The sequence below is a fragment of the Geomonas ferrireducens genome (genome assembly GCF_004917065.1).
Classification (GTDB): Bacteria; Desulfobacterota; Desulfuromonadia; order Geobacterales; family Geobacteraceae; genus Geomonas; species Geomonas ferrireducens.
On sequence record NZ_SSYA01000003.1, the window covers coordinates 1 to 56,418 of the forward strand.

Consider the following 56,418-nt stretch of genomic DNA (forward strand, 5'->3'; position numbering starts at 1 on the left):
TCCCGAACACGGAAGTTAAGCCTCTCAGGGCCGATGGTACTGCACTGGTAACGGTGTGGGAGAGTAGGTCGCCGCAGGGAATTTAATAGAGAAGCCCCACCGGATTACCGGTGGGGCTTTTCGCTTTTCCGCATCCTGCCAACCTGTCATGGCGCATCTCGGTACTGCTTCTTAAACCTTCGCGAAGGCCACCTTGGCGACGTCCTTATACTCTTTGGCGAAGTGAACCTCCAGCCCCTCTTTCAGGTAATCCGGTAATTCATCAAAGTCTTTTTTGTTCGCTTCGGGGAAGATCAGCACTTTCAGTCCGGCACGGCGCGCTGCGATGGTCTTTTCCTTCACTCCGCCGATAGGTAGAACCCGCCCCGTCAAAGTCAATTCTCCGGTCATCCCCAGTTTTTTCCGTACCGGCTTTCCTTTTATCATCGAAATGAGCGCCGTTGCCATGGTGACACCAGCCGATGGGCCGTCTTTTGGGGTCGCGCCGGCCGGGACATGAAGGTGCACGAAGTGCTTGTCGAAGTAGTCCGCCGGTGCCCCGTAAATCTTCAAATGGGCCATAACAAAAGAATAGGCAATCTCAGAGCTCTCTATCATCACGTTACCCAGTTGCCCAGTCTGTCTGAACCCCTTGCCCTTGCTTGCCATGGCGGTGGCTTCGATGGGAAGTGTAGCTCCACCCATGCTGGTCCAGGCTAAGCCGGTCACCACCCCTGGTACTCCTTCGAAGATCTCCTCAGTAGTGAATACCGGCTGCCCAAGATAGTCATGCAGGTCCTTCTTTGTGACCACTATGGCTTCGGTCCGTCCGGAGGCGAATTCCATTGCCGCCTTGCGCATCAGTTTCTTGATGCGGTTTTCAAGGGTCCTGACTCCGGCTTCCCTTGCCCATCCGTCGACAATAGCGGCCAGGGCATCCTTCCTGATGGTAACCTGTCCGGGTTTTAGACCGTGGTTCTTCATCGCCTTGGGTATCAGGTAGCGCCTCGCGATCTCCATTTTCTCCTCAAGGACATAGCCGGAAAGACGGATCACCTCCATCCTGTCGAGTAACGGCGCGGGAATCGTGTCCAACTGGTTAGCCGTGGCAATAAACAGGACATTGGAAAGATCGAACGGCACGTCGAGATAATGGTCGCGGAAAGACCCGTTCTGTTCGGGGTCCAGCACCTCGAGAAGCGCCGAGGCTGGATCGCCCTGGAACGAAGCACCGATCTTGTCGATCTCGTCGAGCATGAGAACTGGGTTCGCGGTTCCCGCGCTTTTCATTGCCTGCAGGAATTTCCCAGGCATCGCCCCGATGTAGGTTCGGCGATGCCCCTTGATCTCTGCCTCGTCCCGCATGCCGCCCAGTGAGAAACGGAAAAACGAACGGCCGAGGGCGTCCGCAATGCTCTTTCCTATCGAAGTCTTGCCGACGCCTGGGGGACCGACCAGGCAGAGGATGGATCCGGAGATATCACCCTTCATCTTGCCGACCGCGATGAACTCGGTGATGCGCTCCTTCACGTCATTCAGCCCATGATGGTCTCGATCCAGCACCTTGCGCGCCTTCTCGACGTTGTACGAGTCCTTGCTGTATTTGCCCCACGGGAGAATGGTGAGCCAGTCCAGGTAATTCCGGGTGACGTGGTACTCCGGCGAGGACGGCTCCAGCAACCTGAATTTGTCGAGCTCATCGGCGACTGCACGCTGCGCCTCGTCGTTCAGTTTCAACTCCTTCAGGCGCTGCTCGAACTTCTCGATCTCTGAGGTCTTTCCTTCTTTCTCCAGACCCAGTTCCTTTTTGATCGCCTTCAACTGTTCCCGCAGGAAGAACTCGCGCTGCTGACGACTGATCTTCTCTTCGATCTGTTTGGTGATCTTCGTCTGCAGCCTCGAGACCTCGAGCTCCTTCTTGAGCAGGGTGAGGACCATGTCGAGCCTTTTCCGCACGTCGAAAGATTCAAGGACCTGTTGCAACTCCTGCCCGTCGGCGGAAGTGAGGCTCGCGGCGAAGTCGGCCAGCTTGCTCGGGTCCTCGAGGCTCGAGCGCCCGAGGAACATCTTGATCTCCTCGGAGTAGAGCGGGTTGATTTGGACCAGCTCTTTCAGTGCGCCCACCACCGCCATGGAATATGCCTTCAGTTCAGGGTTGCCGGAAAGCTCGGTGCCGTACTGGTAATTGACCGTGGCATAGGATGCCCCATCGCTTTGGTGCAGCTCGACGATCCTGAAGCGCTCCAGGGTGTTGAGCAAGAACTGCGCGTTGTCGTCCCCCAGGTGGATCATCTTGACGATCTTCCCTACGACCCCGACGGCATGGAGGTTGTCGGGACCGTCCGGCTTCTCCGGGTCCTTGACGAGCACGAGCCCGATCGCCTGGGCCTGGGATTCCATAGCGTGTTTGACCGCGCGTATCTGGTTCGGATCATCGAGCGCCATGGGAATCAGCATGTTCGGAAACGCAGGGCGCGGCCGTATCGGTATGATGGGGACACCAAGCGGCAGGACCTCGGAAGCCAGAACAAGACTGCCTGGCTGCGAAGGCTTGCCGTTTATTTCAGCTTCTACAACTTCGATATCCTTTTCGCTCATGATGAGACTCCTGGCGTGGTTTTAATAAAACGTAAGCACGGAACCCGACGGTGTCAACCTCACCGACAGCAGACGATCCATGCGAAGGCGCGAAACATCAGCCTGTAGGTTGATATATCCCGGGGATGTTGTAAGACTTAGCAGTGCTCAACCAAATCCCAACACTTTCTCGAAGGGTGCAACGCGCAAAGGAGTCAGTGATGAAAATTTTGATGGTAGTGACCTCGCATGACAAGTTAGGCGACACCGGTGAGCAGACCGGTTTCTGGCTGGAAGAGCTTGCCGCGCCCTATTACGTCTTTCACGATGCAGGGGCATCGGTGACCATCGCCTCTCCCAGAGGAGGAATGCCCCCGGTTGATCCGAAGAGCAATCTGCCCGAAAACGAGACCGAGGCGACGATGCGCTTTAAGGATGACCAGGCGGCGCAGGATGACCTCGCTCATTCCAAAAGGCTGCGCGAGGTGTCGGTGAACGACTTCGATGCGATCTTCTATCCCGGGGGGCACGGGCCACTGTGGGACCTGGCGCTCGATACGGATTCCATCGCACTCATCGAGGCATTTGTTCGGGCCGACAAACCGGTGGGCGCCGTTTGCCACGCCCCGGCGGTGCTGGCAGACGTGAAGGGGACGGATGGGGATTTCCTGGTGAAGGGGAGGCATGTTACCGGCTTTACCAATGCTGAAGAAGAGGCGGTGGGGCTCACCGATGTTGTGCCGTTCCTCCTGGAGGACCGGCTTAAGCAGCGTGGTGCGACCTTCCGGAGCGGGGGAGACTGGGCTCCCCACGTTGAAGTGGACGGTAAGCTCGTGACCGGCCAGAATCCAGCGTCATCCGCACCTGCCGCCGAAGCGCTACTGAAGCTGTTGAAGCCGTAACTTGTATCGGCACCCCGGAGAGCGGAGCCAATCGCGAAAGGAGCTATTATGGAGACCCTGCGAAAGATACGAAAGATATGGAAGAGCGAGCCGACCATCGAGGGGGCGGGCGTGCACCTGAAGCGCGCCTTCGGGTACCACGAGGCGCCGCTTTTGGACCCGTTCCTGCTCTTCGACGACTTTCACTCCAACTACCCGGCGCATTACTTGAAGGGCTTTCCATGGCACCCGCACCGAGGCATCGAGACGATAACCTACGTGCTCCACGGGAAAGTGGAACATGGTGACAGCATGGGAAACAAAGGGGTGATCGATTCAGGCGACCTGCAGTGGATGACTGCGGGCAGCGGCATCATCCATCAGGAAATGCCGCTAGGCGACGACGAGGGGCTCATGTGGGGCTTCCAGCTTTGGGCGAATCTCCCAGCCTCCCACAAGATGATGGCGCCGCGCTACCGCGGCATCGTCGCATCGGAGATCCCCGAGGTCACCATGAACGGCATCAAGGTGAAGGTGATCGCCGGGACGGCGGGGGGCGTGCAGGGACCGGTACGGGACGTGGTGGTTGATCCTGAGTATTTGGACGTGACCATCCCCGAGGGGACCAGCTTCACCCACCCGATAAAGCGCGGTTACACGGCACTTGCCTACGTTATCGACGGTGAAGGTTACTTCGATCACGAGCGCAACGCCTTCGGGCACGAGGTGGTCGGTAACAACTACTTCGACCTCGATCGCCAGTGTGAGTGCGGTCCTGAGAACCTCATCCTTTTCGAGGACGGCGACGTGGTGTCGGTCACCACACAGGGGAAACCGGTGCGCTTTCTTTTGATCTCGGGGAAACCGATCGGGGAGCCGGTGGCGTGGTACGGCCCCATCGTCATGAATACGCAGGAAGAGTTGGAGCAGGCCTTCGAGGAGTACCGCAACGGCACCTTCGTGAAGTAGGCGGGGAGTTCAGGCAGCTTGAAAGAAGAACGGGACGCCGAGGTCGGCGTCCCGTTGCTGTTTGAAGGAGCTAGTTGCTGCCGCTTCCTTCCTGTGCCTTGAGCTTCTCGGTGGGAGTGAGCTCGATCTGCACGCGGCGGTTCAGGGCGCGGTTGGCCTCGGTATCGTTGGCCACGGCAGGGCGGGTGGATCCGTACCCTACGGCAGTCATCTTGGATGCGGGGACACCCTGGGAAATCAGGAAGTCCCGCACACGTCCGGCGCGCCGTTCGCTTAGCGGCTGGTTGACGGCGTCGGAGCCGGTGGAATCGGTGTGCCCCTCGATGACGATGGTGGTCTGGGAATCCTTGAGGGTGGGGGCCGCCTTGCCGAGAGCATCCTTCGCATCCTGTTTCAGGACGTCTTTGCCCACGTCGAAGAGGACTCCCGACGGAAGGGCCACATAGACCTTGTCGCCGTCACGCACCACCTCAGCCTGAGGCATGCTCTTTTTGAGCGCGGCCGCCTGCCGGTCCATGTAATTGCCTACGCCACCGCCTACGACCGCACCGGTCAACCCGCCGATGGCCGCGTTGCGTCCGCGGTGGGATTTGCCGCCGATGAGCGCGCCGGCGCCGGCGCCCAGGACCGCACCGCCCAAAGCTCCCAGACCGGTTCTCTTGTACTCGTAGCTCCCGTCAGGATTGGTGGCACAGCCGGTTACTAACAGGGCGGCTGCTGTCATTCCAACGATCATTCTCGCGATCCAACGTGCTTTCATACTCCATCTCCTTGTTGATTAAAATATGATGGAACCAACCAAACATAGCACTACAGTTGTCTGGAATCAATGTGCCTTTGACTTTACGACTTATTTTCTTTCTCGGCCTCAGTGATGAAACTGTCAATGATCTCATAAGTTTCAACAGGTTTCTCCTCCTGAGGGTTGTGTCCGCATTCCTCGATCACCCGCAGCTTTGCCCCTGGAATGGCAGCGTGAAGGCGACTCCCCTGTGACAGTGGCACGATCTCGTCGTGCCTTCCCCAAAGAAGCAATACCGGTAGGCGCAGGTCCTGGTAACGGGAGGCGATCTCTTCCTGGTTGACCGGCACCAAGCTGCGGCAGGTCGCGACGAGGGCACGCTTGGCGGCTTTGTTGCGGTAGCAGGGGGCGTACCTGGCGATGTGTTCCCGGTCGATGAGGCTGTGGTCGTAGTAGGCCATCTTCAGCCCAACTTTCACCCAAACGTCCGGTGCATACAGGGCAATGAAGAGGGCAGCGGCGTAACGGTTTTTAAAAATGTCCGCCATAAGTGGCAGTCGCTGGAGGTACCCGGGGCCGGCCATGATGATCATGGAGGCCAAAAGATCGCGCTCATCCCGGAGCATCGCTTCTATCGCGGTCAGCAGCACCACTGCTCCGCCCAACGAATGCCCGGCGAGGACGACCTGTGCGAACCCTTCCTTCCTGAGGAAAGCGATGAGGCGGACAGCGTGACCGCGGATGGAGTAGTCCCCTTCTTTCGGCTTCGAGGATTCTCCAGACCCGAGCAGGTCGAGAAGATGGACGCTGTAACGGCTGGCGGGGAAGAGCGAAACGAGATCACTCCATGTCTCGGATCTTGCCGCCAGGCCGTGCACCAGGACGACGTTGGTTGGCCCCGTCCCATAGGTACGGTAGGCGAGAGTCTCGGTTTCCGACAGGCGACAGAATAGAAGGGGGAGTGTGGCGATGTTCATGTCGGGTAGTTTAACAGAAATACAGGCGGAACGCTGGGGTGGGAGGCGGCGAAAAGCCAAGTCTCTGTTACTCTTGTGGCTGGGCTATTAGCACTGGCACTCCGGCAACAGAAAAGGCCCGATGCATAATCATCGAGCCTTGTGTGAAAAAATAACTGGCGTCCAGTGAACCTGCTCGATCCGAGGGAGTGGTTTTGGTGCTTCCTGAAGTAACTTCTGCAGCCACCCTTGTCTGGTCTTTTTATGCCATAACGGACGAGATCTTAAAGCCTTTCGGCCTGGTCTCCTGAGCGTCAGTTACCAACCCCTGATGCCGCTTCATGCACCTGGAGTTGTTTTCGTGTCGATTTGTGAAGTTCTTTGTCTTGTTGTCCCTCCATAAGAAACATTTTACTCCTGCCACTTTGTCGGATCAACACTTTTTGTGCAGGTCTATGAGGTGCAAGGTACTGTTTTTCAGGAGGAAGATGTGCCGTCCCGCATACTCGTCATCAGCACGAACCGTGAGCGTGCCCCGCAGCCGACGGTTCCTCTCGGCGCGGCCTGGGTGGCCGAGTCGCTGCTGCAGGCCGGCTTCCAGGTCCGCCTGCTCGACCTCTGCTTCGCCCGGGATGCGCTGCGCGCGACGCAGGACGCCATCGCCGCGTTCGCTCCCGACGGCATCGCCCTTTCCGTAAGAAATCTCGACAACTGCAACTTCCTCAACCCCAAATCCTACCTTACCGAGGTGCGGCTACTGGTGGATTTCATCAAGTCGCGCAGCGACGCCAGAATCCTCGTGGGAGGCTCCGGCGTGAGCATCATGCCGCAGCAGGTCCTCGACTTTCTCGACCTGGACCATGCCGTTGTTGGGGAGGGGGAGCATGCCGCCCCGCTTTTTTTTCGCACTGAAGGAGCCGAGCATGCCGGACGTGTGGCAGGGGTGGCCCGCCGCAGCAAAGCCGGCATGGCGGACGCGGACGGGGGGGCTGCAAGCGCCGGCCCCTTCATCACGCCGCACCTGCACCGCTGGGTGGAGACACCGCGTTACCTCGCTCTGGAGCCGGTGCTGCCCGTCCAGGGGAAGAGGGGGTGCACCCATCGATGCCTATACTGCACCTACCGCAGCATCGAGGGGGAGTCGTGGCGGGTCAGGGAGCCGGGAGCGGTGGTCGATGAGATCCTATCGGCCATGCATCACACCCGGGCACGCGAGTTCGAGTTCGTGGACAGCATCTTCAACGAGCCGGAGGGGTATCTGGAAACCTTGCTAGATGAGATTTTGAGGCGTGGGATCAAGGCCCGCTTCAGCGTCTCGTCCCTTTCCCCGAAAGGGCTCACCAGGAATCAACTTGAGCTGATGGCCCGCGCGGGAGTGGCTTCCGCGGTCATCACTCCCGAGAGTGCAGCCGGCGCCACCCTGGCTGCGCTAGGCAAGGGATTCGACGAGGACGAGGTGCACCGCGCCGCGGAACTTGTTTCAAGCTCGCGCCTGCGCGCCTTGTGGTGCTTTCTTCTGGGTGGCCCCTCCGAAGATGAGATGACCCTGGGAAAGACGGTGGCCTTTCTGAACCGCTACCTGAGTGACAAAGACCACGCCTTCCTGACCACCGGGATACGTATCTACCCGGGTACCGGTTTGCATGATGTAGCCTTGCGGGATGGGCTGGTTGCGGCAGGAGACGATCTGCTCATGCCGGCTTTCTATTTTTCGCCGCAGCTTACCCCGCAGCAGGCCCGGACGCTTTTGGACCGGGGAATAAGGGCGCCGTCGCGCTGCATCAATCTGCTTGATACACAAGCTCCGGTAATTGGGGCTTTGCGCCGGATTGGAACTGCTGTGGGGTTGCCGACGCCGTACTGGCGCTATACCCGCTTCGCCAAGGCGATGAGCCGCAAACGCTGACAGAGGTGTAAGTCGCTCCTGCACGTTGATAATAATATGTTAGAATCGGCAAATGCTTTGTCACTCAATTCCCCTTCAGTACCAAGGAGCGACAGTGTCTGCTTTCATTCGAATGAGTAGCAAGCTGCTGTTGGTATTTTTGCTGCTGTTGCCTTTGTCGGTACAGGGCGCACCGGTGACGGTAAGGTTCACCGAAGGAATGGTGCGCGGCTTTCTCGTACTAAAAGACGAAACCGGCAATCGGATCGCTTCCGGTGATTTTCTGCAGCTACCCAAGGACGGCGGGATAAAGACCCGCATCGTACTCTATTTCAAGGACGGTTCTCTCCACGACGAGACGGTGATCTTCTCGCAGCAGCGCCACTTCCTCTTGAGGAGCTACCGGCTCATACAGAAAGGGAAGTCTTTCGACCAGGACCTTGATGTGTCCCTGGAACGGAGCCCCGGCACCTACCGGGTGCGCGTGAAAGGAAAGGATGGCCGCGAGAAGGTCATGCAGGGGGAGCTGGAACTTCCGCCCGACGTCTACAACGGCATGGTGCCGACGGTGATGAAGAACCTCGTCAAGGGGAACAGCGAGACCATCCACATGGTGGCCTTCACCCCGACACCGAGGGTCGTCGAGCTTGAGATGTCCCCTTCCGGCGAGAACAAGATACTGATCGGGGACGTCGAGAAGACGGCAAACCACTACGTGCTCAAACCGAAGCTCGGACTGCTGAGGCTTCCCGCCGCCCTCCTCGGCAAGAGCCCACCGGACAACCACATCTGGACCCTCATGGACGAGGTACCCGCCTTCGTCAAATTCGTAGGTCCTCTCGCCACGGGAGGCCCCGTCTGGCGTATCGAGCTGACGAGCCCCAGCTGGCCCAAATAGAAAAGGGAAAGAATCAGCCTATGCCGTTTATCCCACGCAGGAGGACAAACCTGGAATTTCTCGATCTCCCTTCGGACGTCTGCAGTGTCGACGAACTCGAAGGGAGTCTCGCCGACATTCGCACGGTGAACCGTTATCTGGGCGACCGCTGGGCGCTTTTGAAACACCTGTCGGCTCGGGCGAAGGGGCTGGTGCGGTTCACGGTGCTTGACGTCGCCACCGGTTCCGCCGACCTTCCGGTCACTATGGTTGAGTGGGCGCGTAAAAAAGGGATCGATATCAGCGTCACTGCAGTCGACATCAACAGCCGCACCATAGACATTGCGCGCCGGTGCACCCTGCAATACCCCGAGATCGAGCTGATGGTCGCCGATGCCCTGGAACTCCCGTTCCGGGATGGGAGCTTCGATTTCGTGCTCTGCAGCAAGACCCTGCACCACATGAAGGAGCCGGAAGGGATCGCCGCGCTGCGTGAAATCATGCGCGTGGCGCGGAGGGGATACCTCGTCATGGACCTGCAAAGGAGCTGGGTCGCCTACCTCCTCATCTACGCGCTCACGAGAATTTTCACCAGAAACCGCATGACCCGATACGACGGCCCGCTCTCCGTGCTGAAGGCGTTCACCGTCGAGGACCTCACCCTGTGGGCGCAGCAGGCGGGTGCCCCCTCCTTCAGGATCCACCGCGAGCCGTTCTGGCTGCTCGTTCTCTCCGGGGATAAATCATGAAGTTCTCCGTCGCCACCAATTTCGAGCCCGACCTGCTGCCCGCTCTCGAAGGATTTCCGGTCACGGAGCTCTTCGGCAAGCTTGCCAGTGACAGCATAGGCGGGGGGCGCGCCTCCTTCATGCTGGCGCCCCTCGGCAGGGACCGCTTCCGCGCCCACGTCGCAGATGCGGCGCGGAGGGGAATCGGGTTCAACTACCTGCTGAACCCCGCCTGCCTGGACAACCGCGAGTACACCCGCAAGGGGCAGCAGGACCTGGAACGGCTGCTCGAGTTTATCGAGGAGTGCGACGTCACCTCGGTAACCGTCTCGCTTCCTTTCCTGCTTCCCATCATCAAGAAGCGGCACCCACGCCTCAAGGTGCGGGTGGGCGTCTACGCGCGGGTGGATTGCGTGGCGAAGGCCAAGTTCTGGGAGGAACTGGGGGCGGACTGCATCACGCTCGAATCGATCGCGGTGAACCGGGACTTCGCCATGCTGCAGGCGATCCGCGAGGCGGTGCGCATCGAGCTTCAGCTCATCGCCAACTCCAACTGCCTCATCTTCTGCCCCTGGTCGGGACAGCACATGGTGAACCTGTCGCACGCCTCCCAGAAGGGGCACGAAAGCCGCGGCTTCATGATCGATTACTGCGCCCTGCGCTGCTCCGCGGCAAAGCTCGCCGACCCGTCGCATTACCTGCGCTCCGAGTTTATCCGGCCCGAGGACCTCGGAGCCTACACCGGGCTTGGCTACCATTTCTTCAAGATCCTGGAGCGGGGTGCGCCGACGCAGGTGCTGGCGCGCCGGGTGAGGGCCTACGCAGAAGGACGCTTCGAAGGAAACCTGCTCGATCTGATCCAGCCATACGGTTACCGGGGGGGCGGAGGAAGCGGGGGGCTTGCCGGGCTTTTGAGGTTCGCGAGGTTCTTCCTCCGTCCGGCAACGGTGAGCCCTACCGGGCTCATGCGCCTGAAGCGTCTGGCCGAGAAGCGCGGCTTGCTGGCGGGACTGGACTGGCACCCGGTCTACATCGACAACCGGCTCCTGGACGGCTTTCTGGACGGCCTGAAGGAAATCGAATGCCGGGGCTGTGATTGCTCCCGGTGCGGCTACTGCGCCCGCTGGGCGGAGAAGGCGGTCAGAGTCGACGCGAAGTACCGCGAGGAGATGCTGCAGCTTTACCAGGCCGCTTTCCATGACATGCATTCCGGCGCCCTCTGGGGGGTGACCGATAGGAGGGGATGATGATCGATGCACGTTTCACCAAAGGGGAGCCTGCCTCGCCCGGGGCGGTCTACGTCGCCTCAGTGGCGTCGGCCGTACCGGAGTTCAGCGCATCCCAAAGTTACGCGGCGGAACTCGTCCGGCAGCGCTTCAAGGAGAGCCTGACGCCGAGGAGCCTCGGGTTGATCCGGGCGACCTTCGAGCACCCGGCCATCGAGAAACGTCACTTTGCCGTCGACGCGCCGGCGCGCATCTTCGACGAGACCGCTGACGAACGTGTCGCCCGTTTCACAGAAGAATCGGTGGCGCTTGCGGCGCGGGTAGTGTTGTCCGCACTGGAACAAGTGGGGTTATCGCCCTTGCAGGTGAGCGGCTTGGTGCTCAACACCTGTACCGGCTACATCTGTCCCGGCATCTCCACCTACGTTGCGCAGCGTCTCGGAATGCGATCGAGCACCCGGCTTTACGACCTCGTCGGTAGCGGCTGCGGCGGCGCAATCCCGAACCTGCAGGTGGCCGAGTCGATGCTGAGAACAACCGGTGGCGTCGTGGTGAGCGTCTCGGTGGAGATCTGCAGCGCCGCCTTCCAGATGGACAACGACCTGAGCCTAATCCTCTCCAACGCGCTCTTCGGCGACGGCGCGGCGGCTGCCGTTTTGTGGCAGAAACCGGTCGGGTTCGAGTTGACGGCATCGGCAGGGCGCTACGTGCCGGAGGAGCGCGAGGCGATCCGCTTCATCCACAAGGGGGGGCAGTTGCACAACCAGTTATCGACCGACCTTCCCGGTCTGGTGGCAAGGGCCGCGGCCGAGGTGGTCGACGACCTTTTGGACTCGGCCGCGCTGGAAAAGGAAGACATCGGGGCGTGGGCGCTGCATACCGGCGGCGAGAAGGTGATCAATGCGGTGCGGGACCAGGTGGGGATACCGGAAGAGCTCCTCTGGGCGACGCGGCGGGTCCTGTCCCAGTACGGCAACATGTCTTCGCCTACCGTCTGGTTCGTGCTCGAGGAGATGATGCAGAAGGGGATACCTGCCGGTACGTGGTGCGTCCTGCTCGCCTACGGCGCGGGGCTCTCCGCCCATGCCTATTTGCTACGCAAGACCTGAAGGTGATTGATGCTTTTAAAATCTGTGGCGGGAGCGGAACTGGTCACCGGTGAAATAGCCGCGCACCAGGTCGAGGTTGTTGAGCAGCACCTTCCAGGCCCCCTTCTCGCGCTTTTTCACGAAGCGGTTCCCCACGAACATCGAGGGGCTGAAGAACGCCTTTAGGTTCTCCCAGTTCATCAGCCGGTTCAACTGGGCCGTGCTGAGTTGTCTCGTCCTCACGTTGCACATGAAGCCGGTGTACCTGCTCAATCGGTCGGAATTCGTCACGAGCCCCGCCTGCAGCAGCTCCTCCCTGATCCTGGTGCCGGGGTAGGGGGTGACGCACTGCACGTAGGGGAGGTCCACCCCCAGCCGGCGCGAGGCGCGGAATACTTCCCTTATCTCCTCCTTTCCGTCGTCGGGATTGCCGATGATGAAGCCTCCCATCACCCCGATGCCGTGTTCGCGCAAGCGGCGCACCGCCTGCCTGGTCTGCTCCCGGATGTCACCCTTTTCAAAAAGAGCGAGGTTCTTCGGCAGCACCGACTCGATGCCGAGGAATACCATGGCGAAGTTCGCACGGGAAAGCGCCGGTATAAGCGCCGGGTCGGCCACGATGCCGGCGACGGATGCCTGGACCAGGTACTCCATCTCGTTCAGCCCCTGCTCCGCGATCGCCTCGGCGAGCCGGGTGAAACGGCGGCTGTCCAGGGTGATGTTGTCGTCGACCAAAAGCACCGTCTTCGTGCCGCGCCGCTTTAGTTCCCTCAGGTCTTCGATCACCATCTCGATCGGGCGGCATCGGAAGCTGGAGCCGTACATCCCGGTGATCGAACAGAAGGTGCAGGTCTTGGTGCAGCCGCGCGAAGTTTCCACGCAGTCGAGCCGGCGGTCGAAGTAGGTGAAGCCGTCCAGAGCGCGCACGCTGCGGTCCGGCAGCGGCAGGCACTTTAGGTCGAGCAGAGGTCCGGGAGGATTGTGGACGAAGACACCGTGGCGCGGCCAAGATAGGCCGGGGACGTCGAAAAAGGAGCGCTGGCCGTCGAGCGCTTCCAAAAGGGCGGCAAAGGCATGTTCTCCTTCACCGCTTATCAGGAAGTCAAACGGGGCGTCGCCGGAGGCGAGTTCTTCGCGGGTGAGGGTGGCGTGGTAGCCCCCGAGTACGAGCCGTGCGCGCGGGGCGGCTGAGCGGCAGATGGCGAAGACTTTCAGGGCGCTTTCGTATTGGAAGCTCATGCTGCTGACGCCGATTACGTCGGGAGAGAACTCAGCCAGGAGCCGTCTGAGCCACGACTCGATGTCGCGATGCACCAGGACGAGATCGACGATCTTCACCCGGTGTTCTTTGAGGTGCGCGGCGATGGAGCAGAGCCCGAGGTTGGGGACCTTGATGATGCGATGGAAATTGTTGGCGGCATCGGGCATCGCCAGGAGGAGTACGTTCATGATTTCCCTTGTGACTGTGGCAGGTTCGATTGAGCCCTTAGCATTATAGTGGCTGGGACCGCTTGCGCAAACGGAACGGCCGCTGGCAAGGGAGAGGATTGAAGATAAAATATTCGTCATTAAACCCGGTGCTGCGGTAGAAGCCGCCGCGGCTGGAGGTGCCCATGGACGAACAGGAAAAAAAAGAGGAAGCACCGGTGGTGGTGATTGTAGAGCGGCGCAGGCAAAGGGAGACGGAGTTGAGCCCGGCTGAGGTCATGAAGATATTGAGAAAGAGGGCGGCCCGGGCGCGGAAGAACCCGACTCGGGAGTAAGAGGGGTTGACATTACCGGCAAGGCGAAGGCCTCCGTCTCAGTAACCACAGTGTTAACTGGTCCGGAGGCTTTTTCATGTGCTTACATGCTCAGAAGCAGTTGCAATGTGAGATAATAATGCAAGAATATTCCATCCCTACAACCTCTGGAGACCAAGGTCATGGAGACCAAGACTGTAGTACCCTTAAATATTGAGCAGGAAGAGAACATCTTGCAGCTGGCGAATGAGCTGCTGATCCTTCCTGATACTGCAGCAGATCCATTGCTGTCCCCCAAAGTCCCCCCTGTTGACGCAGACAATCCTTTTGCCATCCCCGCCTCCGTCCGAAACGAGGCGACCACTCCCGGCACCAGGCCCGAGGCGATCGCCGTCCTGGCGCAAGCAAGTGTCGACCGTAAGGGGGGGGAGCAGGGGCGGCCGCAAGCCAAAGCGAAGGCGGCTAAAGGAGCGAAGGGGGCAAAGACGGCCAAGAGCTCCAAAGCCGCGAAGGATGCGAAGACGGGCAAAGATGAGAAGGCTGCGAAAGGGGCGAAAGCTAAGGGGGCGAAGCCGGTAAAGGCGGCCGCCGGGGCAAAGCCCGCCAAGACTGTTAAGGCGAAGGTGACGAAGGCAAAACCGAAGGGGGGACCTAAGCCGAAACAGCCGGTAACGGAAGAATCGCCCTTCGACCTGAGCGAGAGCCGCTGGTACCTGAACCGGGAGCTGACCTGGCTCGAATTCAACCGGCGCGTGCTGCACGAGGCAATGGACGAGCGGACGCCGCTTCTGGAGCGGCTGAAATTTATCGCCATCGTCAGTTCCAACCTCGACGAATTCACCATGAAGAGGATCGGCGGCTTAAAGCAGCAGATCGGGGCCGGGCTGCACGAGCTGACCCTGGACGGCCGCTCGCCGCGCCAGCAGGTGCTTGAGTGCAACGCGTCGGTGCGCGAGATCGAGACGGTCAAGCGGGAGGCGTTCCGGGGGGTGCGGGAGCTTCTGGAGGCGAAGGGGATCGTCATCGAGAGCTACGACACCCTTGCCCCGAAGGATAAGAAGCAGCTCCGCGAGCATTACTACAAGAACATCTATCCCCTCCTGACCCCGCAGTCCATCGACCCCGCTCACCCATTCCCGTTCATCTCGAACCTTTCGCTGAACCTTCTGGTCACCCTGCGCTATCCCAAGTCGCGCGAGCATTCCCTGGCGCGGGTGAAGGTCCCGGTAGGTCTCGGCACGCCGCGCTTCATCCGCGTCGGCAAGGGTGACCGCTTCGTCCCGCTCGAACAGGTGATGATGAACAACCTGGACATGCTTTTTCCCGGCATGCTGATCGTCTCCTGCGAAATCTTCCGCGTCACCCGCAACGCCAACACGGAGAAGGACGAGGAAGAGGCGGACGACCTGATGTCGATGATCGAGTCGGAGTTGAAGGAGCGCAAGTTCGCCCCCATCGTGCGCCTGGAAATCGGGGCCGGCATGGAGCCGCTGCACCGCGGCCGGCTGGCGGCAGAGCTGGAACTGGACGAGGAGAACGATGTCTTCGAGGTTTCCGGCATGCTGGCCCTGCGCGACCTCTTCGAGATATCGCGGCTCGATTACCCGCGCCTGCACGACCCGCCGCATCACCCGGTCGATCACCCGGGGCTGCCGGCAGAGCGCAACATCTTCCATACCATCCGTGACCTGGGATCGCTCCTGTTGCAACATCCCTACGTTTCCTTCTCCACTTCCGTGGAACGCTTCCTGCGCGAGGCGGCCAACGATCCAAAGGTGCGCGCCATCAAGATGACCCTCTACCGCACCTCGATCCAGGGGCGCATCATCGACGCGCTGGTTCAGGCCGCGCAAAACGGCAAGCAGGTGGCGGTGGTGGTGGAGCTGAAGGCGCGCTTCGACGAGGCGACGAACATCCACCTCGCCGAGGTGATGGAGGAGGCGGGGATACACGTCACCTACGGCGTGGTGGGGCTGAAGACCCATTGCAAGGTGATCCTTGTGGTGCGCCAGGACTACGCAGGGCTCAAGCGCTACGTGCACATCGGCACCGGCAACTACCACACGGAGACCGCACGGATCTACAGCGACATCGGGCTCATCACCTGCGACGAGGTGATCGCGCAGGACGTCACCGAGCTCTTCAACTATCTGACCACCGGGTTCACCGCAAAAAGGAACTACCAGGCGGTCATGCCTGCGCCGAAGCTCCTTAAAAAGGCGCTCCTTTCGCGCATCGAGCGGGAGGTCGAGCTGCACCGGCAAAGCGGTGGCGGGTGGATCCAGTTCAAGATGAACGCTCTGGAGGACGGCGAGATCGTGAAGGCGCTGTACCAGGCCTCCATGGCTGGGGTGAAGGTCGATCTCTACGTACGGGATACCTGCCGGTTGCGTCCCGGCGTCCCGGGCCTTTCGGACCACATCCGGGTGGTCAGCATCGTCGGGCGCTTTCTGGAGCATGCACGGGTCTACTACTTCAGAAACGGCGGTGCCGGGGAATATTTCATCTCGTCAGCCGACGCCATGAAGCGGAACCTGGAGGCGCGGGTGGAGGTGCTTTGCCCGGTGACCGCGCCGGAATTGACCGCGGAGTTGCGCGCCATCTTCGACTGCTACGACGCGGACCGCCGTTCGGCGTGGGACATGCGGCCGGACGGAAGCTACATCCAGCGTCAGCCTGTCGAAGGGGAGAGCGGTGAGGGGACGCACCAGATGCTGATTGCGCAGGCTCAGAAGCGGTTGAAGGATGCGCTTAAACAGAAGAAAAAGCCGGTGCAGAAATAGCGACTCACTTTATTCGGCGTGAGATGACATGCGACGGGAAAAGCGGTAGCATATGCGATGTGCCAACGCCGATGTTGGCCCCCAAACCGAGAGACAACCCCAGGGGGAACTGATGGAACCGAAAAAAGATTGTATCTGCGCCGGAGATCACGAACACCACATCTGCTTTCTGCACAGCAAGGGACTGGTCAAAGAGGTCGAGCAACTGACCGACAATCCGACGGTGACTTGCTCCATATGTCTTGTGAACGCAAATTCACCCGATAACGTCTGCTCGCCCACCACGCTCGGCGGCGGGTTCAAATACTCAGATATGAAGGGAAGCAAGAAGGTCATCTGCGAGAGTGTGACGGAAGCGATCCCGGAGAAGGAGAAAAAGGAGAAGTAGGTTCCCTCCCCTGGAGGGGGAGGGCTAGGGAGGGGGAACGCCGACAACGAATTCCCCCCCCCAGCCTCCCCCCTCCGGGGGGAGGAGCTTTAGTGGACCAGGAAAACAAAAGGCGGCCCCGGTGATGATACCGGGGCCGCCTTTTTGTCATGCTGCAGTTTTGTTGATTAGCCGAGGATCTGCTTCAGGTCGCCTTCGGCGGTGCCGATCGGGCCGATGTTGAAGTTCTCGACCAGGAAGTTCAGCACGTTCGGGGTGATGAAGGCCGGCAGGCTCGGTCCCAGCTTGATGTTCTTCACGCCAAGGTGGAGCAGGGTGAGGAGGATGGCCACCGCCTTCTGCTCGTACCAGGAGAGGATGAAGGAGAGCGGGAGGTCGTTGACGCCGCAGTTGAAGGCGCCTGCCAGTGCCACGGCGATCTGGATCGCGGAGTAGGCGTCGTTGCACTGCCCGATGTCCAGAAGGCGCGGGATGCCGCCGATGTCGCCGAAGTCGAGCTTGTTGAAGCGGTACTTGCCGCAGGCCAGGGTCAGGATGACGCAGTCGGCCGGGACGTTCTCAGCGAACTCGGTGTAGTAGTTACGGCCGGTCTTGGCACCGTCGCAGCCGCCGATCAGGAAGAAGTGACGGATCTGCCCGCCTTTCACTGCGTCGATGACTTTGTCGGCGACGCCGAGCACCGCGTTGTGCCCGAAGCCGGTGAGGATCTCCTTGCCCGGTTTCTCTTCGAAGCCCGGGAGTGAAAGAGCTTTCTCGATGACCGGGGAGAAGTCCCAGCCGTTGATGTTCTTGACGTCCGGCCACTGGACGAGGCCCCAGGTGAAGAGGCGGTCTTTGTAGCTCTCGGCCGGGCGCTGGATGCAGTTGGTGTTGAAGATGATGGCGCCGGGGAAGTCGACGAATTCTTTAGCCTGGTCCTGCCATGCACCGCCGAAGTTGCCGGCCAGGTGGGCGTACTTCTTGAGGCCCGGGTAGCCGTGGGCCGGGAGCATCTCGCCGTGGGTGTAGATGTTGATCCCTTTCCCTTCGGTCTGCTTGAGGAGTTCCTCGAGCATGCGCAGGTCGTGGCCGGAAACGAGGATCGCCTTGCCAGCCTTGGTGCCGAGCTGTACCGGGGTCGGTACCGGATGACCGAAGCTGTCGGTGTTGGCCTTGTCGAGGAGTTCCATGGTGACCAGGTTGATGCGGCCGCACTCCATGGCGAGGCCGACGAAGTCCATCAGGCCGAGTTTCGTGTCGAGGGTGGCGGCGAATGCCTTGTGGGTGAAGGCGTAGATCTCGTCATTCTCAAGACCTATCACCAGGGCGTGGTGGGCGTAGGCTGCGTAGCCTTTCATGCCGTAGGTCAGGATTTCCTGAACCGATTTCACGTCCGCATCGATGTTGTCGCTCTTGACGCCGTGTTTCGCGCCGAGCTCGACGAGTTCAGCGGTGGTGCCGGCGTGGAAAGCCTTTGCGGCTTCGGGAACGGTGCCGGTGTAGGCGCCGCCGTTGGCCTTCTCATAGAGGGCCTGGGCCTGGTTACGGTAGGACGCGGCGTCGCGGACCAGTTTGGCGATCTCGTCGGCGTCGAAGTCGACGTTGGTTACCGTGGTGAAGAGGCCGTCGATCATGAAGCGGTCGATGGCTGCGTCCTTGGCGCCTTTCTCACGAGCGAGGTTGGCCCAGAAGGCGATACCTTTCATCGAGTAGACCAGGAGGTCCTGCAGCGCGGCGACATCCGGTTTCTTACCGCAGACACCTACTTTGGAGCAACCGCCATTGGCAGCTTGTTCACACTGATAGCAAAACATGTTTTCCATTACTTCCTCCTTTGCGTTGTTTTTGGTTGAGGTTTCAATACCGAACAGGTTTTTCAAAAAGGCTTTCATCGTCTCTCCTAATGGTGATCTTTTGATGCTGATCTTTTGAGGCGGTCGCTACGGCTGCTTTCGGCACCTTTGCCCCGCTCTCGATGATGCGACTTTAACCACTATCGCGGGGGGCGACCTTGACCTAAGTCATAAAAACGCGATTCTGGTTATTGGGATCTTTTTTGTCTTGTGGGGGGCGCTTGGTGGACTTGGTGGATCAGGTTGACCGGGTGGACTGCAGCTAAGGGGCGGTGACACACTGGATGGGTTGGCGGTTTGCTGGGCTGACTGGGCTGGCTGGGTTGGGCTGGGTTGGGCTGGCCGGTGGGGTCGGTGGGGTCGGGAAGCCGAGGCTGGGAAAGCTGGGGGGGCGAGTGGTGCGGGGGGGCGGCAGCGTCAGTTGACGACGCTGCCGATCATGGCGCGATAGATGTCGGGACGCAGTACCAGTTGCAAACTGGCGGAAGTGGCGGCTCCAAAGCCAATCGCTTGCTCGCCTCCTATGGAGCTGTTCAGATGATAGATCGGGCGCAAGTTAAAACCCAGCCGTACCAGATCGGCTTCGAAAACGGGGCCGTGCTTCACTGCCAGCTCGGAAAGACTGTCCCAGGTCGCCCACATGTCCACGGGGATCGCTATTCCTTCTGCTACGCGTATAAGTTCCTGCATGGCTCGCTCCTCGGTCCTTTTGATGAGACCTATCGGCAGGCCGGTCCGGAACTTGAGCGGTCAGCTGCGCAGGGCGTCCAGGCTTGCGACGGCGTTGCGGGCTGGGCAGTCGGCTGCGGCACAACTGGTGAGTAACTTCAAAAGGGCAAGCGCCAGCAACAAAAGGCCGAGGATGAGCAGCACCACGCCTCCCCAGCCGTGGGATACCCAGAAAACTCCGCCGACGGTGCCGGAGACGCTTGAACCCAGATAGTAGAAGAAGAGGTAGAGGGAAGCGGCTTGGGCTCGGGCTGTCTTGGCGCGGCTCCCGACCCAGCTGGAGGCGATGGTGTGGGCGCCGAAAAAGCCGCAGGTGAAGATGGCGATGCCGGTGACGATGCTGCCTACGTCGCGGCTCGTGGTGACGGCGGCCCCGAAAACCATGGTGCCGATGGTGAGAAAGAGCATCCTCCCGCGACCGAAACGCTCGACCTGTCCGCCGATCATCGAGGAGCTGAAGGAACCGAGCATGTAGACCAGGAAGATTAGGGAAACCAGCCAGGCGGAAAGGTGATAGGGCGCGCCGAGAAGCCGGAAGGTGATGTAGTTGTAAAGGGTTACGAAGCTCCCCATGATCAGGAAGGAGATGCCGTACAGGCAGAGCAGTCCCGGGTCCTTCAACTGGCGCAGCAGCGAGCTGAACAGGTAGCGCACCGCGAACGGGCGTTTCTTCAGGTTCTCTGATGGGGGAAGGGTCTTGGCGAAGTAAAGGCTCAAGGCGAGGCAGACCACGCCGATCACCTCGAGGGCCGCCCTCCAACTGGTCTGTTCGGACATCACGGCGGTGAAAATCCTGCCGGTCATGCCGCCGATGGCGTTGCCGCTTATGTACAGGCCGATTGCCGAGGTGAGCGAGCCGGGGGCGATCTCTTCACTCAGGTAGGCCATCGCCACCGCCGGAAGCCCGGCAAGGGCGATCCCCTGCAGGAACCTGACGACGACCAGTTGTTCGAGGTTCCCCGTCTGGGAGGTGATCAGCGCGAGTATCGAGGTCGTAACGAGCGAGGCGACCATGACGGCCTTGCGTCCCAGCGTCTCGGAGATGGTCCCGGCAAAGAGCATGGAGACGGCGAGGGCGCAGGTTGTCACCGAGAGGGGAAGGCTCGCAAAGGCGGCACTTACCCCGAATTCACGGGTGAAGACCGGCAACAGCGGCTGCACGTCGTAAAGGGTTATGAAGGTTACGAAGCCGGCGCAGAAAAACGCCCAGTTGATCTGCCGGTATCTCTTGGTGCCGCTCGTTATCGATCCCATCGCTCTCTCCCCGCTTACTGCCTGTGACGGAGTCCACTATAGCGCTTGCCATACCATAAGCAAAATATATAATATTTATAACATTAATAACGATCCGATATGGTTGCGGCACCCTCCCCCCTCCAGGGGGAGGAGGTTTCCGGGGAAGGCTTTTTTATCGCGGGGAGAAAACATGGAGATACGGCAGCTCAAATATTTCCTGGAGGTGGCGCGGCTCAAGAACTTCACCAAGGCGGCGGAGTCGCTGCGTATCGCGCAGCCCGCGATCAGCGTGGCGGTGAAGAAGCTCGAGGAGGAGCTCGACTTGGTGCTTTTCAACCGGCAGGACAAGCGGGTGTCCCTCACCGCGGAAGGGGAGATCTTCCTGCCGCACGCCCGGCGCATCCTCGACGACCTGCACGGGGCGGAGCTGGAGATGGCCGAGCTGAAGGGGTTAAGCCGCGGAGAGGTGAGGATCGGGATCACGCCGATGATCAGCGCCTACTTCTTCCCGGACATAATAAGGGACTTCAAGAGGGCCTACCCGCAGTTGAGCATCTCCGTGCTCGGCGAGGGGGCGGGGCGGATCCAGAAGATGATCGGCCAGGGGGAACTCGACATGGGAGTGGTGGCGGGAGGGGGGAGCGCCGCTTTTCCCGACGCCCTCGAGGTGCGCCGCTTCCTGCGCGAGGAGATCGTCGTCTGCGTGCCACTTGACCATCCCTTCGCCGGGCGCTCTTCGGTTACGCTCGCCGAGTTCATCCGGGAGCCGCTGGTCTTCTACAAGGAGGGGTACTACATCCGGGAGTTCTTTCTGGAGGCGATCAAGGAGAGCGGCAGTACGCCGGACATCGTCTTCGAGACGAACCTCTTTTCGCTGGTGAAATCGCTGGTTAGAAACGGGACCGGGATCTCCATCTTCCTCAAGATGGTCGTGGCGGGAGACGAGGACCTGGCCGCGGTCCCCTTCGATCCCCCTCTCTCCCTCGACCTCCTCATCGCCTGGAAGAAGGACACCTACCTCTCCCTTGCCAACCGGGCTTTCGTCGATTTTCTCCTGAAGCACGCACCGTGGGAACGCTCGGGGAGCTCGCCTCGGGGCTAGGCGAGGAGTTCGATCAGCTTTGCCGCGATCTTCTTCGGGGGGAGCACGTAGTCGACCGCCCCGGTGAGCGCCGCGGCCTTCGGCATGCCGTAGATGGTCGAGGAATGCTGGTCCTGCGCGATGGTGACTCCGCCGATATCATGGATGTGTTTGATCCCGTCGGCGCCGTCGCGCCCCATCCCGGTCAGCACGATGCCGACCAGTTTTCCCTTGAGCGGTCGGGAGACCGAAAGCATCGCGACGTCGGCCGCGGGCTGCACGTAGTTTACCCGTGCCCCTTCGTAAAGCACGACCCGCTGGTTCCCCTCAAGCTTCAGATGGAAGCCCCCGGGGGCCATGTAGATGTGCCTGTGCTTCAGGTACTCCCCGTCCTCGGCGAGGGTCACCGGCATGGAGGCCGCGGCGGCAAGCCCCTGCGCGATCCGGTAATCCATCTGCGGCGTAATGTGCAGCACGATGAGAAAGGCGGCGTCCAGCGGGGGGATCTCCTTGAAGAGCGCCTTCAGGGTAAGCGGCCCCCCGGTGGATACCCCTATGACGACGAGGTTCCTAGCGCTCATGGTCGTCAACCGGCGTGTTTAAAAGCGTCAGGTAGTACTCCAGGGAATCGAGCAGCTCGTCCGGGTTGAAGGGCTTGGTCATGTAGTCCGAGACGTATTCCTGGAGCCCCTCCATCTTCGAGTCGGGCTCTCCCATGCCGGTCAGCATCACCACTATGTTCCCCTGGTAGAGGTCCCGATCCACCATCTCCCTTATGGTGTCCCAGCCATCCATCTCCGGCATCATGATGTCCATGAGGATCACCCCCCTGAACCCATCCTCCAGGCGTTGCAGGCATTCCATGCCGCTGGCGGCGCTGGTCAAATCGAGCCGTCCCGACTCGCATATGATGTCAACCGATGCCCTTACGTACTCGTTGTCGTCTACGATCATTATCTTTTTGTTCATGGCGCGGGTTCCTTCCTGTGGGGGGGGTAGCCTCTTTGTTCTCCTATGAGTCGTGCCATCTCCCTGTGGTCCAGCGGAGGGGGCTCGGCAACTGCAGGGGCCATCTGGAACAGCATCTCGGTGATCCTCGCCATGAACTGTTCCAGGGTGAAGGGTTTCGCCAGGAAGATCGCCTGCCGGCTCTCCTGCTCTTCCTGGAGGGGCGTGCTGGTATAGCCCGAGATGTAGAGCACCGGCAGGTCGGGGTACTGCTCCTGCAGCTTCTGGTAAAGCTCGGGACCGGTCATCTCCGGCATGATGACGTCGGTTGCCAGCAGGTCGATGTCAGAGGTAGTGCCCGCCGCAAGCTCCAGGGCGCGTGCCGGCGAGTCTGCGGCGAGGACGCGATAGCCGAAGGAGTCGAGCAGATCGGCGGTCGCCTCGCGAATCATCCGGTTGTCCACGACGAGAAGGATCACCTTCTCCGCGCTCCCCTCCTGTTGCAGTTGCGTTCTCAGCGGCGGAGTCAGGATCGGCTCCTCTACGCTTGCGCTGGCCGGGAGGTAGATCGCGAACCTCGTCCCTTCCCCGGGGGCGCTCTTCACCTCGATGCAGCCACCGTGGTGCTTGACGATGCCGTAGACGGTGGCGAGCCCGAGGCCCGTGCCGCGACCGGTTTCCTTCGTGGAGAAGAAAGGCTCGTAGACCCGCCTCAATATCTCTTCGCTCATGCCGCAGCCGTCGTCGCTGCAGGCGAGCAGGATGTAGTGCCCGGGCTTCGCGACCGGGTGCTGCCGGTGGAACTCGTCGTCGAGGATCAGGTGCCCGGTCTCGAGGCAGATGGAGCCCCTCCCTTGTATCGCGTCCTGTGCGTTCAGAATGAGGTTCAAAAGCACCTGCTCGAGTTGGCCGCGGTCCGCCTGCACCTTGGCGGCGCCGGGGGAGAGGATGAGGTCGATGACGATCTCGTCCCTTATGGTGGCGCGCATGATCTCCCTGAAGGAGGTGATCACCTCGTTCAGGTCAAGGAGCGTCATGTGCAGCGCCTGCTTGCGCCCGAAAGATAGCAGTTTCTGTGTGAGTTCGCTAGCCTTATGCGCCGCGGCGCTCATCGACTGCACCATGCGGGCCTGGGGTGATCCCTCCGGCGCCATGCGCATCAGCATGTCGCCGTAGACGATGATCGGCGTCAGCAGGTTGTTGAAGTCGTGGGCCACGCCGGCTGCCAGCTGCCCCACCGCCTCGATCTTCTGGCTCTGGCGCAACTGCTCCTCCAGGACGTGGCGACCCTCGTCGGCCCGCACGCGGCTGATGGCGATCCCGGCGAGATGGGCCGCCGATTCCAGGAGCTGGAGATCGTCCTCGCTCGGGGGGAGCGCCTCTCTCCTGTACACGGCGATGGTGCCGAGCAGGGTGCCGTTGGCGGCGAAGACCGGGTCGGACCAGCAAGACCTGAGCCCGGCATCGCGGGCGGCGGGAAAGTCGCGCCACCACGAATGCTCTTCCAGGTCCTCGATCACCACGCGCTGCCGCAGGAAGGCGGCCGTGCCGCAGGAGCCGTTCCCCTTGAGGATCTGCAGCCCGTCCATCGCCTCGTTGAAGGCGCTGGGGAAGGAGGGGGCCGCGCCGTGGTGCAGCTTGGTCCCGGAGTTGTCGATGAGGAGGATGGAGCAGAGCGAACCGGGGATGGACTCCTCGACGAAACGAACCACCGAGGTGAGGAGTTCCTCGAGGGAGGCGTCCGAGGCGACCCGCTCCAGCGTTTTCAGACGGCTTTGCTCCCTGATCTCGGCCTGTTTTCTCTGGGTGATGTCGCGGGCGATGTTCAGGATGAGCAGGTCTCCCCGGCTCTCCATGGTCCGCGCCCGTACCTCGACCGGGATCACCCGGCCGTCCTTGGCCCGGTAGGCACTCTCGAAGGCGGCCTCGCCGCACTCGGTGATGCGGCGGATCGTCGTATCTATCTGCGCCGCGTATTCGGGGGGCTCGATCTGGTGCAGCTTAAGCCCGGCCAGTTCCTCCGGCGCGTAGCCGGTCATGCGGCTTAGTGCCTGGTTGAAGTGGATCAGACGCCCCTCTGCGTCGATCTGCACGATGCTGTCGTTGGCCGCGTCGATCTGGGCCGCCTTCAGGGCAAGCTCCGTCCGCTGTTCCTCAATGATGCGCCGGGTCTCCTCGAGGTGCTCAAGGTGGGCGAACAGGAGCCGGGCGAGCACGGCGACGCCCATGCACAAAAAGAGGACGAGTACCGACTGCAGCTGCCAGGTCCAGTTGCCGGGGCTTCCACCGCGCAGGAGTCCGAGGGTGAAGGTGCCCAGTGCCGCACCGGTCACGACGGCGACGGTGATCCCGATGCGGCGTTTCAGTTGATCGACGGAGAGATATCTCATATGTCGTACAGCACCGGGATCGGATCGCCGGAGCTGTCCCCCTTGAGGGTGAAGAAAATGGTGGTGCCAAGGCCGGGACCGGGGCTCTCGGCCCATATCCTGCCATTGTGGTTGGTAACGATCCTCTTGCAGATGGCGAGTCCTAGCCCCTGGGTGGTGAGGTCGTGGCGCGCGCTGTCCGCCTTGTAGAATTCGTCGAAAATGAGGGAGCGCTGTTCCCGGTCGAGGCCCACGCCGTCATCCCGTACCGAGACCACGATCTCCTCCTCCGCGCCGGTGGTGGAGAGCACCACCTTGCCGTTTTGCGCCGCGTAGCGCGCCGCGTTTCCGAGCAGGTTCTTGAAGAGGAGGGTGAGCTGTTCCGCCGAGCCCAGCACCTTGAGCTCGGGGTCGATGGCGTTGCAGCAGATGACGCCGCGCTCGGCAAGGACGTCGGAGACGTCGCCGAGCGCGCTGTCCGCGGCCACGGCGAGGTTCACCGGAAGAAGCCTCGGGCGCTCCGAAGAGATGCGCACCAGATCGAACGACTTTCCCGCCAGCCCCTGGATCTGGTTCACGCACTGCTGGCAGATCTCCAGCATCCTATCCACACCCGCGTCCTCCACCTTTTTCCTTATCATCGGCAGCAGGGCAAAAAGAGGGGTGAGCGGCGTGTTCAGATCGTGGTTCAACTGGATCATGAGCGACTCCATCATGCGGGAGCGGTGCCTTTGGGCCTCCATCAGGCTGCGCTCCTTTTCGGCCGCCTTTCTCTCGGTGATGTCGAGGATCACCCCGACCAAGCCGCCGGGGGTGCCGTGCTCGTCACGGAAGGAGGCCTTGTGGAACATGACGTCGCGCAGCAAGCCGTTGGCGTAGCGCACCTGCGACTCGTAGATCTGCGTTCCGGTCGCCTCCATGATTTCCCGATCCATGTCGTAGTAGCGCTGCGCCAGTTCTTCCGGCCAGAGCTCGAAAACGGACTTGCCGATCAGCTCTTCGCGGGTTAGCCCGACGTAGGACTGGAAGGCCTTGTTGCACAGGGTGTAGCGCCCCAGGGCATCCTTGGAGAAGATGGGACTGGGGATGGTGTCGAGCAGGTGCTGCTGGAACAGCAACTGCGCCCTTATCTCCTTTTCCGACTGCCTCCGGTTCAGGATCAAAAGGACGGCGAAGAGCACGAAGATGGCGGCCAGGGTGCCGTTGATCGCGGTGATCTTCACGGCGATCCCGTTGTAGCGCGCGAGGTACTCGCTTTGCTTCACGCCGACGAAGAGGGCGCCGATGACCTTGCCGCTGGGATCCCGGATCGGGTCGTAGGCGGTGAAGTAGGGGATGCCGAGGATGTCGGCGCTGCCGCGGTAGCGCATCCCCTCACGGAAGACGGTGTCGTACGCCGGGCCCATTAGCCTCGTCCCGATGGCGCGGGTCCCGTCCGCCTTCATCACGTTGGTGGCGATCCGGGTGTCGCCCATGAAGATGGTCGCACGGCTGCCGGTGATGTGGAAGATCCGGTCCGGGATCTCGTTGCTGTCGTTCAGCACGTAGTAGTCGCCGAGGATCATCCTGCCGTCCTCGATGTGGAAAAGGTTGCCGTGGCGGCTCGTCTGCTCCCAGAAGGCCGCCATGCTGCTCTCCTGCTGCCGGGTCGCCTGGCGCACCGCCTCCTCGCGGATCTGCTCCAGCACGAGACGGTTGGCGACCATCATCACGAACGCGATGGCGACCGCCGTCATCAGAAGCAGTATGGGTACCTTTTCGGTTGCCATCTTCAGATGCTTCAAGGTTCTTTTCTCCGGCTGCAAAAGGTGTTCAGACCCTGAAGCTGCGCTTGCCGTGCGAGGCGAGCCAGCCAAGGAGGCGATGCGCCATCTCGGACAAGGGGACCACCTCGTCCACGCCACCCCGGGCGATCGCCTCCCGGGGCATGCCGAAGACGACGCAGCTCTCCTCGTCCTGGGCGAAGGTCCTTGCCCCCGCCACGTGCATCTCGAGCATCCCGGCGGCGCCGTCGTCCCCCATGCCGGTCATGATGATCCCCAGACCGTTAGCGCCGGCGCAGTTGGCCGCGGAGCGGAAAAGGACGTCCACCGAGGGGCGGTGCCGCGATACCGGGGGGCCGTCGTCCAGGGCGATGGTGTAGTTGGCGCCGCTTCTGGCGAGCATCATGTGCCGGTTGCCGGGCGCTATGTAGGCGTGCCCCGGCAGCACCCGCTCGCCGTGCTCCGCTTCCTTCACCGCCAGCGCGCAAAGGCCGTTCAACCGAGCGGCGAAGGTGCGCGTGAAGGTCTCGGGCATGTGCTGGGTGATGAGGATCCCGGGGCAGTCCGGCGGGAGCTGGGTCAGGAAGGCCTTGAGCGCCTCGGTTCCCCCGGTGGAGGAGCCGACGGCGATCACCTTCTCCGTAGTGGAGAAATGCTGACGGGCGCTCGGGAGCACCGCGTCGGCGGTCAGTTTTCGCTCCACCTGCGGCACGCTCCGTGCGGCGCCCCGGTTGCGGAAGGAGAGGTGGGCGCAGCGGATCTTCTCGGTGAGCTCGCGCGCGTACTCCATGAGGCCACTTCTGATGTCGATCTTCGGCTTGGTGACGAAATCGAAGGCGCCCAGCTCGAGCGCCCTCAGCGTCACCGTCGAACTCTTCTCGGTAAGCGAGGAGACCATCACCACCGGCATGGGGCGCAGCCGCATCAGCTTTTCCAGGAAGACGAGCCCGTCCATCTTGGGCATCTCGACGTCCAGGGTCAGCACGTCCGGGTTCAGTTCCTTTATCTTCTGCCGCGCCGCGAGCGGGTCCGGCGCCGTCCCCACCACCTTGAGGTCGGGTTCGGCGTCGATGATCTCGGTCAAAAGCGACCGGATCAGCGCGGAATCATCTACTATCATCACCTTGATGGGCATTGCGTTTGTTCCTGCGGGTTGCGCATCCTTTTCACGAGGGCGCGACCGGTTTTGGGGAAGAAGATCACCTTTCTGGGACAGCACTCCCCAAGGTCCGAGGCGACGATGGGGATCCCATGTTTTTTCAGGTATTCGATGGCGAAGGCCGCGTTGCTTCCGCCGATGTCGGCGCCGGTCGCCATGACGCGTCCCGCCCCGAAAAGCTTCGCCGCCAGGCGCCTGCGGTCGGCGCCCAGAAGCTCCAACTGCGCCGTGAGGCGCCGCATCGCGCAGCTGCCGTAGCGGGCGCAACTGCGCGATTGGGTGTTGCAGATGCCGGCGCAGGGGGTGGCGTCACCCCCTTTTTGCAGCTCCGGGAGCATGAAGTGGTTCATGCCGCCTACGCCGCGCTCGAGATCGTAGAGGCATACGGCCACGCAGGAGCCGAGGAGCGTGGTGATGGCGAGCTCTTCCGAGGTGGCGAAGAACTCGCCCGCCACGATTTTCACCGCCTCGGTTGCGAACTCCTGATCGAAGTAGCGCGCCGGCTCCTGCGGTTTCCCCCTTTTCGCCACCGTCAGCTCCTCAATGCATAGGTCGTGTTGCCGCAGATCCTGAAGAGATCCTGGGCGTGATGCAGGCTCTCCGAGTGCCCGACGAAAAGGAGCCCGTCGGGTTGCAGCACCCGGGCGATCCGCTCCAGGATCGCCTGCTGGGTGTTCCTGTCGAAGTAGATCATCACGTTGCGGCAGAAGATGAAATCGAACCTGCCGCGCATGGGCCACTCCTGGTCGAGGAGGTTCAGCCTCTTGAAGGAGACCATGCGGCGCAGCTCCTCCTTCACGCGGACGAACCCCTCGTTTTTCCCGTCGCCGCGCAGGAAGAAACGCCGGCGGTAGGCCTCGGGGACCTTTTCCATCTGGTCGACGGGGTAGATCCCCTCGCGCCCACGCCCGAGGACGTTGGTGTCGATGTCGGTGGCGAGGATGCTCGCCTGGTTCCTCTCACCGAGTGCGTCCCGGGCGGTCATGGCGATGGAGTAGGGCTCCTCGCCGCTGGACGAGGCGCAGCTCCAGATGCTGACCGCGCGGTTCGCCGGCCGCTGCGCCAGGCGCTCAGCCAGCGTCCTGAAGTGGTGCGGCTCACGGAAGAAGGAGGTCATGTTGGTGGTGAGGGCGTTGATGAAGGCCTCCACCTCCTCGGGTTCCCCCCCTTCCACGATCGAGATGTAGTCGGAGAAGGAGGCGACACCGCGCGCCCGCAGCCGGCGCGCCAGGCGGCTGTACACCATGTCCATCTTCCCCGGCGCGAGGGCGATTCCCGCGTAGCGGTAGATGAAGGCCCGGATGCGCGCGAAGTCGTCCCCGGTGAATTCGAACTGCCCCTGGTGTTGCGCCGCTCCCCCCCCCGTCAGGGGCAGCGGCGCGTTACGGGGCGCCTCGGTTCTCAGAATTCCTTCCAGTCATCGTCCTGCTCAGCTTCCGCTGCGCGTGCGGGACGTTGTTCCAGCGCTCTTCCCCCTGCCGATGCCGCTACGGGTTTCACCTTTTTCTCCTGCACCTGGGGCTTGGCCGCCGCACGGGTGAGTTTGCGCTTCTCAGCGGGCGGCGCCGCCTGCTTCTGCGCCTGCTCGAGGGTGAAGCGGGCCACGACGGAGACGAGCTGCTGGGCCTGTTCCTCGAGAGACTCGGCCGCCGCGGCGGCCTCTTCCACGAGTGCTGCGTTTTGTTGCGTCACGTCGTCCATCTGGGTGATCGCGGTGTTCACCTGCTCGATCCCGGAGGACTGCTCGATCGAGGCGGCCGAGATCTCGGCCATGATGTCGGTCACGCGCTTGATGCTGGTGACTATGTCTTGGGTGGTGCGCCCCGCCTCCTCGACGAGCCGGCTGCCGTCCTGTACCTTGGAGACCGAGTCCTCGATGAGCGACTTGATCTCCTTGGCCGCCGCGGCGCTTCTTTGCGCGAGGCTTCTCACCTCGGCGGCGACCACGGCGAACCCTCTTCCCTGTTCTCCGGCGCGCGCCGCCTCGACAGCGGCGTTCAGGGCCAGGATGTTGGTCTGGAAGGCGATGCCGTCGATGACGCCGATGATGTCCGAGATCTTCTTGGAGCTGTCGGTGATCGACTCCATGGTGCGCACCACGCGGTTGATCACCTCGCCACCCTTCACCGCGACGCCGGAAGCGTTGATGGCGAGCTGGTTCGCCGCCTGCGCGTTGTCGGCGTTTTGCTTCACCGTCGAGGTGAGCTCCTCCATGCTGGAGGCGGTCTCCTCGAGGGCGCTTGCCTGTTCCTCGGTGCGCTGGGAGAGGTCGGCGTTGCCCGCCGCGATCTCCTCGGTCGCCGTCGCGATCGACTCGGCGCCGTTTCTCACGTCGCCCACGATGTGGGCGAGCCCCTCGTTCATCTCCTTCAGCGAGGCGAGGAGCTCCCCAGTCTCGTCCTTGCTGTCCACCACGATGTGGGCGGTGAGATCCCCGGAGGCGATACGCCTGGAGGCGCCGATGGCCTGGTCGAGCGCCTCCTTGATGCGGCGTGCGACGAACCAGGCGAAGACGAAGATGAGGGCGGCAAGCCCGGCGGTGCCGCCGATGATCTTCCAGCGGATCATGTCCATCTCGGCCTTTACGTTGTCGACATAGATGCCGCTTCCCACGACCCAGCCCCATTCCTTCATCAGTTTCACGTAGGAGATCTTCGGTACCGGGACGGATGAGCCAGGTTTTGCCCACATGTAGTCGACGACACCTTCCCCCTTCTCCTTGCAGACGTTGACGAACTCGACGTAGAGCTTCTTGCCGTTGGGGTCCTTGTTGTCGTACTGGGTCTTTCCGACCATCTCCGGCTTGATCGGGTGCATGAGCACCTTGGTGTCCAGGTCGTTGACCCAGAAGTACTCACTCCCCTGGTACCTGACCTCCGAGAGCTGCGCCAGGGCGTCGGTCTGCGCCTGTTCCTGGGTCTTCTTTCCCGCCTTGTAGAGCTCGTAGTTGTGGGCGATGACGTCGTAGGCGACGTCGACCACCGCTTTGGTCGCCTGCATCTTCTCGTCCATCAGCTTGTCCTTGACGAAGGGAAGGACGTAGAGCATCACGCCGAGCACCATCATGAGAATGGTCGCAACCGAGATGCTTAGGATCTTCGTGAGTATCTTCCAGTCTTTGAATCGCACAGTTTTCATTGGTTCACCACCTCGCTCTGAGAATTGTCAGCCGCACTGTCGACGATCTGCAGCTCATCGCTGCCGATCAGCTTTTCGATGTCCACCAGGATCAGCATCTGGTCGTTCAAGGTGCCCAGCCCCGTGATGTAACGGGTGTCGAGCGACGCCCCGAGTTCCGGCGCCGGCTTGATGCTCTCCCTGGGAAGCGCCACCACGTCGGAAACGCCGTCCACCACGATACCCACCACCTTGCCAAGCACGTTGATGATGATCACTACGGTGAACTCATGGTAGGTCGCCTCACCCACGTTGAACTTGATGCGCAGGTCCACGATGGGAACGATGACCCCGCGCAGGTTGATCACCCCCTTGATGAACGGGGGGGTGTTGGCGATCCGCGTGACGCAGTCGTACCCCCTGATCTCCTGCACCTTAAGGATGTCGATCCCGTAGCTCTCGCTTCCCAGCGTGAAGGTGAGGTACTCGGATGCCGCCTGCGCCACCCCCTGCTGTTCGGAGCTGTTTTGTGCTGTCTGTTGCATGGTCCCTTAGCCTCCTTCCCTTTAAAGCTGCCTGTGCATCATGAAAAGCTCCGGGAGGTCGAGGATAAGCGCAACGCGCCCGTCGCCGAGGATGGTCGCCCCGGCGCTCCCTTCGACCCGACGGTAATTGGTCTCGATGCTCTTCACCACAACCTGCTGTTCGTCCAAAAGGGCGTCCACCATGACCGCCCCGCGCTCACCGTCCGCCTCCACCAGCACCAGGATCCCCCGGCACGGTTCGGTCACCTCGGTCTCCAGGTTGAACATGGAGTGCAGCTTCAGGATGGGGAGGTACTCCCCGCGCACTTGGACCACCTCGCGCCCGTTCACCGTCTTCAACTGCTCCGCCTTCGGCTGCAGCGATTCGATCACCACGTTGAGCGGGATGATGAACTTTTCCCCCCCTACCGCCACCGAGAGCCCGTCGAGGATGGCCAGGGTAAGCGGGAGGCTGATGGTCACCCGCACCCCTTTTCCCGCCTCGGAGGCGATCTGCACCCGGCCGCCGATCGCCTGGACGTTTTTCAGCACCACGTCCATCCCGACGCCGCGCCCGGAGAGATCTGTGACCTCGCTCGCGGTGGAGAAGCCTGGGGCGAAAATGAGCTGCCATACCTCTTCGTCGCTCATCGTCTCCGAGCATGGGATGCCGTTTTCCGCAGCCTTCGCGAGTATCCTCTCCCGGTGGAGCCCCGCTCCGTCGTCGATGACGTCGATCACGATCCGTCCCCCCACCTGGGAGGCGGAGAGCTGCAGCGTCCCGACCGGATTTTTGCCGGTCGCCGTCCGTTTCTCCGGGCTCTCCAGCCCGTGGTCGAGGGCGTTGCGCACGAGGTGGGTGAGTGGGTCGGAGATCTTCTCGATGAGGCCGCGGTCGAGTTCGGTGCTGTCGCCTGAGGTCTTAAGCTCGACCTGCTTGCCGAGCTTCGCCGCTATCTCACGCACAAGGCGCGGGAAGCGGTTGAAGACTATGCTGATCGGGACGAGCCGGATCGACATGACGCTCGCCTGCAGGTCCCGGGTGTTTCTCTCCAACTGGGCGAGTCCGCGCTGCAGCGACTGGTGCAGGATCGGGTCGAGCCCCCCCGCGACCTGGCTAAGCATCGCCTGGGTGATGAGGAGTTCCCCCACCTGGTTCACCAACTGGTCCACCTTGGTGACATTCACCCTGAACGATGACTCCGCCTCGGTGCCGCGCCTGCCGAAGGCGCCGGGAGCCGTTTCGTTGCGGTCGTAGGCACGCCTACCCTCGACCGGGAGCGCGGGCTCGCTCGGCGAGTCCTGCGCCGGGGAGCGGCGCTCCGCGGGTTGCTCTTCGATCCGGAGCTGGTCTTCGTCCGCCACGAACATGAAGACGTCGGCGAGCTGGTCCCTGCTTGCCCGTGAGACGAGGGCAAACTCCCATCGGGTGATGCAGCACTCGGGGTCGAATCCTGCGAAGTCGGGGATTTCGGCGAGCCGCGCCTCGCAGCGGAACGTTCCCGCCTCGGCGAGTTCGGCGAGTTCGGCGATGATGCTCTCCATCCGGACCCGCCTCATGAAGATTTCGGGCTCCGGTGTGAAGGCGAGAAGGTAGCTTGTCGGGAGCTCTCCCTGGGACGGCGCCTGTGTCCGCGTCTGGGACGCGGGGGAGGTGGGCACCTGCGCCGAGTCACCATTTATGGTCTGCTGCAGCCTGGCGCGCACCTGGTCGATCACCTCCTGCCGCACCGGTTTCCCGTCGCGGTGACCGGCTAGTTGCATGGCGATGGCGTCGCCGGCTTCCAGAAAGAGATCGATCATGCCGGGGGTGAAGGCGATCTCGTGGTTCCTGAGCCGGTCAAGCAGCGATTCCATGACATGGGTCACCACGGTCATGTCGTCGAAGCCGAAGATGCCGGCGCCACCCTTGATGGAGTGGGCGGCACGGAAGATGGCGTTCATCTGCTCCTGGTCCGGTTCCCGGTCCCCGAGCGAGATGAGGATCTGCTCCATCTGCGCCAGGTTCTCCGCGCACTCCTCGAAGAACACCTCGTTGAAGCGTTTCAGATCAACGCCGCTTTGTTCCCCGCCTGCAGTCGTCATGCTTGTCCCTTCGTTGCGGTCGATCGCGCCGGTTTTGGGCCGGTCTGGTTACGGTTGCTGGTGTTCTCCGGAAAAAAGGGTGCAGAAACCGAGGAGCTCGATCCGCTCCCGGATCTCGGCGCCGGCGCCGTCCGCGCAGGCGGCGATGCCCAGGCGTCTCAACTGCTCCAGAAAGAGCGCGAGAAGCTGGCAGCCGCAGGCGTCGATCCCGGTCACCTGTGCCAAGTCGACGCGCACCCCCGCCGCGGAGGGGGGCGTCCCGGTCAGGGCCGCGCAGCGCTCCGCGAGGAGCGCGTGCAGGTCGGCGACCCGCTCCATGGTGCAGTCGCCGTCCAGTGTGATGTTTACGTCATTAACAAAACCTTTTTTTGGCATGATCGTCAGGCCCCATAAGGTGTTTCCCTTATTCAGTACGGGAGTTTTCGCAGCAAACAACCAGTGTTATATGATGAGCTGCTTATCGGCAGGCATGCCCGGCACTTTAATTTATCTTTGGGGGGATAAATCCTCATTGGAGCACCTTGGGTGGTGCCTGGAGGAATGGGTTAGGCGTGTCGTGTGTTTAGTGTGTTTGGTGCGTGTCAGGCAGAGGAAGGCAGGGGGGGGGCCTCTTGCCGGCGCTGGGCCGGCAAGAGGGGGAGAAGAGTTACTTCCTGGAGGACTTCACGTACCCCAGTGCCAGTTGGACCGAAATGATGAGCAGGACGAACGTATTGAAATCGATCTTCATGCGCCTCACCTCCTTCGGGGTGGATTGGGCTCCGGTTTCGCGCACCGTGCGCTTACTTGAACACCTTCGCTATCTGCACCATCGCCGGCCCGAGGACGACCACCAGCAGCGCCGGGAAAATGGCGAACACGAGCGGGAAGATGAGCTTTACCGTTGTCTTCGCCGCCTCCTCCTCCGCCATCTGCCGCCGCCTGGTCCTCAGGTCGTCGGAAAAGGTGCGCAGCGCCTGGCCGAGCCCGGTGCCGAACCTCTCGGTCTGGGCGAGCATGGTGGCGAAGGACCTCAGGTCATCCACCATGGTCCGCTGCGCCATGTCCTTGAGGGCCTCCATGCGGGGTTTTCCCGCACGGGTTTCCATGTTCACCTGCCGGATCTCCGTGGTGAGCGGGTTTTTGCCGAACTGCGGGGTCTCCGAGGCCCTGAGTAGCGCCGCGTCCATGCTGAGCCCCGCTTCAACGCAGAGGGTGACCAGGTCGAGCAGGTCCGGCAGGGCGTGGAATATCGCCTCCTGGCGGCGCTTGACCCGTCGCTTCAGCCATAAGCTAGGCAGGAGGTATCCAAAAACGGCCAAGGCGGAGGTGATGAGCAGGGTGTCGACGCTGAAATAGTCTTGGCCGGGGGCGGCGGCCAGGAGCAGGTAGGGAAGCGGCAGTAATACGGCGAGCAACAGCTTGCTCCCGATGAAGGCGTGCAGGGTGTCCCTGCGCAGACCGGCAGCAACCAGCGCCTTTCTGTAACGGGAATTCTCCTCCTTTGGGAGTTTCACCCGTTCCCCGATGCGGCTCAGTTTCCCGGCCCAAGCGCCCGATGCGGACTCCCTTGCGGTTCCCCCCTTATCCCCCGCCGGGAGAAAAGCGGAGAGACGCTGGATGACGGTGCTCCGCCTGGTGAGGAAGCCGTACAGGGCGGCGCACAGAAAAAGCGCGGTGCAGAACACGGTGAAGGAGATGAGGTAGAGCATGGCGCACCTCTAGATGCGGATGTTGATGATCTTCCTGATGACGGCAAGCCCGACGAGCTGCAGCAGTGCCGCGAGGACCAGGATGATCAGACCGGTCGGCTCTTTCAAAAGCGCGGACTCGTACTCGGGACTGGCACTGTTGAAGACCAGGAAGGCGATCAGGGGGAGGGCTCCCAGGACGTAGCCGGACATCCTCCCCTGTGCGGTGTAGACCCTTACCTGCCGCCTGATCTTCAGCCGCTCCCGTATGGTGCCGGCGAGCTTGTCCAGAAGCTCGGAGAGGTTGCCGCCGATCTCGGCGTTGATGGTCACCATGGTGGTGAAGAACCTGAGGTCGAGGCTTTCCATCCGTTCGTTCATAGCGGTGAGGGCGTCTACCATCCTAAGCCCGAACTGTTGCTGCTCGTGCGCCGTCCTAAAGAGGGGGCCTACCGGCGCGGGGACTTCCTCGGCCACGAGCTGCACCGCGACGGCGAGGGAATGCCCGGCGCGGAGAGAGCGGGCGATCATGGTGAGTGCATCGGGTAAGAGCTCGGTGAAGCGTTCGCGCCGGTGCGAGATCCTCAAGCGAAGCGCGATCTCCATGGCGCCGATGACGGCCGCTGCCGCCGCCGCTGCGCACGCCGCCTTTCCCGTCACGAGCGCCGTTGCCGCTCCCGCCACGACCACGGTCACGGCACTTGCCGCAAGTACCGAGGCGGGCGGGATTGACATCCCCGCCAGCTCAAGCCTTTTGGCTATGCTGCGTGCGAGAGACGTACGGGTCACCAGGGCGCCGGCACGGCGGGCCTGCTCGGTAAGGCGTGCCCGCAGTTCCGGAGGGAGCTCCCGGTCCGTCCCTGCCAGTTGATGCAGCCGCTTTTTCAGCTCCGCGCGCGGCGAGGCGCTTCTCTGAACCAGGTAGAGGCAGGCGGCGCCGAAGGTGAAGAGGGCGGTGAGAAAAACGAAGGTGACGATGGGGATGAGCATGACCGTCTCCTGGAGCTAGAACATGGCCTGGGGGAGCTCGATGCCGAAAAGCCGGAATCGTTCGGCGAAGAGGGGACGGACGCCGGTGGTGACGAACTCCCCGACGACCCTTCCCTCCCGGTCGATCCCCTGCTGCTGGAAGACCATCACGTCGTGCATCACGATGGTGTTCCCCTCCATCCCGGTGATCTCCGAGAGCTTCACCACCTTGCGGGTGCCGTCGGAGAAGCGCACGAGCTGCAGCACGAGGTTCAGGGCCGAGGCGAGTTGCTCCTTCACCGCCCGCTCGGGAAGCTCCACGCCGGACATGAGCACCATGGTTTCCAAACGGGAGAGGGCGTCGCGGGTGGTGTTGGAGTGGACGGTGGAGAGGGAGCCGTCATGCCCCGTGTTCATCGCCTGCAAAAGGTCGAGCGCCTCGGCGCCGCGTACCTCGCCGATGATGATCCGGTCCGGCCGCATCCTGAGGGCGTTGCGCAAAAGGTCGCGCGAGGTCACCTCGCCCCGTCCCTCGAGGTTCGGCAGCCTCGTCTCCAGGCGCACCACGTGTTCCTGCTTGAGCTTCAGCTCGGCCGAGTCCTCGATGGTCACCACCCGCTCCCCTTCCGGGATGAAGGCGGAAAGGACGTTCAAAAGGGTGGTCTTCCCGGTTCCGGTGCCGCCCGAGACGAGGATGTTGAGGCGCGTTTGCACCGCTGCCTCGAGCAGTTGCGCCATGCGCTCGTCGACCGTTTCCAGTTGCACCAGGTCTTTCATGGTGAGGGGGTCGCGTCCGAAGCGGCGGATGGAGAGGACCGGTCCGTCCAAGGCAAGGGGGGGGATGATGGCGTTGACCCGGGAGCCGTCGGGAAGCCTCGCATCGACGTTCAAGGAGGCGAAGATCAGGCAGTGGTGGGGGCGCCTTCCCGGCTCGTCGCTGCGCCCGCGCCTTCTCGAGCGGCTCTACCCTTACGTGTTCCGCGACCCTTCCCGCGGGCGCCACTTCCTGCGGGAGTTCTTCGCCGTAGAACCTGGGCAGCTGGACGATCCCTTCTTCTCGCACGCGGTGCGCTGGGGGGGAGGGGCGAGAAACCTTCCGTTCCTGTCGAAGGGTTTACGCGAGCAGCTCGAGGGGTACGATCCGCGCGAGGAACTTGTACACCTGCTCCCGGAGGGGTTCGCCGGGCGCGACCTCTTCAGCCGCGCCCAGGTCCTGGAGATCGAGCTATTCCTCGCGGGCTTTCTTCTCTCCGCACAGGGGGACCGCGTGGCCATGGCCCATTCGGTGGAGATGCGCCACCCCTTCCTAGATTACCGGGTGATCGAGTCCGCCTTCCGGCTTCCTGCGCACTGGAAAATGCGAGGGCTCGCCGAGAAGTACTTCCTGAAAAGGGCCTGTCGCGACCTTTTGCCCGAGAGGATCCTGAAAAGGGCGAAGCAGCCTTACCGTGCGCCGGTCCGCTCCCTTTTTACCCTGGCCGCGGCGGATTACGTGGAAGAGCTCCTGAGCACGTCGAGCCTTAAGGCGAGCGGCTACTTCGATCCGGAGCGGGTGGGGCGTCTTTTCCGCAAGGTGCTTACCACCCCGGCCGGTGAATTCGACAACATGGCCCTCATGGGGATCGTCACCACCGAAATCCTGCACCGCCAGTTCGTCGCCGCCGCCTCCTGGAAAGGGGTGCCTGTCGTGCATCCGGACCTCGTGTGCGCCCCACTTTTGCGGAAGAAGGGGCGCCCCCGTGGGTAAGGCCGAAGTTTTAAAGGAGAGATCATGAACGGTTGCGTGCACCACTTCCTGGAAAACAGCGCGTCGCGCCGCCCGGACAAGGTGGCCCTCGTCCACGACGGCGAGCGGGTCACCTACCGCCGGCTCGATCGTGCCGCGTCCCGCCTGGCCGCCTTCCTGGTGGAGCGCGGCGTGCTGCCGGGAGACCGTATCGTCCTGCTTCTGGGCAACGGCGTCCAGTACGTGGCGAGCTACTACGGCATCCTGAAGGCAGGGGCGGTCGCGGTGCCGCTGAACCTTCAGACCAGGCCCGAGGCACTCGCACGTCTTTGCGAGGAACTGCAGCCTGCAGGCATCATCATGGAGCGGGAGGGCACCCTGCTGCGGACCCCGCCCCAATTTCTCCCTTCGGTCCGTTTCGTTCTCTTCGCCGACGCGGCGGCCCCTGCGGGGGAGGGGGGCGCCTGGGGGTGGGATCAGGCCCTGAAGGGGGAGGAACTCCCACCGGAAGGTAGTCCCATCGCCGATACCTCCCTCGCCAGCATCATCTACACCTCCGGCTCCACGGGGGTCCCTAAGGGGGTGATGCTTTCGCACGCGAACATCGTGAGCAACACCCGCTCCATCGTCGAATACCTGCATCTCACCGAGGACGACGTCCAGATGGTGGTGCTCCCCTTCTTCTACGTCATGGGGAAATCGCTCCTCAACACGCACGTCGCCGTGGGGGGTACGGTGGTGATCAACAACAACTTCGCCTACAGCGCCACGGTGCTGCGGCAGATGGCCGAGGAGGGGGTAACCGGCTTTTCCGGCGTCCCCTCCACCTACGCCTACCTTCTGCACCGCTCGCCGCTTGCCTCCTTCCGGGAGCGGCTCCCGGCCCTGCGCTACTGCACCCAGGCCGGAGGGCACATGGCGCGCGAGATCAAGGAGCGGCTCATGCAGGTCCTGCCGGCGCACACGAAGCTCTTCGTGATGTACGGGGCGACCGAGGCGGCGGCGCGCCTCACCTACGTCGAGCCGGAGCGGCTCGCCGAGAAGATCGGCTCCATCGGAAGAGCGATCCCCGGGGTGACGGTCCGCGTGCTCGGCCCGGCCGGCGAGGAGCTTTCCGAGGGAGAAAGCGGCGAACTGGTCGCCTCGGGCCCCAACATCATGCTGGGGTACTGGGGGGACCCGGAAGGAACGGCGCGCGTCCTCGACCGAAACGGCTACCACACCGGGGACATGGGTTACCGTGACGGCGACGGCTACCTCTACGTAACCGGCAGAAAGGACCACCTGCTCAAGGTGGGGGGGCACCGCGTCGACCCGCAGGAGATCGAGGATGTGCTCATGTCGAGCGGACTTTTGCTCGAGACGGCGGTGCTCGGTGTCGACGACGCCCTTTTGGGGACCCGGCTTGTCGCCCTTGCCGCGCCGCTTGAAGGGGCCGCGGACCACCTGGCGCTTTTAGCCCATTGCCGCGCGAAACTCCCGAGACACAAGATCCCCGCGGAGATACGGCTCGTTTCCCTGCTTCCCAAACACCCAAGCGGCAAGGTAGACCGGGCCTCCTGTCTGGTCATCTGCGGCGCGGCTTCATCGACCACCAGCTAGGTCCCCTCAGGGACCGGACAGGAAGGTGCCTATGACGACAGCGACGTTTTCACCCGAGGTGCTCCGCCTCGACCCGGAACGGGAGGCGGAACGGATCTGTGCCAGGATCAGGGAACTGATGCGCAGGGAGGTCAAGCGGGGAGGGATGGTGGTGGCCCTTTCCGGCGGGATCGACAGCAGCGTGACCGCCGCACTCGCGGTCCGGGCGCTCGGTGCAAGGCGCGTGGTGGGGCTCGAGATGCCCGAGCGCCACTCCGCCCCGGAGACCCTTGCCTTGAGCGGGAAGCTCGCTGCTACCTTCGGGATAACGACCTGCGTGGAGGACATCTCCGGGATCCTGCACGCCGTCGGCTGCTACGAGAAGTACGACCAGGCGGTGCGCCAGGTGGTGCCGGGGTACGGACCCGGGTGGAGCTCGAAAATCGTCATCTCCGCGGTTACCGACAAGCCGCGCTTCACCACCTTCTTTCTCGTGACGCAGGACGACAAGGGGGAGCAGCGCACGGTGCGCCTCCCCCTGGAGCCCTACCTGCAGATCGTCGCCGCCACCAACTTCAAGCAGCGCGTGAGGAAGATGCTCGAGTACTACCACGCCGACCGGCTGAACTTCGCCGTCGCCGGCACGCCGAACCGGCTCGAGTACGACCAGGGTTTCTTCGTGAAGCTAGGCGACGGCGCCGCCGACCTGAAACCGATCGCGCACCTTTACAAGTCCCAGGTGTACCAAATGGCAGAGTACCTGGGCGTCCCCGAGGAGATCCGCCGCAGGGCCCCGACCACCGACACCTATTCCCTTGCCCAGGGGCAGGACGAGTTCTACTTCTCGCTCCCCTACCAACAGATGGATCTTTGCCTCTGGGGGAAAAACCACGGTGTCCCTGCCGAAACCGTCGCACCCGTACTCGGGCTCACCCCGGACCAGGTGCGCATGGTCTACGAGGATATCGAAACCAAGAGAAGGACCACCCGTTACCTGCACCTGCCGCCGCTGTTGATGGAAGAGGTGGGGTGGCTGTGACCCGAAAGGGTAAAGGAGGCGTACCATGAGCGTTGCCGAAGAGATCAGGAACTTCGTCGTGGACAACTTTTTGTTCGGGGATGAGGCGGGACTTACCGACGACAGCTCCTTCATCAGGGAAGGGATCGTCGACTCCACCGGCATCCTGCAACTGGTCACCTACCTCCAGGAGCGTTACCAGATCGCCGTGGACGACGAGGAACTCACCCCGGAGAACCTCGACTCGGTGCGCCGGGTGGCGGCTTTCGTGGAGGTGAAACGCGGCCGTGCCGCCGTCGCAGGGGCTTAAGGGGGAGACCATGGGTATGGGGATCCTGCAGAGGGTGCTGGGAAAGCTCGCGATGGTGGTCCCGGGGGGATACACGTTGCGCCCGTGGCTACAGCGTCTGCGCGGGGTGCGCATGGGGAAAAACGTCTGGCTCAGCCAACTGGTCTACCTGGACGACCAGCACCCCGATCAGATCGTCATCGGTGACAACGTGACCATCGGCCTGCGCTGCACCGTGTTCGCCCACTTCTACCTCGGTAACCGCGCCACCGAGGAGGCGAAGGGCGGGGTGGTGATCGAGGACGGCGCCTTCATCGGACCCAACTGCACCATCCTGCATGGGGTCACCATCGGCGCGGGGGCGGTGGTCGTGGCGGGGAGCGTCGTCACGCGCAACGTCCCCGCCGGCACCCTCTACGGCCCCCCCGCCGCGCAACCACTCGCGCGCATCACCCACCCGCTGACCAACGCGGGGGAGGTCCAGTACCGCAAATTCCTCTTCGGGCTCAAAAAGCTCTAGTCGTAGGTCTTCTTCATCAGATGGAACAGGATCGCGAGCAGGAGGGCTGCGGCCACCGCGATCCCCCCCACCACGCGCCGGCGCGCATGCTCGTCATCGATCACCTTGAGCGCCGCGTCCAGCTTGTCGAGCTCCTTGTTGATCGCCGCCGACTCGTTCTTCACCCGATTCACGTCCACGTCGTGGAACAGGGTGTGGAAGCGGTTTCTGACCGCAAAGAGCGCCTTGCCCATCTTCTCGGTATCCACCCCGCTCACCTGGAACTGCGCGATCCTCCCCGAGATCCCGACGATGCGTGCCTCGGTCCCGCTCATGGCGTCCCGGATCGCCTTCGCCCTTTCGAAGCTGTGGCAGCGGGTGCAGCTTTTCTCGTTGATGAGGGCGAGCGACGCCTTCATCACCTGATGGTTGCTGTGACAGGTAACACAGGTCGGTCCACCCGCGCCGAGCGCGCGCCCGTGGGCGCTGGCCAGGTAATCCTTGTAGACGCCGGGGTGACAGCGCCCGCAAAAGGCGGGGATGTCCTTCTCCTTGGGAGCCCCCAAAAAGCCGCGCTGCGGGCTCATGGCGTTCGCCGCGTCCTTCGGGTCGCCGCCGTGACAGCCGTTGCAGGAGATGCCGTTTTCCGCGTGGATGCTGCCGCGCCAGAGGTTCACCGGCGCACCGAGCCGGTCCGGCATGGAGCCGTGACACTGTATGCAGACGGTCTCCGGCTGTTCCGCGGCGACAGCTGCGGCCGGTTTCAGGAAGAGAAGCGGTGCTAGGAGCAGGATGGCCAGGATGTTTTTCCGAATCATGACAGGTGCCCCCATACGCTCAGTGCGATCCAGAGCAGGATGCCGGCGATCGCCAGGGTGAGAAAGAGCGGGCGCTTCAAGGGGTGGCGCTCAGGAGAGCGGTCGATGAAAGGGAGCAGCGCCAGGAAGGTCATCGCCGCCGCCTGCACCGAGAGCCCTAGCAACTCGCTCGGGAAGATCTTCAGGGTCTGGTAGTTGGCCAGGAAGTACCACTCCGGCTTTATGTGCGCCGGTGTCTTGAAGGGGTCGGCCGGGACGAAGGCGTCCGGCGTGAACGGCATGTTGGGCCAGAAGAAGACCACCGCGAGGAACACCGCGAAGTAGATCGAGATCGAGCTGAGATCCTGCAGCGCGTAGTTCGGGAAGAAGGGGATACCCCCCGGGTGCCCCTGGTAGTGGTATTCGCGTGCCTCGAACGGGTTCGCCGTCTCGTCCCTGCCGAAGGGGGGAGCCGAGATGCCGGTCCGTTTCAGGAAGAAGAGGTGGGCCCCGATGAAGGCCGCAATCACCACGGGGAGGACCGCCGCGTGCAGTGCGAAGAAGCGCCCGAGCGTTGCCGGCCCCACGAGCTTTCCGCCGCGCAGGAACTCGACCAGGGTGGGGCCTAAGACCGGGATGGCGCTGACGCTGTTGGTGGCGACCGTCGTGGCCCAGAAGGAGAGCTGGCTCCAAGGCGCGAGGTAGCCGGTGAGCGAGATCCCCTGCACCAGGGCGAAAAGCGTGAAGCCGGTGACCCAGTTCAACTCGCGCGGCGCCTTGTAGCTCCCCATCATGAGGGTGGAGAGCATGTGCATGAGGAGCACCGCCACCATCATGTTCGACCCCACCGCGTGACACAGGCGGATGAACCAGCCGAAGGGGACCTCGTTCATGATGAAGGAGACGCTCTTGAACGCCTTGTCCGCGTCCGGCACGTAGTAGATCATGAGGAGCATGCCGGTGACGACCTGTATGGCGAAGATCACCAAAAGGACGCTCCCCAGGGAATACCATTCGTTGATGTTGCGCGGCAGAAGGTAGCCGGTGAGCTCCTTTTCCGCGATCTCGCCGATCCCGTAGCGCAGATCGAGCCAGCGGTACAGCCGGTTTAACATGGATGCCTCCGTAAGCGGAAAGGGTTAACCGATGGTGATGTTACCTTCGGTGACGGTGAACGGGATCTTAGCGAGCGGGCGCGGGGGAGGGCCCCCCAGCACGGTTCCGTCGGTGGAGAACTGGCCGCCGTGGCAGGGACAGAGAAACTGCTGCTTCTCCTTCACCCACTGCACGATGCAGCCAAGATGGGTGCAGACTGCGGAGAGCGCGACCAGTTGGCCGCTGCTCGTCTTGATGAGGACGGCGGAGGACCCGGCGAACTCGAAGAACTTGGCGTCCCCCTCCTTCAGCTCCCCGGCCGGTATCACCAGTTTGGCAGCCCCTCCCTGTCCGGATCTGGGTGCCAGGTAGCGCAGCACCGGGTACCCGGCGGCAGCCGCGGCCGCGACCGTGCAGCCGGCCACGCAGACCCCGAGAAACTTCCTTCTCCCTTCGTTCTCCATGCCTTCCCCCCGCAAGTGTCGGTTGATTCGGCACAAGTATAATGACCACTTGGGTCATTTCAAGCGACTTTCTTCATGAATATCAGGTGTCCCCGCCGTTCATCCCCCCGCGTGGGCGGAACTTCAAGGCTTTAACAGAGGCGTCCGCTCATGAGGGAGCACCCTCTTTCCCTTTACCCGCAGCGCCGTTTCCGATATGCTTCCCCGGCTGTACCCGCAACAACGAAAAGGAGGACGCATGGAAACCTACTACGACCCGAAGGACCTCGGGAGCTTCGCCGAGATCGGCAAGGACGCGCCGGAACTGGCCGGGAAGTTTTTCGACTACTACAACGAGGTCTTCGCCGAAGGGGAGCTCACCGAAAGGGAAAAGGCCTTGATCGCCCTCGCCGTCGCCCACACCGTGCAGTGCCCCTACTGCATCGACGCCTACACGAGGGCCTGCCTCGAGAAGGGATCGCACCTGGGAGAGATGACCGAGGCCCTGCACGTGGTGACCGCGATCCGCGGCGGCGCCTCGTTGGTACACGGGGTGCAGATGCGCAAGATCGCGGAAAAACTTTCGCTCTAGGAGACGGGATGCCCGGAACAACGCAAAACAACGCGACGGAGAGCTTCCGGCAACGGCTCGCGCGCCACGAGCTCCGCCTCGAGCGGGACGAGACCCACGCGCTGCAGGTGAATGTAGGCCTTGTCTGCAACTTGGCCTGCGGGCACTGCCACCTGGAGGCGGGTCCCGCCCGGAGCGAGATTATGGAGCGCCCGGTGATGGACGAGGTGATCGCCGCCGCCGCGCGCCTTCCCTTTGCCGTCATCGACGTGACCGGCGGCGCCCCGGAACTGGTGCCGGAGCTCCCCTACCTTTTACGCGGCCTGGCACCTCACGCCGTGAGGCTCATCGTGCGCACGAACCTGGTCGTCCTGGAGGGGGAGCGGGGCGAGCCCCTCATGGAACTCTACCGCGACCTAGGCGTCACGCTTGTCGCCTCGCTTCCCGCCGCCAACCAGGCGCAAACCGACGCACAGCGCGGTGCCGGGGTCTGGGAGCGAAGCATGGCGGCACTTGCGCGTCTGAACGCGCTCGGCTACGGCATGCCGGGAAGCCCGCTCGAGCTCGACCTCGTCAGCAACCCTTCGGGCGCCTTCCTCCCGGCGCCGCAGCTCCAGGCCCAGGAGAAGTTCCGGCGCGATCTCGCACGCAGGCACGGCGTCAGCTTCCACAACCTCTACACCTTCGCCAACGCGCCGCTCGGCCGCTTCCGCCTCTTCCTTGAGCGCTCGGGGAACCTGGACGCCTACCTCGACAAGCTTGCCTCCGGCTTCAACCCCTGCGCCGTCTCCGGCGTAATGTGCCGCAGCCAGCTCTCCGTCGACTGGACGGGACGCCTCTACGACTGCGATTTTCACCTCTCCCGCGGCATCAACATGGGGGGGGAGGAGCGCTTCCTGCGGGAGCTCACCGAGCTTCCCGCGCCGGGCACATCCATCCCCGCCGCCGACCACTGCTACGCCTGCACCGTGGGCGCCGGCTTCACCTGAGGGGGGAGCATCGTGGCCTAGTTAGGCCGCCGGTCCGCAAATTTTTCATTGGGAAGTCGTCTCTTCTGCGCTATAGTGGCCCCTGGCCCCGAGTGCTCAGCGCCCGCGGCGACGCCGGGAAAGGAGGAACATGTGGCGAGAAAACCGCTGGTAAAAAAGGACGAATGCATCAGTTGCGGCATCTGCATCGGGAACCTTCCCGCCGTGTTCCGCTTTGACGACCACGGCAAGTCCGAGTGTTACGACCCGGAAGGGGCCGACGAGGCGGAGATCCAGGCCCGCGCCATCGACCTCTGCCCGGTCTCCTGCATCATCTGGGAGGAGTAGGCACTCCCCATGAGACGAACCGACCTCTTCAGGGGCGCCACCCTTTTCGCCTGCGTCGTCGCCATAAGCCTTCTGCATTACCTCACACCGCTCAGGCTCGCGGTGTTGCACGACATCTTCCAGCGCCTGTACTACATCCCCATCATCCTATCCGCCTTCTGGTTCGGTTTTCGCGGCGGCATCGGCTGCGCCATCCTTGTCACCATCGCCTACGCCCCCCACATCCTCTTCCAGTGGGGCGGCCACATCGCCATGGAGATGGAGAAATACCTCGAGGTCATCCTCTACAACGTGGTAGGGGGGATCACCGGCTTCCTGTCGCAGCAGGACCGTTTCCGCCGCGAGGAGCTGGAGCGTAGCGCCAAGGGGCTCGAGGACTCCTACCGGCAGTTGAAAGAGCAGTCCGAGCTCATCATCAGGATCGAGGAGCAGTTGCGGCGCGCCGAGCGCCTCTCCGCCCTGGGCGAGCTCTCCGCCATCCTGGCCCACGAGATCCGCAACCCCTTAGCCTCGATCCGCGGCACCGCCGAAATCCTCATGGAGGACGGCAGCACGGCCAACCGCCACGAATTTCTGGAGATCCTCGTCAAGGAGTCCGACCGCCTGAACCGCGTCGTCGAGGACTTCCTGCGCATGGCGCGCCCGGAGCCGGCCGACAAGAGGGAATGCGACTTGAACGAAGAACTTGCCAACATCGTGACCCTCCTCTCCGCCCAGGCCCTCACCGGCGGCGTCACTCTTGAGCTCGAACGCAGTGCGCTCCCGCAGGTGGTCGCCGATCCCGGGAAGCTGCACCAGGCCTTCATGAACATCCTGCTGAACGCGATCCAGGCCTCGTCGCATGGGGGGAAGGTGCGCGTCGCCACCAACTTGGGGCGCGATGGACGCATCGAGATCCGCTTCACCGACGAGGGGAGCGGCATCTCCGCCGAGGCGCTCGCCAAGATCTTCGAACCCTTCTTCACCACCAAGGGAAGCGGCACCGGCTTAGGGCTCTCCATCACCAAGAAGATCATCGAAGGGCATGGCGGCACCCTGGAGGTGCAGAGCGAGCCGGGGCGCGGGACCACCTTCCTGGTAGCTCTCCCGCTCTCCGCGTAGTGTGGAAAATCCTACGCCGGCTGCCGGATATTCCACAGAAGGCGGGCGCATGTGCCCCAGGCGGTCTTCCCGGCAGCAAGTGATCCCGGTGAGTTACCCCTTTCCCGCGGCGTGGCACGTTCCTTGAAAAATGGTTCCCCGACCGAGCCCGCAGGACGCATCCCGCGTCAGCCACGCCGGTCCGGGAGAGCTTATGAAAAACAGGATATGGAACAGCGTCCTCTTGCTCGTCGTGGTCACGGTGCTTGGCGTCTTCGCCTTTTACGTTAGGGTGGGGGCTACCGCCGACCAGGTCGTCGTGCTGCGCACCTCCGGGATGACCTGCGGCGCCTGCGTCAAGAAGATCAACGAGGCTCTGCAGACGCAGAAGGGGGTGGCGGCCACCGAGGTGGACCTTGAAAGCGGGCTCGTCATAGCCGGTTACGACTCGAAGCAGGTGGCCCCGGAACGGCTGGCCGCCGCGGTAGAGAAGTGCGGCTTCGCCTCCAAGGTTGCCGGCGTGCTCACCCCAGAGCAGTTCCGCACCATGGCCGGGCGCGACCTGGGTGGCAAGGCCGCCGTCGGTGGCTGCTGCGGCAAAGTGGGCTGCGGCGGGAAGTAAAACACGTTCTACGTTCTACGTTCTACGTTGAAAACCTTCATATCACACGGCTTTAGCGAGCCGGATCAAAAGGAGCTTCACATGGTTCAGCAGAACAAAAAAGGATTGCAGTCCCTCATCATCGCCCTTGTCGCCGTTGCGGCCATGGCCACCGTCGCCGTCGCGTTCTCCCTCCCCGGCATGGGCAAGTACGAGAAGGTGAAGCCGGTGAACGGCGCCGTAACCATCCCGGTAGCCAAGGTGAACGACGGCAAGGCGCACTATTACAAACTCGCCGACGGCGGCAAGGAGATCAACTTCTTCGTCGTCAAGGGAAGCGACGGCCAGCTCCACACCGCCTTCGACGCCTGCGACGTCTGCTACCGCGAGAAAAAGGGGTATGAGCAGCAGGGCGACAAGATGAACTGCAACAACTGCAACCAGAAGTTCGCCATCAACAAGATCGGTGCCGCCTCCGGTGGCGGGTGCAACCCCTCGCACCTGGCCGCCAAGGTCGATGCGAGCAACGTCACCATCTCGGTCACCGATCTGAAGTCCGGCGCGCGCTTCTTCTAGTTTGAAGTCCCCCCTTCGCCCCGTTGGGGCTACGGGGGGCAGGCTCCCCTTCGCAAAGGGGGGGACGCGAGGTCCCCTGCAGCGCTTTGTGGGACGCCTCGTTTAGGGTGACTGGCCGGAATGCAAGCAACGCCGGGGCGCGGCACGAGCGCCCCGGCGTTTTTTCGTCTATGAGAATTGAGTGCCGCTCGCCACGTAGCACTGCCCGAGCCCTGACGTTCCCCCCTTTGCGAAGGGGGGACAGGGGGGGATTTGCCTCGGTCAGACGTCGGCCTTGCCCCCGCCGCCTTGAGTTTTTATGTGGGGAAGTTGGAGCCTTGGGTTGACACCCGTCTCGCCGCCGGTGTATTACAGAAAGTGCAGTTAGCATCAGGGGGTATTACGTGAGCAAAGACAAAGACGAGCGCAAGAGGTCACACCTCCGGCTCGTGGTGAACAACGCGGAGATACGCAGCGCCAGACCTTCGGCACCGGAGCAGGAGTTCGTCCCGCTCGAGGAGCTGATCGCCAACCGCGACGCGTTCCGTTCCGCCTTCTACCGCGGCATGGGGAGGCTGCAGACCAAGGGGTACCAGTCCCTGGAGCGCTTCTTGGCCGGCCGCGAGGCCCCTTACGGCATCGACCCCGTGCACGGCAAGGTGATGGTCCTCCCCGCGGGACACCTCTCCCCCGAATCGCTCGAATACGGCTCGCCGCAGGACGAGGTGCTCCTCAGCATCTCCGAAGACGCCGGCGGCACCGGCCTTTGCTTCTCCCTGGAGATGATCCTCCCGTACTTCAGCGAGGACGACCAGGTCATGGAGGAGGCGCTTCTCTTCGCCCCGGTGCTGCAGTACGGCGCCCTGTTCCTCGAGGAGAACCCCCACGACGGCATGTTGGATCTCATCTACCGGCTCGCCGTGCCGCTCTATCCCCCTCTGCTCACGGCACGGCTCGCCGAGCGGATGTTCTCCATCTTCTCCTTCGAGCTGAAGGAAACCTTCCTCACCCTCTCCGACTACCCCGAATAAAAGGCGAAAGAGGGGGTGTTACCGCCACACCCCCGATCTATTGCTTGAAAAAAAAGTGCAAATCTGTTAGATAGACTGGGGATTTTCCCGAAGCCTGCCTGGCTTCCCTGCAGCCGCTTCCCGGGCCGCGTCCTGCCGCTTATGGGGAATACCATTGTTATGGGAGGAACCTCTGCCTCCCCTGGAATTTGCATTGATTGTGTTGGCTGGCCCCATGTCCACCATTCCAATCTTACTTGCTAGGGTGTCATCATGAAGATGCTTGCCTTTGTCCCTTTCGCGCTGGCCGCGCTGCTTCTCACCTCTGCCGGCAACGCCCGTGGCGACTCCTGCGTTACCTCGGCCTGCCACGTCGAAATTGCCAAAATTGCCGTTCCGCACGCCCCCGTCAAGGAGGGTGACTGCGCGAGCTGTCACAACGCCGTCTCCAAGGAGCACCCGATCAAGGGGGGCAAGAGCTTCCAGCTTGCCGCCAAGGGTGGAGCGCTCTGCACCGGCTGCCACGACGGGCTCGCCTCCAAGAAACTGGTGCACGAGCCTGTGAAAAGCGGGGAGTGCACCGCCTGCCACAAGCCGCACGGCAGCTCCGGCCGCTTCCTGCTCGAAAAGGGGGACGACCAGAACCCGCTCTGCACCGGCTGCCACGACCAGGCCGCCTTCCAGCAGCGCTTCATGCACGGCCCCGCCGCGGTCGGCTCCTGCACCGAGTGCCACGACCCGCACCAGTCCCAGGAGAAGGCGCTTCTCAAACAGAACGTGCGCGACACCTGCCTTAGGTGCCATTCCGACTTCAACAGCCAGCTGAAGGCCGCCGTCTTCCAGCACCCGCCGGTGAAGAAGGACCCCTGCACCACCTGCCACAATCCGCACGGCTCGGGCGTTCCCATGTTCCTCGTCAAGAAGATGCCCGACCTTTGCATCTCCTGCCACGCCTCCATCGGCAAGAAGATCGCCGAGGCGAAGGTGCTGCACAAGCCGATCAAGTCCGAGGCCGGCTGCAGTAGCTGCCACTCGAGCCACTTCTCGAAAGCAAAGGGCCTTTTGGCCTTCACCGAGATGGAGACCTGCCTCTCCTGCCACGGCACCGACAAGCCTCCCCTGAAGAACATCAAGAAGGAGATCGCCAACAAGAAGTACCTGCACGGCCCGCTCAAAAACGGCGAGTGCAAGGGGTGCCACGACCCGCACGGCTCCAACTACTTCCGGATGCTCGGCGGCAACTATCCCGAGACCCTCTACGCCCCCTATAAGGACGGGCTGTACGACGCGTGCCTTAAGTGCCACGAGAAGAACCTGTTGCGCTTCGCCGACACCACCATCTACACGAAGTTCAGAAACGGCAACCGCAACCTGCACTACGTCCACGTGGTGAACAGCCGCAAGGGACGCACCTGCCGCGTCTGCCACGCGCCCCACGCAAGCAGCGGCGAGAAGCTCATCAACGTGGAAGGGGTGCAGTTCGGCGAGTGGAAGGTACCCATCAACTTCAAGACGACCGCAGCCGGCGGTTCCTGCGCCCCCGGATGCCACCGCCCACTCGCCTACAACCGCGACAAGGCCGAGGATTACAGCATCAAGTAACGGAGAACCCGTGCCCGGCACGGCAAGCAACACCCATAGGTCAAGGAGAAAAAGGAGATGTCAGCAATGCTTCGTGGTAGCAGGTCGTTTCATGCGGGGAGAGGTTTCATGGTGCTGGCGCTCGCGCTCGTCGCCTTCGGGCTCACCGGCTGCGGCGCGAGAAAGCTCGGTTCCGGTGAGCCGGTGTTCTGGCCACCCGACCCCAACCCCCCCAGGGTTCAGTTCCTGAAAGGGGTCTCCGCCTCCAAGGACGTGACGAAGGACAAGGCCAGCGTGAAACTCCTCTCCCTCTCCAACGAGGAGGAGGACACCAATAAGGTCATCGCCAAGCCGTACGGCATCGCCTCGAACAAGGGGCGCATCTACGTCGTCGACACCATCCAGAACAACGTCGCCATCTTCGACCTGGTAAAAGAGACCTACGAGATACTCCCCGGGAGCAAGGGGCAGGGCAAGCTCAAAAAGCCGATCAACATCGCCGTCGCCTCCGACGGCAACGTCTTCGTCGCCGACACCTTCCGCAAGGAGGTGATGATGTACGACGAAATGGGCAACTTCGTCAGGGCCTACGGCAAGGACATCCAGATGAAGCCGGTCGACGTCGCCGTCGACGACAAGAACATCTACGCCCTGGACATCTCCAACAACGAGATCAAGATCATCGACCGCCAAAGCGGCGACTTGGCCGGCGCCATCGGCAAGGGGAGCGAGACCCAGCAGGGGCTGTCGCTTCCCACCAACCTCACCATGGACAAGGACGGCTACCTCTACGTCACCAACGCCGGCACCGGCAAAGTGGTGAAGCTCGACCGCGACGGGCACATCGTGCACACCTTCGGCGGGCTCGGCGATTCCTTCGGCGAGTTCGGCCGTCCCCGCGGCATCTCCGTCGACGACAAGGGGCGCATCTACGTCGCCGACGCCTCGCATCAGAACGTGCAGATCTTCAACGAGACCGGGCGCATCCTGATGTTCTTCGGAGACCCGGGCTACGTCTACGAATCGCTCAACCTCCCCGCCGGGGTGATGGTGATCAGGGACAACCTCGACTACTTCCAGAAGCTTGCCGCGCCCAACTTCATCCTCGAGGAGGTCATCGTGGTGACCAACCAGTTCGGGCCCGTGAAGGTCTCCTTCTACGGCCTCGGGCAGATGAAGGACTTCAAGGGGTATGAGAGCCTCCCGAAGCCGGCGCCGAAAGGGAAGGGCGAAGCGGAAGGGAAGAAGTAACAAAGTTCACTGAAATGCCTTAGGAGACGTCGCGCCGGCCGTAAAGGCGGGCGCGACAACCCTTTCACGGGGTTCCTGCGGCGACCCAAGGGGCACATGGCACGACTCACGCTACATATCGCGGCTTTCCTGATGGTTTTCGCCATCCTCGCCGGGTGCGATCCCATCACCAGGCACAAGGTCCTCTCCACGGTGTTCGACGGGGTGCCGACGCTCCCCCCGCCCGAGGAGATCTGTACCCAGTACGCGGATGCGAAGCTCACCGAGTACAAGGAGGAACTTGCCGGGGCCAAGAAGGCCGCCGAGGCCGGGGACGTTTCCAACGGCTCGGTGCACCAGCCCTACGACGAAAAGAAGTGCGACAACTGCCATGACAAGTCCAAGGACGACGGTCTGGTGCGCCCCGCGAAGCAGCTTTGCCTCATGTGCCACAAGGACTTCTTCAAGGACAAGGGGCACTACCAGCACGGCCCCGCCGCGGTCGGCGACTGCCTCGCCTGCCACGTACCCCACAACTCCGCCTACACCTCGCTTCTGAAGGTGGACAGAAAGAACATCTGCGATCTCTGCCACAAGGAACAGCGCGCGGCGCTTGGGCTGCACAACAAGGTCGCCGAGCGTAAGATGGTCTGCGCCGACTGCCATAACCCCCATTACGGGACCACTTCGTTTTTCTTGAAATGACCGGGATGGGATAATGCGGTGCAAACTCCTTTTCATACCGCTTGGCCTTCTCCTCATACCGGAGTGGGCGGCGGCGCAGGTGACCAACATCCTTGCGCTTAGAAACCTCAGGCAGAGCGTGGAGACCACGTACCACCTGAAGGCGGCGCAGGCGGATCTCGTCTCCACGACGCAGCAGTCGCTGCAGGAGGACTATCACCTGGGGCTCGACTACGCCGTCTACCGCGCGCGTCTTCTGCACGGCGAGATCGGGCTCGATTTGCGAGCGGACCAGAACCTCTACATGGGGAACGAGCGCTCCACCAACGACACCTACGGTTTCGGCGTGCTCTACAACATAACGGGCATCTTCCTGGACCGCTTCCCTTATCCGCTTTCTTTCAGCTTCACCTCGGACATCGCGGACGTGCCGCGCGAGTTCGCCTCGAGCTATCAGCAAAAGAGCAACTCTCTTGCGCTCCACCTCCCGATCTCGTCGACGTTCGTGCCGATCACCTTCGGCTACAACAGGACCTCGAACGAGACCAGCGGCCTCGAGCTCGACAGCCGCTCCAAAAGCGACTCCTACACCTTCGGTGCGAGCCACAATTACAAGAACAGCGAGACCTACTTCACCATCGTCGGGAGCACCCTCGACCTCACCACCGACAACGACGAACCAAGCCAGCAAAGCAGCAACATCGACGCCAACCTCCGCAACAGTCTCAACTTCTCCACGCCGTCCCTGAACAGGATCTTGAACACTCGCGCGCACGTAGTGACCCAGCGCGGCGTGAACGAATCACGCACCACCGATCTCGGCGCGTCGTTGAGCTGGGACCTCGGGCGCGCGCTCGAGACCGGCACCGACTACAGCTTCACCATGCGGGAGGAGCCTACCCAGATCCAGCGCACCCACAACGCCCGCGCCTGGCTGCAGCACAGGCTCTTCAAAAGCCTCACCACGAGGATCGAAGCGGAAGGTAACGACCGCAGCCTCTCCGCGGGGAGCGAGCAAAGCGGCGGCGGCGGTCTCGTGCTGGACTACCACAAGCTGCTCCCCCACGACAGCAGGATGCAGCTGACCGCCGGCAGGCACTACCTGGTCACCGCCAACAAGCTCAGCGACAGCGGCATCGACGTCTTCGCCGAGACGCACGCCGTGGACCAGCTTCTCGTGATCCCTCTTAACCAGCAGAACGTGGTGGAAGGGTCGGTCAAGGTCTGGAACCAGGCGAGGACCCGCGAGTACGACCCCAACCTCGACTACGAGGTGCGTCAAAACGGTCTGACCACCGAGGTGGTCATCAGGACGGGCACCTCGCGCATCGTCGTTGGGGACCTTGTTTCCATCGACTACAAGGTGCTGGTCAACTCGAACATCACCTACTCCACCACCAACGATGCGCTGGGGGCGGACTTCACTTTCCTGGAGAACAAGTACCGCGTATTCGCCAACTGGAACCGTACCAGCCAGGACCTCATCTCCGGCAGCGCCGACCAGATCAACCTCGCCGGTTCCACCTCCTACCGCCTGGGGGGGGACACGAGGTTCGACGACGACGCCGGGACCCTCTCCGTCGAGTACACCCGGGTCGTTTCGAGCGCGGAGAAGAGCCAGACCTACAAAGGGGCCTTCATGCGCAGCGGCTCCTGGATGCAGGGGCGCTACACCATGAACCTGACCGACCGCTACCTGATCCGCGAGAGCGACCTGGTGAGCAAGGGTAACTCGGGGGGGAACACCTCCAACGTGTTTTCCGCGAGCAGCAGCTATTCGAAGATGCTGGAGAACACCGCCCTCGTCACCGCCACCGGCAACCTGCTCAACAACACCGGGTACATCGACAACACGAACCTCTCCCTTTCGCTCGACGTGCGCTGGAACGTGCGCAAGCTCACCTTCAACGTGAACTCCCAGGCGAACTTCCGTTACTCCGGAAGCGGATGGACCAGCGACCAAACCCTCATGCTGCGCATGGCGCGGCAATTCTGACGGCAAAGGATGAAAACATGAGCATAAAGAATTCGATCATCTTTTTCCCGTTGCTCGTTTTGCTGCTTCTATCCGGCTGCGCCGGGAGCGCCCCGCAGCGCCGGGGAGGCGACTACCGCGAGCTGCAGTGGCCGGCGCTCCCCACCCCCCCGCGCATCACCTGGGTGAAGGAGATCCGCGACTTCGAGGATGCCGGGATCTCCAAAGGGGTCTGGCAGCGCTTCGTCGAACTGCTGACCGGTGAGCCGGACCAGCGCATCGGGAAGCCTTACGGGGTCTACGTCGACCAGAAGGAGAGGATCTTCATTGCCGACGTGGGGCTCGCCGTGGTCCACATCATGGACGCCGACAAGAAGAGCTACACCGTCGTCGGTGGGGGGAGCCCGGCCCTGCGCACCCCGATTGCGGTGACCGGGGACGACCAGGACAACATCTACATATCCGACGCCGGGACCGGCGTCGTCTACCGCTACGCGCTCTCCGGCGGGAAACTGCAGCGCTTCAACGTGACCGCGCTCGATCGTCCCACCGGCCTTGCCTTCAACCCCAACAACCGCTTCATCTACGTCTCCGATACCGCAAGCCACCAGATCGTGGTCTACGACCTCTCCGGCAACGAGCGCTACAGGATCGGCGGGCGCGGCACCGGGGCGGGGCAGTTCAACTACCCCACCGACCTCTTCGTCGACGCCTCCGGGCGCCTCTACGTGACCGACGCGCTCAACTCCCGCATCCAGATCTTCACCGCCAACGGCCACTTCCTGAAGCAGTTCGGCCGGGCCGGGGATACCTCGGGGAGCTTCGCCCGCCCGAAAGGGGTTGCGGTTGACAGCGACGGTCACATCTACGTCTGCGACGCGCTTTTCGACGCAGTGCAGATCTTCAACGACAACGGACGCGTGCTGCTCGACTTCGGCTCGCACGGGAGCAATCCCGGGCAGTTCTGGATGCCGGCAGGCATCTTCATCGGCAAGGGTGATCTCATCTATGTCGCGGATTCCTACAACAGGAGACTGCAGGTCTTCAGGTACCTGCGGGTCGACGACCCGCAGGCAGGCGCCCCGCTGCCGGCGCCGGGTGAATCCAAATGAGAGGGATCACGATCAAGGTAATCCACGCGCTCTGCGCGGCCGCCCTGCTCCTGCCGGGTATCGCGACCGCCTCATCCCAGGGGGCCCGCATCGTCAACACGCCGCACAACCTCTCCGTCAGCGGAGGGGGCGGTGCGCACAACGTAAAGGCGACCGACGAGGTGCGTATCTGCGTCTTTTGTCACACGCCGCACCACGCCGTGAGCGAAGGGCCGCTTTGGAGCCGCAAGTCCAACCTCAGCATCTACGTCCCGTACGCATCGACCACCATCAAGGCGAACCCGCAGCAGCCCAAGGGACCCTCGCGCCTTTGCCTTTCCTGCCATGACGGCGCGGTCGCCATTGGGGTGCTAAACGGCGACTTCACCGTCTCAAGCCTCGGCAAGATCCCGAGCGACACGAACCCGGCGCTCAACGCTAACCTCGGGACCGACCTCTCCACGAGCCACCCGGTCTCCATGACCTACGGGCTCTCCGGCGAGCTGAACGACAAGGGGACGCTCGCCAACAAGGGGATCAGCCTCTCCGAGGACACCTACGTCGAGTGCACCTCGTGCCACGACCCGCACAACAACCAGTACGGCAACTTCCTCGTGCGCGACACCTCCACCGAACACGACCTTCTCTGCCGCGACTGCCACAACAAGACCGACTGGGCGAACGCCGACAACACGCACCGCACCGGCGGGGCGCGCTACGGCAGCTCGATATCCACCCAGGTCGGCGCCGACGGTTGCCGCAACTGCCATCGCCCCCACTCCGCCGAGCGGGGTGTACATCTTCTCAAGCAACCGGCCCCCCTTTCCGGCGAGGAGAGCAACTGCCTCGGGAGCTGCCACTCCGGGTCATCATACAACACGGTGACCGGCATCGACATCGCCACCCAGATCTCGCGCACCTACAGCCATAAGATCCAGCTCTACTCCGGTATCCACAAGGAAGACGAGACGCT

General features: G+C 62.6%; 54 protein-coding genes and 1 rRNA gene (1 of these 55 only partly in view). 30 read left to right on the plus strand and 25 right to left on the minus strand.

Going from position 1 to position 56,418, the window contains the following annotated elements; genetic code table 11:
• Positions 1-80, plus strand: a 5S ribosomal RNA gene (rrf, locus tag E8L22_RS15865); the annotation flags it as partial.
• Between the two features lie 91 nt (positions 81-171).
• Here rrf and lon read toward each other — a convergent pair.
• Positions 172-2,577 carry an endopeptidase La gene (gene lon, locus E8L22_RS15870; RefSeq protein WP_136526130.1) on the minus strand — a complete coding sequence of 802 codons (2,406 nt, stop codon included), beginning with the start codon at positions 2,575-2,577 and terminating at the stop codon, positions 172-174.
• Between the two features lie 200 nt (positions 2,578-2,777).
• Between lon and E8L22_RS15875 the strand changes: the two genes are divergently transcribed.
• A complete protein-coding gene (locus E8L22_RS15875; RefSeq protein WP_136526131.1) occupies positions 2,778-3,458 on the plus strand; it encodes a type 1 glutamine amidotransferase domain-containing protein in 681 nt (226 codons plus the stop codon).
• 48 nt (positions 3,459-3,506) lie between these two features.
• Positions 3,507-4,406 carry a pirin family protein gene (locus tag E8L22_RS15880; protein WP_136526132.1) on the plus strand — a complete coding sequence of 300 codons (900 nt, stop codon included), beginning with the start codon at positions 3,507-3,509 and terminating at the stop codon, positions 4,404-4,406.
• A 70-nt stretch (positions 4,407-4,476) separates the two neighbouring features.
• On the opposite strand, the gene E8L22_RS15885 is transcribed toward E8L22_RS15880, so the two are convergent.
• Both E8L22_RS15885 and E8L22_RS15890 read right to left on the minus strand, forming a co-directional pair.
• Positions 4,477-5,166, minus strand: a complete 690-nt coding sequence (locus tag E8L22_RS15885) for an OmpA family protein (protein WP_136526133.1) — start codon at positions 5,164-5,166, stop codon at positions 4,477-4,479.
• Between the two features lie 83 nt (positions 5,167-5,249).
• Positions 5,250-6,125, minus strand: a complete 876-nt coding sequence (locus E8L22_RS15890) for an alpha/beta fold hydrolase (protein ID WP_136526134.1) — start codon at positions 6,123-6,125, stop codon at positions 5,250-5,252.
• 469 nt (positions 6,126-6,594) lie between these two features.
• Here E8L22_RS15890 and E8L22_RS15895 point away from each other — a divergent pair, with 469 nt between their 5' ends.
• From E8L22_RS15895 to E8L22_RS15915, 5 genes are all read left to right on the plus strand, one after another.
• On the plus strand, positions 6,595-8,010 hold the full coding sequence (locus tag E8L22_RS15895) for a B12-binding domain-containing radical SAM protein (protein ID WP_136526135.1): 1,416 nt from the start codon (positions 6,595-6,597) through the stop codon (positions 8,008-8,010).
• Positions 8,011-8,185: 175 nt separating this feature from the next.
• On the plus strand, positions 8,186-8,887 hold the full coding sequence (locus E8L22_RS15900) for a hypothetical protein (RefSeq protein WP_246044705.1): 702 nt from the start codon (positions 8,186-8,188) through the stop codon (positions 8,885-8,887).
• 20 nt (positions 8,888-8,907) lie between these two features.
• On the plus strand, positions 8,908-9,615 hold the full coding sequence (locus E8L22_RS15905) for a methyltransferase domain-containing protein (protein ID WP_136526137.1): 708 nt from the start codon (positions 8,908-8,910) through the stop codon (positions 9,613-9,615).
• Positions 9,612-10,841 carry a U32 family peptidase gene (locus E8L22_RS15910; RefSeq protein ID WP_136526138.1) on the plus strand — a complete coding sequence of 410 codons (1,230 nt, stop codon included), beginning with the start codon at positions 9,612-9,614 and terminating at the stop codon, positions 10,839-10,841. The genes E8L22_RS15905 and E8L22_RS15910 overlap by 4 nt, the downstream gene beginning before the upstream one ends.
• Complete coding sequence (locus tag E8L22_RS15915; protein WP_136526139.1) at positions 10,841-11,929, plus strand: type III polyketide synthase; 1,089 nt, start codon at positions 10,841-10,843, stop codon at positions 11,927-11,929. The genes E8L22_RS15910 and E8L22_RS15915 overlap by 1 nt, the downstream gene beginning before the upstream one ends.
• A gap of 15 nt (positions 11,930-11,944) precedes the next feature.
• Here the strand turns inward: E8L22_RS15915 and E8L22_RS15920 are convergent, their stop codons facing one another.
• Positions 11,945-13,357 carry a B12-binding domain-containing radical SAM protein gene (locus tag E8L22_RS15920; RefSeq protein ID WP_136526140.1) on the minus strand — a complete coding sequence of 471 codons (1,413 nt, stop codon included), beginning with the start codon at positions 13,355-13,357 and terminating at the stop codon, positions 11,945-11,947.
• Positions 13,358-13,521: 164 nt separating this feature from the next.
• Between E8L22_RS15920 and E8L22_RS21595 the strand changes: the two genes are divergently transcribed.
• The 3 genes from E8L22_RS21595 (at position 13,522) to E8L22_RS15930 (ending at position 16,821) form a co-directional block, all read left to right on the plus strand.
• Positions 13,522-13,671 (plus strand): hypothetical protein, encoded by a 150-nt coding sequence (locus E8L22_RS21595; RefSeq protein ID WP_198419581.1) that lies wholly within the window; start codon positions 13,522-13,524, stop codon positions 13,669-13,671.
• Between the two features lie 161 nt (positions 13,672-13,832).
• Entirely contained in the window at positions 13,833-16,433 is a 2,601-nt protein-coding gene (gene ppk1 / locus E8L22_RS15925; RefSeq protein ID WP_136526141.1) for a polyphosphate kinase 1, read from the plus strand.
• Positions 16,434-16,545: 112 nt separating this feature from the next.
• A complete protein-coding gene (locus E8L22_RS15930; protein ID WP_136526142.1) occupies positions 16,546-16,821 on the plus strand; it encodes a hypothetical protein in 276 nt (91 codons plus the stop codon).
• Between the two features lie 167 nt (positions 16,822-16,988).
• Here E8L22_RS15930 and hcp read toward each other — a convergent pair whose 3' ends face one another.
• The 3 genes from hcp to E8L22_RS15945 all read right to left on the minus strand — a co-directional run bounded on the left by hcp (position 16,989) and on the right by E8L22_RS15945 (position 20,636).
• Positions 16,989-18,623: a hydroxylamine reductase gene (hcp, locus tag E8L22_RS15935; protein WP_281282991.1), complete on the minus strand. Its 1,635-nt coding sequence runs from the start codon at positions 18,621-18,623 to the stop codon at positions 16,989-16,991.
• 447 nt (positions 18,624-19,070) lie between these two features.
• On the minus strand, positions 19,071-19,343 hold the full coding sequence (locus tag E8L22_RS15940) for a hypothetical protein (RefSeq protein WP_136526144.1): 273 nt from the start codon (positions 19,341-19,343) through the stop codon (positions 19,071-19,073).
• Between the two features lie 60 nt (positions 19,344-19,403).
• A complete protein-coding gene (locus tag E8L22_RS15945; protein ID WP_136526145.1) occupies positions 19,404-20,636 on the minus strand; it encodes an MFS transporter in 1,233 nt (410 codons plus the stop codon).
• A gap of 172 nt (positions 20,637-20,808) precedes the next feature.
• Between E8L22_RS15945 and E8L22_RS15950 the strand changes: the two genes are divergently transcribed.
• Positions 20,809-21,720, plus strand: a complete 912-nt coding sequence (locus E8L22_RS15950) for a LysR family transcriptional regulator (protein ID WP_136526146.1) — start codon at positions 20,809-20,811, stop codon at positions 21,718-21,720.
• Here the strand turns inward: E8L22_RS15950 and E8L22_RS15955 are convergent.
• The 15 genes from E8L22_RS15955 to E8L22_RS16020 form a co-directional block, all read right to left on the minus strand.
• On the minus strand, positions 21,717-22,280 hold the full coding sequence (locus E8L22_RS15955) for a CheB methylesterase domain-containing protein (RefSeq protein ID WP_136526147.1): 564 nt from the start codon (positions 22,278-22,280) through the stop codon (positions 21,717-21,719). The two genes, E8L22_RS15950 and E8L22_RS15955, sit on opposite strands and share 4 nt — an antisense overlap.
• A complete protein-coding gene (locus E8L22_RS15960) occupies positions 22,270-22,668 on the minus strand; it encodes a response regulator (protein ID WP_136526148.1) in 399 nt (132 codons plus the stop codon). Before E8L22_RS15960 ends, E8L22_RS15955 begins: the two co-directional genes overlap by 11 nt.
• The gene (locus E8L22_RS15965) at positions 22,665-25,037 is read right to left on the minus strand and encodes a PAS domain S-box protein (RefSeq protein ID WP_136526149.1); all 2,373 of its coding nucleotides are present in this window, start codon (positions 25,035-25,037) and stop codon (positions 22,665-22,667) included. The genes E8L22_RS15960 and E8L22_RS15965 overlap by 4 nt, the downstream gene beginning before the upstream one ends.
• A complete protein-coding gene (locus E8L22_RS15970; RefSeq protein ID WP_246044707.1) occupies positions 25,034-26,800 on the minus strand; it encodes a cache domain-containing protein in 1,767 nt (588 codons plus the stop codon). The genes E8L22_RS15965 and E8L22_RS15970 overlap by 4 nt, the downstream gene beginning before the upstream one ends.
• 28 nt (positions 26,801-26,828) lie before the next feature.
• On the minus strand, positions 26,829-27,914 hold the full coding sequence (locus tag E8L22_RS15975; RefSeq protein ID WP_136526150.1) for a protein-glutamate methylesterase/protein-glutamine glutaminase: 1,086 nt from the start codon (positions 27,912-27,914) through the stop codon (positions 26,829-26,831).
• Positions 27,899-28,468, minus strand: a complete 570-nt coding sequence (locus tag E8L22_RS15980; RefSeq protein ID WP_136526151.1) for a histidine kinase — start codon at positions 28,466-28,468, stop codon at positions 27,899-27,901. Before E8L22_RS15980 ends, E8L22_RS15975 begins: the two co-directional genes overlap by 16 nt.
• A 2-nt stretch (positions 28,469-28,470) precedes the next feature.
• Positions 28,471-29,355, minus strand: coding sequence for a CheR family methyltransferase (locus tag E8L22_RS15985; RefSeq protein ID WP_136526152.1), 885 nt, complete (start codon positions 29,353-29,355; stop codon positions 28,471-28,473).
• On the minus strand, positions 29,340-31,076 hold the full coding sequence (locus tag E8L22_RS15990) for a methyl-accepting chemotaxis protein (RefSeq protein ID WP_136526153.1): 1,737 nt from the start codon (positions 31,074-31,076) through the stop codon (positions 29,340-29,342). Before E8L22_RS15990 ends, E8L22_RS15985 begins: the two co-directional genes overlap by 16 nt.
• Complete coding sequence (locus E8L22_RS15995) at positions 31,073-31,600, minus strand: chemotaxis protein CheW (protein ID WP_136516060.1); 528 nt, start codon at positions 31,598-31,600, stop codon at positions 31,073-31,075. The genes E8L22_RS15990 and E8L22_RS15995 overlap by 4 nt, the downstream gene beginning before the upstream one ends.
• A gap of 21 nt (positions 31,601-31,621) precedes the next feature.
• Positions 31,622-33,664, minus strand: a complete 2,043-nt coding sequence (locus E8L22_RS16000; RefSeq protein WP_136526154.1) for a chemotaxis protein CheW — start codon at positions 33,662-33,664, stop codon at positions 31,622-31,624.
• Positions 33,665-33,712: 48 nt separating this feature from the next.
• Entirely contained in the window at positions 33,713-34,039 is a 327-nt protein-coding gene (locus tag E8L22_RS16005; RefSeq protein WP_136526155.1) for an STAS domain-containing protein, read from the minus strand.
• 271 nt (positions 34,040-34,310) lie between these two features.
• Complete coding sequence (locus E8L22_RS21905) at positions 34,311-34,439, minus strand: hypothetical protein (protein ID WP_281282992.1); 129 nt, start codon at positions 34,437-34,439, stop codon at positions 34,311-34,313.
• A gap of 7 nt (positions 34,440-34,446) precedes the next feature.
• The gene (locus E8L22_RS16010; protein WP_136526156.1) at positions 34,447-35,355 is read right to left on the minus strand and encodes a type II secretion system F family protein; all 909 of its coding nucleotides are present in this window, start codon (positions 35,353-35,355) and stop codon (positions 34,447-34,449) included.
• 9 nt (positions 35,356-35,364) lie between these two features.
• Positions 35,365-36,324 carry a type II secretion system F family protein gene (locus tag E8L22_RS16015; RefSeq protein WP_136526157.1) on the minus strand — a complete coding sequence of 320 codons (960 nt, stop codon included), beginning with the start codon at positions 36,322-36,324 and terminating at the stop codon, positions 35,365-35,367.
• Between the two features lie 15 nt (positions 36,325-36,339).
• Positions 36,340-37,194 carry a CpaF family protein gene (locus tag E8L22_RS16020; RefSeq protein ID WP_281282993.1) on the minus strand — a complete coding sequence of 285 codons (855 nt, stop codon included), beginning with the start codon at positions 37,192-37,194 and terminating at the stop codon, positions 36,340-36,342.
• On the opposite strand from E8L22_RS16020, the gene E8L22_RS16025 reads away from it, so the two are divergent.
• From E8L22_RS16025 to E8L22_RS16045, 5 genes are read left to right on the plus strand one after another with little or no spacing between them, the layout of a single operon-like run.
• Entirely contained in the window at positions 37,148-38,050 is a 903-nt protein-coding gene (locus E8L22_RS16025) for an asparagine synthase-related protein (RefSeq protein WP_246044710.1), read from the plus strand. The two genes, E8L22_RS16020 and E8L22_RS16025, sit on opposite strands and share 47 nt — an antisense overlap.
• Positions 38,051-38,074: 24 nt before the next feature.
• The gene (locus tag E8L22_RS16030) at positions 38,075-39,631 is read left to right on the plus strand and encodes a class I adenylate-forming enzyme family protein (RefSeq protein ID WP_136526159.1); all 1,557 of its coding nucleotides are present in this window, start codon (positions 38,075-38,077) and stop codon (positions 39,629-39,631) included.
• A gap of 31 nt (positions 39,632-39,662) precedes the next feature.
• The gene (nadE, locus tag E8L22_RS16035) at positions 39,663-40,649 is read left to right on the plus strand and encodes an NAD(+) synthase (protein ID WP_136526160.1); all 987 of its coding nucleotides are present in this window, start codon (positions 39,663-39,665) and stop codon (positions 40,647-40,649) included.
• Positions 40,650-40,674: 25 nt separating this feature from the next.
• On the plus strand, positions 40,675-40,938 hold the full coding sequence (locus tag E8L22_RS16040) for an acyl carrier protein (protein WP_136526161.1): 264 nt from the start codon (positions 40,675-40,677) through the stop codon (positions 40,936-40,938).
• Positions 40,916-41,437 (plus strand): acyltransferase, encoded by a 522-nt coding sequence (locus E8L22_RS16045; RefSeq protein ID WP_281282994.1) that lies wholly within the window; start codon positions 40,916-40,918, stop codon positions 41,435-41,437. Before E8L22_RS16040 ends, E8L22_RS16045 begins: the two co-directional genes overlap by 23 nt.
• On the opposite strand, the gene E8L22_RS16050 is transcribed toward E8L22_RS16045, so the two are convergent.
• Genes E8L22_RS16050 through E8L22_RS16060 form a run of 3 tightly spaced genes read right to left on the minus strand, consistent with a single transcriptional unit; the run spans position 41,434 to position 43,772 of the window.
• Positions 41,434-42,234 carry a cytochrome c3 family protein gene (locus E8L22_RS16050; RefSeq protein ID WP_136526162.1) on the minus strand — a complete coding sequence of 267 codons (801 nt, stop codon included), beginning with the start codon at positions 42,232-42,234 and terminating at the stop codon, positions 41,434-41,436. The two genes, E8L22_RS16045 and E8L22_RS16050, sit on opposite strands and share 4 nt — an antisense overlap.
• Positions 42,231-43,328, minus strand: a complete 1,098-nt coding sequence (locus tag E8L22_RS16055) for a cytochrome b (RefSeq protein WP_136526163.1) — start codon at positions 43,326-43,328, stop codon at positions 42,231-42,233. Before E8L22_RS16055 ends, E8L22_RS16050 begins: the two co-directional genes overlap by 4 nt.
• Positions 43,329-43,352: 24 nt before the next feature.
• Positions 43,353-43,772 carry a QcrA and Rieske domain-containing protein gene (locus E8L22_RS16060; protein WP_129128005.1) on the minus strand — a complete coding sequence of 140 codons (420 nt, stop codon included), beginning with the start codon at positions 43,770-43,772 and terminating at the stop codon, positions 43,353-43,355.
• A gap of 238 nt (positions 43,773-44,010) precedes the next feature.
• On the opposite strand from E8L22_RS16060, the gene E8L22_RS16065 reads away from it, so the two are divergent.
• The 13 genes from E8L22_RS16065 to E8L22_RS16125 form a co-directional block, all read left to right on the plus strand.
• Complete coding sequence (locus E8L22_RS16065; RefSeq protein WP_136526164.1) at positions 44,011-44,343, plus strand: arsenosugar biosynthesis-associated peroxidase-like protein; 333 nt, start codon at positions 44,011-44,013, stop codon at positions 44,341-44,343.
• An 8-nt stretch (positions 44,344-44,351) separates the two neighbouring features.
• Complete coding sequence (arsS, locus tag E8L22_RS16070) at positions 44,352-45,311, plus strand: arsenosugar biosynthesis radical SAM (seleno)protein ArsS (RefSeq protein ID WP_136526165.1); 960 nt, start codon at positions 44,352-44,354, stop codon at positions 45,309-45,311.
• A 132-nt stretch (positions 45,312-45,443) separates the two neighbouring features.
• Positions 45,444-45,638 (plus strand): ferredoxin, encoded by a 195-nt coding sequence (locus E8L22_RS16075; RefSeq protein WP_136526166.1) that lies wholly within the window; start codon positions 45,444-45,446, stop codon positions 45,636-45,638.
• A gap of 9 nt (positions 45,639-45,647) precedes the next feature.
• Positions 45,648-46,739, plus strand: a complete 1,092-nt coding sequence (locus tag E8L22_RS16080; RefSeq protein ID WP_136526167.1) for a two-component system sensor histidine kinase NtrB — start codon at positions 45,648-45,650, stop codon at positions 46,737-46,739.
• A gap of 193 nt (positions 46,740-46,932) precedes the next feature.
• The gene (locus tag E8L22_RS16085) at positions 46,933-47,340 is read left to right on the plus strand and encodes a heavy-metal-associated domain-containing protein (RefSeq protein WP_136526168.1); all 408 of its coding nucleotides are present in this window, start codon (positions 46,933-46,935) and stop codon (positions 47,338-47,340) included.
• Between the two features lie 81 nt (positions 47,341-47,421).
• Positions 47,422-47,895, plus strand: coding sequence for a DUF2318 domain-containing protein (locus E8L22_RS16090; RefSeq protein WP_136526169.1), 474 nt, complete (start codon positions 47,422-47,424; stop codon positions 47,893-47,895).
• 383 nt (positions 47,896-48,278) lie between these two features.
• Positions 48,279-48,905: a hypothetical protein gene (locus E8L22_RS16095; RefSeq protein WP_136526170.1), complete on the plus strand. Its 627-nt coding sequence runs from the start codon at positions 48,279-48,281 to the stop codon at positions 48,903-48,905.
• 252 nt (positions 48,906-49,157) lie between these two features.
• A complete protein-coding gene (locus E8L22_RS16100; protein WP_136526171.1) occupies positions 49,158-50,486 on the plus strand; it encodes a cytochrome c3 family protein in 1,329 nt (442 codons plus the stop codon).
• Positions 50,487-50,594: 108 nt separating this feature from the next.
• Positions 50,595-51,716 (plus strand): NHL repeat-containing protein, encoded by a 1,122-nt coding sequence (locus E8L22_RS16105; RefSeq protein WP_136526172.1) that lies wholly within the window; start codon positions 50,595-50,597, stop codon positions 51,714-51,716.
• Positions 51,717-51,812: 96 nt separating this feature from the next.
• Positions 51,813-52,400 (plus strand): cytochrome c3 family protein, encoded by a 588-nt coding sequence (locus E8L22_RS16110; RefSeq protein ID WP_129127995.1) that lies wholly within the window; start codon positions 51,813-51,815, stop codon positions 52,398-52,400.
• A gap of 13 nt (positions 52,401-52,413) precedes the next feature.
• Positions 52,414-54,375 (plus strand): hypothetical protein, encoded by a 1,962-nt coding sequence (locus tag E8L22_RS16115; RefSeq protein WP_136526173.1) that lies wholly within the window; start codon positions 52,414-52,416, stop codon positions 54,373-54,375.
• 17 nt (positions 54,376-54,392) lie between these two features.
• A complete protein-coding gene (locus E8L22_RS16120) occupies positions 54,393-55,466 on the plus strand; it encodes an L-dopachrome tautomerase-related protein (RefSeq protein WP_136526174.1) in 1,074 nt (357 codons plus the stop codon).
• Positions 55,463-56,418, plus strand: partial view of a cytochrome c3 family protein gene (locus tag E8L22_RS16125; RefSeq protein ID WP_136526175.1) — the 5' portion only. The gene runs 808 nt beyond the window's last position; the window shows 956 of its 1,764 coding nt (coding positions 1-956); the start codon lies at positions 55,463-55,465; the stop codon falls past the right edge of the window. The genes E8L22_RS16120 and E8L22_RS16125 overlap by 4 nt, the downstream gene beginning before the upstream one ends.

Bases quoted from the DNA above. Each gene is read 5' to 3' on its own strand.
- lon (WP_136526130.1), bottom strand. From the start codon at position 2,577: ATGAGCGAAAAGGATATCGAAGTTGTAGAAGCTGAAATAAACGGCAAG.
- E8L22_RS15875 (WP_136526131.1), top strand. From the start codon at position 2,778: ATGAAAATTTTGATGGTAGTGACCTCGCATGACAAGTTAGGCGACACC.
- E8L22_RS15880 (WP_136526132.1), top strand. From the start codon at position 3,507: ATGGAGACCCTGCGAAAGATACGAAAGATATGGAAGAGCGAGCCGACC.
- E8L22_RS15885 (WP_136526133.1), bottom strand. From the start codon at position 5,166: ATGAAAGCACGTTGGATCGCGAGAATGATCGTTGGAATGACAGCAGCC.
- E8L22_RS15890 (WP_136526134.1), bottom strand. From the start codon at position 6,125: ATGAACATCGCCACACTCCCCCTTCTATTCTGTCGCCTGTCGGAAACC.
- E8L22_RS15905 (WP_136526137.1), top strand. From the start codon at position 8,908: ATGCCGTTTATCCCACGCAGGAGGACAAACCTGGAATTTCTCGATCTC.
- E8L22_RS15910 (WP_136526138.1), top strand. From the start codon at position 9,612: ATGAAGTTCTCCGTCGCCACCAATTTCGAGCCCGACCTGCTGCCCGCT.
- E8L22_RS15915 (WP_136526139.1), top strand. From the start codon at position 10,841: ATGATCGATGCACGTTTCACCAAAGGGGAGCCTGCCTCGCCCGGGGCG.
- E8L22_RS15920 (WP_136526140.1), bottom strand. From the start codon at position 13,357: ATGAACGTACTCCTCCTGGCGATGCCCGATGCCGCCAACAATTTCCAT.
- E8L22_RS21595 (WP_198419581.1), top strand. From the start codon at position 13,522: ATGGACGAACAGGAAAAAAAAGAGGAAGCACCGGTGGTGGTGATTGTA.
- ppk1 (WP_136526141.1), top strand. From the start codon at position 13,833: ATGGAGACCAAGACTGTAGTACCCTTAAATATTGAGCAGGAAGAGAAC.
- E8L22_RS15930 (WP_136526142.1), top strand. From the start codon at position 16,546: ATGGAACCGAAAAAAGATTGTATCTGCGCCGGAGATCACGAACACCAC.
- hcp (WP_281282991.1), bottom strand. From the start codon at position 18,623: ATGGAAAACATGTTTTGCTATCAGTGTGAACAAGCTGCCAATGGCGGT.
- E8L22_RS15940 (WP_136526144.1), bottom strand. From the start codon at position 19,343: ATGCAGGAACTTATACGCGTAGCAGAAGGAATAGCGATCCCCGTGGAC.
- E8L22_RS15945 (WP_136526145.1), bottom strand. From the start codon at position 20,636: ATGGGATCGATAACGAGCGGCACCAAGAGATACCGGCAGATCAACTGG.
- E8L22_RS15950 (WP_136526146.1), top strand. From the start codon at position 20,809: ATGGAGATACGGCAGCTCAAATATTTCCTGGAGGTGGCGCGGCTCAAG.
- E8L22_RS15955 (WP_136526147.1), bottom strand. From the start codon at position 22,280: ATGAGCGCTAGGAACCTCGTCGTCATAGGGGTATCCACCGGGGGGCCG.
- E8L22_RS15960 (WP_136526148.1), bottom strand. From the start codon at position 22,668: ATGAACAAAAAGATAATGATCGTAGACGACAACGAGTACGTAAGGGCA.
- E8L22_RS15965 (WP_136526149.1), bottom strand. From the start codon at position 25,037: ATGAGATATCTCTCCGTCGATCAACTGAAACGCCGCATCGGGATCACC.
- E8L22_RS15975 (WP_136526150.1), bottom strand. From the start codon at position 27,914: ATGCCCATCAAGGTGATGATAGTAGATGATTCCGCGCTGATCCGGTCG.
- E8L22_RS15990 (WP_136526153.1), bottom strand. From the start codon at position 31,076: ATGAAAACTGTGCGATTCAAAGACTGGAAGATACTCACGAAGATCCTA.
- E8L22_RS15995 (WP_136516060.1), bottom strand. From the start codon at position 31,600: ATGCAACAGACAGCACAAAACAGCTCCGAACAGCAGGGGGTGGCGCAG.
- E8L22_RS16000 (WP_136526154.1), bottom strand. From the start codon at position 33,664: ATGACGACTGCAGGCGGGGAACAAAGCGGCGTTGATCTGAAACGCTTC.
- E8L22_RS16005 (WP_136526155.1), bottom strand. From the start codon at position 34,039: ATGCCAAAAAAAGGTTTTGTTAATGACGTAAACATCACACTGGACGGC.
- E8L22_RS16010 (WP_136526156.1), bottom strand. From the start codon at position 35,355: ATGCTCTACCTCATCTCCTTCACCGTGTTCTGCACCGCGCTTTTTCTG.
- E8L22_RS16015 (WP_136526157.1), bottom strand. From the start codon at position 36,324: ATGCTCATCCCCATCGTCACCTTCGTTTTTCTCACCGCCCTCTTCACC.
- E8L22_RS16025 (WP_246044710.1), top strand. From the start codon at position 37,148: ATGGCGTTGACCCGGGAGCCGTCGGGAAGCCTCGCATCGACGTTCAAG.
- E8L22_RS16030 (WP_136526159.1), top strand. From the start codon at position 38,075: ATGAACGGTTGCGTGCACCACTTCCTGGAAAACAGCGCGTCGCGCCGC.
- nadE (WP_136526160.1), top strand. From the start codon at position 39,663: ATGACGACAGCGACGTTTTCACCCGAGGTGCTCCGCCTCGACCCGGAA.
- E8L22_RS16040 (WP_136526161.1), top strand. From the start codon at position 40,675: ATGAGCGTTGCCGAAGAGATCAGGAACTTCGTCGTGGACAACTTTTTG.
- E8L22_RS16050 (WP_136526162.1), bottom strand. From the start codon at position 42,234: ATGATTCGGAAAAACATCCTGGCCATCCTGCTCCTAGCACCGCTTCTC.
- E8L22_RS16055 (WP_136526163.1), bottom strand. From the start codon at position 43,328: ATGTTAAACCGGCTGTACCGCTGGCTCGATCTGCGCTACGGGATCGGC.
- E8L22_RS16060 (WP_129128005.1), bottom strand. From the start codon at position 43,772: ATGGAGAACGAAGGGAGAAGGAAGTTTCTCGGGGTCTGCGTGGCCGGC.
- E8L22_RS16065 (WP_136526164.1), top strand. From the start codon at position 44,011: ATGGAAACCTACTACGACCCGAAGGACCTCGGGAGCTTCGCCGAGATC.
- arsS (WP_136526165.1), top strand. From the start codon at position 44,352: ATGCCCGGAACAACGCAAAACAACGCGACGGAGAGCTTCCGGCAACGG.
- E8L22_RS16080 (WP_136526167.1), top strand. From the start codon at position 45,648: ATGAGACGAACCGACCTCTTCAGGGGCGCCACCCTTTTCGCCTGCGTC.
- E8L22_RS16085 (WP_136526168.1), top strand. From the start codon at position 46,933: ATGAAAAACAGGATATGGAACAGCGTCCTCTTGCTCGTCGTGGTCACG.
- E8L22_RS16090 (WP_136526169.1), top strand. From the start codon at position 47,422: ATGGTTCAGCAGAACAAAAAAGGATTGCAGTCCCTCATCATCGCCCTT.
- E8L22_RS16100 (WP_136526171.1), top strand. From the start codon at position 49,158: ATGAAGATGCTTGCCTTTGTCCCTTTCGCGCTGGCCGCGCTGCTTCTC.
- E8L22_RS16105 (WP_136526172.1), top strand. From the start codon at position 50,595: ATGGTGCTGGCGCTCGCGCTCGTCGCCTTCGGGCTCACCGGCTGCGGC.
- E8L22_RS16110 (WP_129127995.1), top strand. From the start codon at position 51,813: ATGGCACGACTCACGCTACATATCGCGGCTTTCCTGATGGTTTTCGCC.
- E8L22_RS16115 (WP_136526173.1), top strand. From the start codon at position 52,414: ATGCGGTGCAAACTCCTTTTCATACCGCTTGGCCTTCTCCTCATACCG.
- E8L22_RS16120 (WP_136526174.1), top strand. From the start codon at position 54,393: ATGAGCATAAAGAATTCGATCATCTTTTTCCCGTTGCTCGTTTTGCTG.